The following is a 50,013-nucleotide window of genomic DNA, read 5'->3' on the forward strand; positions in this document are numbered from 1 at the left end:
CACCGCGCACATAACCGTCCGCCCGGTCCGAGAACGTCTTGCAGCGCCCGTCCACCGCGAGCATCCCCGCCATGGAGAAACTGATGTGCCCGTCGACGCCGACCATCGTCTGGACGCCGCCCGCGACGGCGAGCCCGGACTGTCCCTCGCGCAGGGCCTGGACGGCGCGGTGGATGGCGACCAGGGAGCTGGAGCAGGCCGTCTCGACCGGCTCGCTCGGCCCGTGCACGTCGAGGAAGTTGCTCATCCGGTTGGGGCCCATGGAGGACACGGAGCCGGTGGCGGAGTAGCCCTCGATCACCGGCACGTGGCGGGCGACCAGGTTGCCGTAGCCGGTGTTGGTGGTGCCGACGAAGATGGCCATGTCGCTGCCGGCGACCGCGCTCGCGGCGTAGCCGGCGTCTTCCAGGGCCTTCCACACGTACAGCATCAGCAGCCGCTGCTGGGGGTCCATCAGCTCGGCCTCCCTCGGCGAGATGCCGAAGAACGCCGGGTCGAAGTCGGCGACGCCGTCCATGAAGCCGCCCCACTTGACGTTCGTGGTGTTGGGCTCCTTGACGGGATCGCCGTAGTGGGCACGCCAGTCCCAGCGGTCCGCGGGGACCTCGCCGATGCAGTCGCGGCCCTCGCTCAGGTTCTCCCAGAAGGCGTGCAGGTCCTCGGCCTGCGGGAAGCGGCAGCTGACGCCCACCACGGCGATGGGCTCGCCGGTCCGCTCCCCCGCGACCGGCGGGGCGGCCCGCTCGACGACGGAGGGCCCGTCCGGCGCGATCGTGGCGGCCGGCGGCTCGGCGTCCCGTGGGTCGGGCGTCCGAGCGTCGCCGGCTTCCGCGTCGCCGGTTTCCGCCGCGGTCCCGGGGGCCACGCGGTCGCCGTACTCGTCGAGGAGGTGGTCGGCCACCTCGCCCAGCGTCGGGTACTCGAAGAACAGCGTCGGCGCCAGCGACAGGCCGTAGCGCTCGTTGAGCCTGGTGGCGAACTCGGTGAGCGAGATGGAGTCGAATCCGTACTCGCTCATCTCCACCGCGCCGTCGATGTCGTCCTCGGGGACCTGCAGCAGCGTCGACACCTCGGTGATCAGCGAGCGCAGCAGTGCCGGGCGCCGTGCGGCGCGGTCCCGGGCGGGCGCCTCGGTCCGGTCGGCGGCCCGCCCGGCCGCGGCGGCGGGCCTCGGCGCGGCCAGCAGGGTCGCCTCGACGCGGGCGCGGTCGCCGTAGACCGCCATCACGTGGGGCAGCCCGGTGCCGTAGGCGTGGTACAGGGCGGCGATGCCCTGCCGGGCGGGCATCGGCAGCATGCCGGCCCGTTCGCGCAGTCCGCGCGCGGTGGCCTCGTCGATGCCCATGCCGCCGTCGGCCCACAGCGGCCAGCCGACCACGAGCGTCCGGCCGTGGCGTGCGCCGCGCGCCGCCTCTTCGGCGCGGCGGGCGGCGTAGGCGTCCATGAAGGCGTTGGCGGCGGCGTAGTCGGCCTGGCCCGGGTTGCCGAACGCGGACAGCGAGGAGAACCCGATGAACCAGTCCAGCGGCAGGTCGGCGCTGGCCTCGTCGAGGTGGACGAGGCCGGCCACCTTGGCGCTGAACACCTCGCGCAGGTCCTCGGCGCTCTTCTGGGCGAGGTAGCCGTCGCGCAGCACGCCCGCGGTGTGCAGGATGCCGTCGAGGCGGCCGTGGGCGGCGACCGTCTCGCGGACGCAGGCGACGACGTCGTCGCGCCGGCCCACGTCCAGCGACCGGTAGTGCGCGTCCGCGCCCGAGGCCCGCAGCTCGCGCAGCAGTCCGGCCTGGCGCGGGCCCTCGGGCGAGCGGCCACAGAGCACCAGGACGGCGCCGGGGGCCCGGCGGGCGATCTCCCGAGCGAACAGGGCGCCGAGGCCGCCGGCCCCGCCGGTCACGAGGTAGACGCCGCCGGCCTTCCAGGGCTGTTCGGGGACGGTGTCCTCGATCGCCTCCCAGCGGGGCACCAGGCGACGGCCCCCGGCGCGGCGCACGGTGCCGTCGGCGGCGCCGGCGGCTTCCTGCCGCAGCGCGGCGGCCAGCTCCTCGGCGCCGGCCGCGGGGTCCACCTCGATCAGCTGCGTGACCAGGCGGGGGTGTTCCTGCCGGGCGGAGCGCAGCATGCCGTCGAGGCCGGCGGTGAGCCGGTCGTCGCCGTGCGCGGGAACGGCGAGCTGCACCAGGACGTCGCCGTCGCGGGTGGCGGGGACCGTCTGCCGCAGGCGGGCCAGCAGTGCCGCGGCGCGGGCGGTGTAGCGCCCGGCCGGGTCGCCGGGCGCGGCGGGCAGGCCGGCGCAGGGGCGGCCGAGTGCGGCCGCGACGGCCGCCGGGTCGACCCGGTCGAGGCCGGCCAGCAGCACGTCGTGCCGGACGAACAGCCGCTCGGCGGGCTCCGGTTCGGCCTGCCGCCAGTCGACGCGCATCAGGACCAGGGCGGCGTCGTCGCCGGCGGACCGCTCCTGCTCCCGCTGCCGGGCGTCGGGCGCGGGCAGGGTGCGGGCCTGGAAGCCGAGGAGGCGTACGCACACCCGGCCGGTGTCGTCGCACAGGTCGATGTCGACCCGGTGGACGGGGCCGCCGCGGTCGCCGGCCGCGGAGCGGGCCACCGCCCAGCCGGCCGCGGGCGTCGGCGCGAGGACGTGGACCTCGTCGACCGCGAACGGCAGCGCGGCCGGCACGTCGTCGCCGTCGCCGGTCAGGGCCAGGCCCACGGTCGCCTGCACCGCGGCGTCCAGGACGGAGGGGTGCAGGGTCCAGCCGGCCGTCTCCCCCGCCGCCCGCGGCACGCGCACGCGGGCCACGGCCAGACCGGGGCCGGTGTCGAGGCGTTCCAGGCCGCGCAGGGCGGGGCCGTAGCCCATGCCCATGCGGTCGAACAGGCGGTAGCAGGCCTCGTGGTCCAGGCCGCGCGTGGCGCAGCGGGCGCGCAGGGCGTCGATGTCCAGGCGCTCGGCGGCGGGCGCGGGGCCGCGCTCGATCCGGCCCTGGCCGTGCGTCAGGCGTCCGTCGTCCCGGCGGGAGGCGACCTCGTAGGCGTAGCCGCCTTCCGCACGGCGGCGCAGGACGGTCTCCACGGTGGTGGGCCGCTCGATCCGGGCGGGCCGCGACCAGACGACGCCGCGCAGCACCAGGCCGGTGGCCGGCAGGCCCTCGGCCCGGGCGGCGGCGCACGCCAGTTCCAGGTAGGCCACGCCCGGCAGCACCGGCACGCCCCGCACGCGGTGGTCGGCGAGGAAGAACTCGGCGCCGGTCAGCTCGGTGCGGCGGACGGGGTCCGGGCCGTCCCCCGGGGCGGCGTGCCCGGCGAGCGGCGACGGCGGCGCCTCGGCGGCCGGGGCCGGGGGGCGTCCGGTGCTCGTGGGGGCCACCCAGTGGCGCTCGCCGCCGAAGGCGTAGCCCGGCAGCGGCACGATACGGAAGCCGCCGCCGGAGAACAGGTCCGCGAAGCGCGGCGCGGCGCCCCGGACGTAGGCCGCGGCCAGCTCGGCCAGCGCCTCGGGCCCGGCGTCGCCGCGCGCGGACGCGGCGGCGCGGTCGCCGCGGCCGCGCCGGTCGGTGCTCTCCCCGGTGACCACGCCCTCGGCGTGGCCGTCGCGCAGCCAGGCGCGCAGCGCCGCGGTCAGCTGGGCGCGGCCGGTGGCGACGAGGGCGAGCCGGTGGGTGCAGTGGCGGCGGCCGGTGGCCAGGGTGTAGGCCACGTCGCCGAGGTCCAGGTCGTCGTGCGCCTCGACGTGCGCCAGGAGCCGTTCGGCCTGGGCGCGGCGCGCGGCCTCGCCCTGTCCGGACAGCACCAGCAGCCAGTGCGACCGCTCGGGGTGGCGCGGGCCGCCCGGCGCGGGGGCCTCCTCGATCAGCACGTGGGCGTTGGTGCCGCTGGCGCCGAAGGAGCTGACGCCCGCGAGGCGCGGACCGGCGGCCGGCGCCGGCCAGGTCTCCAGCCCGGTGGGGACGCGGAAGGGGCTGCCCTCCAGCGTGATCGCCGGGTTGGCCTCGGCGAAGTGCAGGGACGGCGGAAGCTGACGGTGCTTCAGCGCGAGGAGCACCTTGACGACGCCGGCGACGCCGGCGGCGAACTGGGTGTGGCCCAGGTTGGTCTTGATCGCGCCGAGCGCGCAGCCGCCCTCGGGGGCGTCGCCGAACGCCTGGCACAGCGCCTCGAACTCGATCGGGTCGCCCAGCGGGGTGCCGGTGCCGTGCGCCTCGATGAACTGGATGCGCGCCGGGTCCACGCCCGCCCGCTCGTACACGCCGCGCAGCAGCCGCTCCTGCGAGGTGGCGCTGGGCGCGGTGATGCCGTTGGTGGTGCCGTCCTGGTTGACGCCGGAGCCGCGGATGACGCCGTACACGTGGTCGCCGTCGCGCAGGGCGTCGGCGAGCCGCTTGAGGACGACGACGCCGGCGCCCTCACCGGGCACGAAGCCGTCGGCGCGGGAGTCGAAGGTGTGGCAGCGGCCGCTCGGCGAGAGCATGCCCGCGCGCGTGCCGTACTGGTACAGGCGGGGCGTGGACTGGACGAACACGCCGCCGGCCAGCGCCATCGAGGTGACGCCTAGGCGCAGGTCCTGGCAGGCGTGGTGGATGGCGACCAGGGAGCTGGAGCAGGCGGTGTCGATCGACTCGGCGGGTCCCTGGAGGTCCAGGAAGTAGGAGATGCGGGAGGCGATGACCGAGGCCATGTTGCCCCACATGGTCTGCGCGGGCGCGTCCTGGCCGATCAGTTCGTGGTAGTCGCCGGGGAAGGCGCCGACGTAGACGCCGCAGTCCCGGCCGTCGAGCCGCTCACCGGCGTAGCCGGCGTCCTCCAGGGCGTGCCAGCACTCCTCCAGGAAGATCCGCTGCTGCGGGTCGGTGTAGGCGGCCTCCTTGCCGGAGATCCGGAAGAACCCGGCGTCGAAGCGGGCGATGTCGTCCAGGAAGCTGCCGTACTGCTGTCCGGCGTCCTCGCCCAGCGCCCGCGCCAGGTCCCACCGGTCGGCCTCGGTGACCAGGTCGTCCCCGGCGGCCAGGTGCGCCCACAGGGTCTCGGCGTCGGGCGACTGGGCGTAGCGGGCGGCGATGCCGATGACGGCCACGGCGTCGTCGGCCGCGGGCACGGGGGAAGAGGCCGCCCGGGCGGGGGCCGGGGAGGACGCCTCCGGGGCGGGGGCCGGGGAGGACGGGACGGCCGGCGCCGGCGCGTCGGAGGGTGCCGTCCGTGCGGATACGGCCGCGCGGACGTCGGCCCGGTGCCGGGTGACGAGCAGGTCGGTCAGCCGGTCGAGGGTGCTGTGCTCGAAGAGGGCGGTCGTCGCCAGGTCGAGGCCGAAGGCGCGGTTGATCTCGCCGACGAGCTTGACGCCGAGGAGGGAGTCCACACCGAAGTCGCTGAAGGACGCCTGCGGGTCGATCTCCCCGGGCTCCATCATCAGCGCGCGGGAGACCTCGGCGAGCAGCCGGTCCGCGACGGCGTCCCGCAGTTCGTCCCCGTCCGGGGCCGCGCCGGCGGGCGCCGGGGCGGCGGACGGCGCGGACGGTGCGGCCGGGGCGGACGGCGCGACCGGGTCGGCCGTGCCGGAGCGCGGTGCCGAGGGCGTCCGGCCGCCCGTGGCGGAGTGCGCCGGGTCGGCCTCGGCGACCAGCACCTGCTGACCGAGGTCGTCGGCGTCCGCGGCGGGCTGGGTCACCGCGCCGAAGCCCTCCTCGCGCAGCACCCGGCGCCAGGTGTGCGGATGCAGCGCCGGGCTGCCCGGCATGCGCAGTTCGTCGTCGCGGTAGAGCCACCAGCCCTCCAGCAGGCCGAAGGTGAGGTGGGCGAAGACGTGGTCGCCGCTGATCTCGTTGAGCAGCAGCATCCCGTCGTCGGCCAGCAGGGCCCGCACGTGCCGCACCGTGGTGCGGATGTCGGCGGTGGCGTGCAGCACGTTGGTGGCCACGGCGACGTCGTAGGAGCCGGGCGTCAGGCCCTGCTCCTCGGGCGGCCGGCCGACGTCGAAGGTCTGGTAGCGCAGGTAGGGGTTGTCCGGGCCGTAGTTCTCGCGGGCGTGCAGCAGGAACGCCTTGGACAGGTCGGTGTAGCGGTACTCCTCGACGTGCTCGGCGTAGGGCCGCAGCCGGGGGAAGAGCAGGGCGCTGGTGCCGCCGGTGCCGGCGCCGATCTCGATGATGCGCAGCCGGGCGCCGGGGTCGGCGGCGAGGCGCTCCTCGATCCGGGCCACCAGGGCGTCGCCGACGACGTGGTTGAAGTAGTCGGCGACCGCGTTGTTCCGGTACAGGTTCTCGACCTGGCCGAGCGAGCCGTCGGGGAACATCACGTCGGTGGCGGCGACCCGTCCGGAGAGGATGGCGGGCAGGGCCCGCAGCATGGCCGTGGCGAGGTCGGCCTGGGCGCCGAGGCCCTCGTCGTCCCGCCAGCCGGGCACGGCCCGCTCCCAGGCCCGCCAGGTGGCGGCGGGGTCCGGCACGCGGTCGGCGCGCAGCCGCCCGCCCTCCCGGCGCAGGCGCCCCTCGCGCTCCAGCCGGTCCGTGCTCGCCGTCAGCCAGCGCGCGAGCACGCCCTGCGCGCCGGTGCGGGCGACCGCCTCGTCCGGGGTGAACGGGACGCGCAGGTCGAGGCCCGAGGCGTCGAGCTGCACCTGGAGCAGGTCCAGGAGGAGGTCGTCCATCGCGGTCTGCCGCGGGTCGCGCTCCGGCCTGCGCCGCGCGGCGGGCGCGGGGCGCCGCGCGGGCCGGCGCGTCCCGCGTCCGGCGTCGAGGTCCGGGCGGCGGGCGCCCTCCACCCAGTACCGCTTGCGCTGGAACGGGTAGGTCGGCAGCGGTGTGCGGCGCACGTCGCGTCCGGCGAACAGGGGCGCGAAGTCGACGGTGGCGCCGTCGAGGTAGCGGCTGCGGGCGTCTTCCAGGGCCGGGTCGCCGTACCCGGTGGGCGGCGTGCCGCCGTCGCCCTCCAGCAGCCGGGCGAGCTCCTGGCAGTCGGAGGCGATGTAGGCCGCGCGGTGCGCGAAGTGCCGCCGGCCGAGCGCCAGGGTGTGGCTGACGTCGCCGGGCAGGAGGCCGGGAGTGCGGCGCAGGTGGGCCGCCAGGTCGGCGGTCAGCTCGCGCAGCGCCTCGGGCTGGGGCGCGGACAGCACGAACAGGTACGGCCGCCCGTCGGCCCGCCGCGCGGGCCGGGCGGGCGCGCTCTCGACGACCAGGTGGGCGTTGGTGCCGCTGAAGCCGAAGGAGCTGACCGCCGCCATGCGCCGGCCGCGGGCGTTGGGCTCCCAGCGGCGCAGTTCGGTGTTGACGTGGAAGGGGCTGTCGTTGAGCCGGATGGCGGGGTTGGGCTCCTGGTGGTGCAGAGTCGGCGGGATCTGCTCGTGGCGCAGGGCCAGGACGACCTTCAGCAGGCCGGCCACGCCCGCCGCCGAGGTGGTGTGCCCGAGGTTGGTCTTGACCGAGCCGAGCGCGCAGGAGCGGGGGCCGCCGGCCGGGCCGAACGCCTTGCGCAGCGCGTCGAACTCGATCGGGTCGCCGAGCTGGGTGCCGGTGCCGTGCGCCTCGACGAGGCCGATGTCGGCGGGGTCGATGCCGAAGTCGCCGTACACCTGGCGGATCAGCCGCTCCTGGGAGAGCGCGCTGGGGGCGGTGATGCCGTTGGTGGCGCCGTCCTGGTTGAGGCCGGAGCCGCGGATGACGGCGTGCACGTGGTCGCCGTCGGCCAGCGCGTCGGACAGCCGCCGCAGCACCACCACGCCCACGCCCTCGCCGGGCACGAAGCCGTCGGCGCGGGCGTCGAAGGTGTGGCAGCGGCCCGTCGGGGAGAGCATGCCGGCGCGGCCGGCGGCCAGGTGGGTCAGCGGCGTGGTCTGCACGCTGACGCCGCCGGCCACGGCGATGTCGGTCTCGCCGGTCCACAGGCCCTGGCAGGCCAGGTGGACGGCGACCAGCGAGCTGGAGCAGGCCGTGTCGACCGCGATCGCCGGGCCGTGCAGGTCCAGGTGGTAGGCGATGCGGGCGGGCACGATGGACGGCGCGTTGCCCCACACCGCCTGGGCGGGCGGCGCGTCGTCGAACCACTCGGTGTAGTCGCCGCCGGTGCAGCCGACGTAGACGCCGCCGCGCAGCGCGGCGAGGGAGGCGCCGACGTGGCCGGCGTTCTCCAGCGCGGTCCAGGCCTGCTCCAGGAAGAGGCGCTGCTGCGGGTCGGTGTAGGTGGCCTCCAGGCCGGTCATGTGGAAGAACCGGGCGTCGAAGCGGTCGATGCCGTCGAGGAAGCTGCCCGCCCGGCAGCTCAGTTCGTCCTCGCCGACGCCGGAGAGGTCCCAGCGCTCGATGGGGCCGACCAGGTCGTGGCCGGCGGCCAGGTGCTCCCACAGGGCGTCGAGGTCGGCGGAGCCCGCGAAGCGTCCGCTGACGCCGACGATGGCGATGGGCTCGCGGGTCAGGGGCCGGGCGGGACCGGCGAAGGCGGCCGGGACGGGGGCGGGGGGCGCGGGGGCCTGCGCGGGTGCCGGGGCCTGCGCGGGCGCGGCGGGTGCCGCGGCCGTCACCGGTGCCTCGGCCGATGACGGTGCCGGTGCCGGCAGGACCGGGTCGTGGCTCTGCTCGATGTGCGCGGCCAGCTGCCGCACGCTGCGGTGGTCGAAGATGACCGTGGTCATCAGGTCCAGGCCGAGCCGGTCGTTGACGCGCTGGATGAACTTCGCGCCGACGATGGAGTCCAGTCCGTAGTCGGCGAACGCCCGGTCGGCGTCGATCCGTTCGGCCGGCATGCGCAGGGCGTCGGCGAGTTCGCCGAGGACGACGTCCGCCACCCGGGCCGCGGAGGCCGCCGCCGTCCCGGCCGGAGGCGGCGCGGGGGCCGCGGACGGGGACGGGGCCGGGGACGGGACGGCGGGGACCTCGACGGGGTCCGCCGCCGAGGCGTCGGGGACCTCGACGGGTTCCGCCGCCGAGGCGTCGGGGACCTCGACGGGTTCCGCCGCCGAGGCGGCCGCCCGCGCGCTGCCCCGCCCGGACGTGCCGTCCGTCGCGCGCGGCAGGCGGACGACGCCGTCGCTGACCGCGACCACGATCTGCTGGCCGAGGACCAGGCCCGGGGCGGCCGGGTGCCGGATCCCGGTGAAGCCCTCCTGCGCGAGCACCGACCGCCAGCTCTCCGGGGACAGCGCCGGGCTGCCCGCGACGCGCAGTTCGGTGTCCTCGTGCCGCCACCAGCCGTCGAGCAGCCCGAAGGTGAGGTGGTTGACGAGGTAGAAGCCGCTGATCTCGTTGAGCGCCAGCAGTCCGCCGCCGCGCAGCAGCGACTTGGCGTGCCGCAGGGTCGGCCGGACGTCGCTGGTCGCGTGGAGCACGTTGGCGGCGATCACGACGTCGTACTCGCCCGCGCCGAAGCCCTGTTCCTGGGGTGCCCGGCCGATGTCGAGGACGCGGTAGTCCAGTGCGGCGTACCGGCTGCCGAAGGTGTCCTGCGCGTTCTGCAGGAACGCCTGCGAGACGTCGGTGAAGCAGTACGTGTCCGGGCGCAGGCCCTCTCGTTCCAGGCGGTCCAGGACCGGCACGGTGGTGCCGCCGGTGCCGGCGCCGATCTCCAGGACGCGCAGCGGGGCCCGCGGGTCCAGGCGCCGGCGGGCCCCGAGGTGGGCGGCGACCTGGTCGGCGAGGACGGCGTTGAAGTACCCGGCGACCCGGTTGTCCCGGTAGACGCCTTCGACCAGGGCGAAGCTGCCGCCGGGGAAGAGCACGTCGGTGGCGGCGCGGCGGCCGAGCAGGATGTCGCCGAGCGCCGGGAGGGTCGTGCCGAGCAGGGCCAGCGGGGCGCGCAGGTCGGGGTTGGCCTCGGCCCAGCCGGTGGCGGCGCGGGCGAGGCCGGCGCGGAGGGCGTCGGCGTCGGCGGCGCCGGGTGCGCCGGGCGCCCAGCGGCCCCCGGCGTCGATCAGTCCGTGCTCGGTCAGGGCGCGCAGGGTGGCGGTGAGCCAGGCGCCGAAGCGGGCGTCGACGCCGGTGCGCCGCGCCCAGCGGGCGGCGTCGCGCGGTTCGTCCAGGCCGATGCGGCGCAGTTCGGCGGCGAGGCAGCGGCACAGGTGGTCGTCGACGGCGCCGGGCACGGGTCCGGTGCCGTACGCGGCGAGCGCGGGCGGCAGCGGCAGGTCCGGGAGGTCCGGGAGGTCGTGGTGCGGGACCGGCCCGGCGGGCAGCGGGGTCAGCACCTCGTCCGCGAGGGCGCCCTCGACGGGCAGCGGGCGGCTGGTCCGCATGAAGCCGATCTGGTCCAGGGGGCCGGCCAGCAGCCATTCCAGGGCGGCCATGGCGGCCCGCGGGTCGATCGCCGCCACGCCCAGCGAGGCCAGCTCCCGCAGGTACTCAACGGGCGTGTTGCCCCAGTAGCCCCAGTTGACGACCTTCACCGGGCAGCCGAGCGCCCGCCGCAGCGCGGACGCGCTCGCGTCCTCGATGGCGCAGGCCGCCGCGTAGTGCGCCTGGTGCGGGTTGCGGATCTGGCTGACCAGGGAGGACACCAGGAGGACGAAGTCCGGGCGGTGGCCGGCGAACACCTCGGCGAAGTGCCCGCACGGTGCGGCCTTGGCCGCGCGTACGGCGTCCAGTTCGGCTTCGTCCATCGCGGTCAGCGGGGTGTGCGTGAACACCATCGCCAGGTGCACGAGTCCGTCGACGCGGCCGTGGCGGCGCAGCACCTCGTCGCGCACGCGGGCCAGCGCGTCGCGGTCGGTGGCGTCGGCGGACAGGTACAGCGGGGTGCGGCCGTGCGCGCCGACGCGGGCGGCGGCCTCGCGGATCGCGGCGTCCTCGGTGCGGCGGCCGACCCACACCACGTGCGCGTCGTAACGCCGGAGAAGGTGTTCGCTCAGCCGGACACCGAGCTCGCCGGCTCCGCCGATCAGGATGTACACGCCGTCGCGGCGGAATCCGGGGGCGTCCGGCGCGGCCGTCGCCGCGGTGGTGTCGACGGCGATGAGGCGCCGCTGGAGCCACTGGCCGCCGCTGCGGGCGCAGGGGTGCGCGCGGTGGTCGGCCGGGAGGGCGAACAGCTCGCGCGGGTCGAGGGGACGGCCGTCGGCGAGGTCGGCGGCGCGGACCCGCCACTGCGGGCACTCCTTGGCCAGCCCGCCGAACAGGCCGTGCAGCCCGGCCTGTTCGGGGTCGACGTCCGCGGTGCCGGCGGGATCGAAGGCGTGCCGGGTCACCAGGGTGAGTTCCAGCGGGCGGTCGGCGGCACCGGTCGCGAGCAGCGCCTTGACGAAGCGGAAGGCGTGGCGCAGCGCGTCGCCGTGCGCGCCGGCGCCGGGGCGGGCGCCGGAGGCGGCCGGGGTCGTCGGGAAGGCGGCCACCACGCGGTCGACGGGGCCGTAGGAGGCCAGTTCGCGGCTCAGGTCGTCGATCGCGCGGTCGGCGGTGTGGAGGGTGAGCAGGCCCGGGTGCAGGCGGTGCAGGGCGTCGGCGTCCCGCGGGGACGGGTTCACCGCGAGGACGCGCTCCGCCGTGCCGGGCCCGCCCGCGGCCCGGTCGGGGCGGACCGGCTCCCAGACGGGGGCGAGGGTGAGGTGACCGGCGGGGAGGGCGGCGGGGGCGCCGGCCGCCGGGGCGGGGGGCGCCGGGGTCGCCCGGGGTGCCGGTTCGGGGGCGGGCGCGGGCGGCGGGGCGGACGCGGGTGCCGTCCGCGGCAGCGCGTCGGTGAACCAGTACCTCTCGCGGGCGAACGGGTAGGTCGGCAGGCCCACCCGGCGCGGGGCCGGCCCGTCGCCGTACAGGCGGGCCCAGTCCACCGTGAGGCCGTGCGTCCACGCCTCGGCGAGGGGCGCGAGCTTGCCGCGGGCGGCCCAGCGGGCGACGGTGTCCTGGAAGTCGTCGTCGGCGGTGAACGCGGCGGCGGGTTCGCTGCGTCCGCCGCCGTCGCGCAGGTACGCCCCGGCGGGCAGTGCGGTGCCGTCGGCGCACGCGTCGAGCGCGTCCAGCAGGCCCGGCAGGGTGTCCGTCACCACGGCGAAGCGGGCGTCCATCGCCTCCCGGCCGACCTGGAGGGTGTAGGCGATGTCGGCGAGGTCGCCGTCGCTCCAGGCGCCGGAGCGCAGCGCGTCGGACAGCCGCCGCGCCGAGTCGCGCAGCCGGTCGGCGTCCTGGGCGGACAGCACCGCGACGACGGAACCGGTGCGCCGGGGGCCCGGGTCGGACATGACGTACTCCTCCACGACGAGGTGGGCGTTGGATCCGCCGGCGCCGAAGGCGGAGAGGGCGGCGAGCCGGGGCCGTCCCTCGGGGCGCGGCCACGGAGCGGCCTCGCGCTGCAGGACGAAGGGGGTGTCGGCGAAGTCGATGTGCGGGTTGGTGCGTTCGGCGTGCAGCGACGGCACGAGGCGGCCGTGCCGCATCTGGAGCAGGATCTTGGCCAGGCCCGCGATCCCCGCCGCGCTCTCCAGGTGGCCGATGTTCGACTTGGCGGAGCCGATGGCGCAGAAGGCCCGGTCGTCGGTGAACTCGGCGAAGGCGGACTTCAGGCCGGCGATCTCGATGGGGTCGCCCAGCGCGGTGCCGGTGCCGTGGGCCTCGACGTACTGGATGTCCCGCGGGTCGATGCCGGCCTGCCGCCAGGCACTGCGGATCACCGCGGCCTGCGCGTGCGGGTTGGGCACGGTGAAGCCGTGGGTGCGGCCGCCGTGGTTGACGGCGGTGCCGCGGATCACGCCGAGGATGCGGTCGCCGTCGGCGACGGCGTCGGCGAGCGGGCGCAGCAGGACGGCGCCGACGCCCTCGCCGGGCACGTAGCCGTCGCCGCCCTCGCCGAAGCTGCGGCAGCGGCCGTCGCTGGAGGCGAACTGGCCCTGGCCGATCATCAGGTACTTGCTCGGGTGCACCGACACGTTGACGCCGCCGGCCAGCGCGACCGCGCACTCGCCGCTGCGGATCGCGGCGCACGCCAGGTGGACGGCGGTCAGCGCGGAGGCGCACATGGTGTCGACGGCGACGCTGGGACCGCTCGCGTCGAGGAAGTACGACACCTGGTTGGCGATGGACGCCAGGCTGCCGGGGACGACGACGTGCTCGCCGCGCGCGATGGCCTCCGCGCCGTGGAGCTGGTACTCGGTGTACATCGCGCCGACGAAGACGCCGATGTCCCCGGCGTCGCGGTGGACGCGGCGCCGTGCGGCCGAGCGCAGCGCGTCGCGCGTGTAGCCGGCGTCCTGCAGCGTCTCGTAGGCGCACTGCAGGAACAGCCGCTCCTGCGGGTCCATGGTGGACGCGACGCTGGGCGCGATCCCGAAGAAGAGCGGGTCGAACTCGTCGACGCCGTCGATGAAGCCGCCCCACTTGCTGTAGGTCCGGCCGGGCACGCCGCGGCGCGGGTCGTAGAACCGGTCGTGGTCCCAGCGGTCGGCGGGGATCTCGGTGACGCTGTCCCGGCCGGCGAGCAGGTTCTCCCAGAAGGCGTCCAGGTCCCGGGCGCCGGGGTAGCGGCCGGCCATGCCGACGACGGCGATGGCCGTGCCTCGGTCGCCGTCGGCGGCGTCGGCGGCGTCGGCGGCGGCCGGTCGCCGGTCGGGGCCGGGGGCGGGGGCGGGGGGCCGCTCCTCGACGGCGGCGGCCCGTCCGGCTTCCGGCGCCGGCTGTGCCGCCGCCGGGGCGGCGGGTGCCGTGGGGTCGACGCCGACGAGTGCGGCGAGTTCGTCCGGCTGGGTGCGCACGAAGTGGTCCACCAGGCCGTCGATGGTGCGCACCTCGAAGAACAGGGTGCTTCCGACATCGCGCAGGTGCGCGCGGACCGCTTCGGTGAGCTGCACGACGAGGATGGAGTCGATGCCGTAGCGCTCCAGGGGCACGTCCGCCTTGATGTCCGGCAGCGGCAGGCGCAGCGTGTCGGCGACGAGCCCGCGGAAGAAGGCGCGGGCCGGTTCGCGCAGTCGCGTCGCCGGGTCCTCAGCCGGTGCGGGCACGGCCGCGGTCCCCCCGGGCGCGGCGGGCGCGGCGGGAGCCGCCCCGGACGCGGGCGCGTCGGCGGGCCCGGGCCGGGCCGCCGGGGCGGTCGGCGCGTCCGCCGGGGCGGTCGGCGCGTCCGCCGGGGGCGTGCCGCCCCGGAACGCGCAGACCCCGTCGGGGCGCGGCTGGCGGATCGCGCCGTCGCTCTCGGCGACGATCACCTGCTGGCCCAGGTCGTCGGCGCCCTCGGCGGCGACGAAGGCGCCCCGGAAGCCGAGTTCGCCGAGGAGGCGCCGCCAGGCGGCGGGGGTGAGGCCGGGCGAGCCGGCGATGCGCGGCGCCGGGTCGTCGTAGCGCCACCAGCCCTCCAGCAGCCCGAACGTCAGGTGGCTGAAGAAGACGTTGTCGCTCAGCTCGTTGAGGAGCAGCACGCCGTGCGGGCGCAGCGCGGCCTTGACGTTGCGCAGGGTGGTGCGGATGTTGCGGGTGGCGTGCAGCACGTTGGTGGCGACGACCACGTCGAAGTCGCCGGGCCGTACGGACTGGCCGGCGAGCGGCTGCTCGATGTTCAGCAGCCGCTCGTCGAGGTAGGGGGCGATGTCGCCGTACTCCCGGCGGGCGTGCAGCAGGAACGCCTTGGACAGGTCGGTGTAGCAGTACGTCTCGACGTGCTCGCTCCACTGCCGCAGCCGCCGGAAGACGACGGCGCTGGTGCCGCCGGTGCCGGCGCCGACCTCCAGGATCCGGATGCGCGCGGCCGGGTCGTCGGCGAGCCGGCGGCGCAGGTAGTCCACCAGGGTGTCGGCGAGGACCGCGTTGAAGTAGTCGGCGACCGGGTTGTTCTTGTAGACGGACTCGACCAGGCGCAGCGAGGAGCCGGGGAACATCACGTCGGTCGCCGGGCGGCGGCCGGTGAGGACGTCGGTCAGGGCGCGCAGCGTGGTGTCGACCAGGACGGCCTGGGCGCGCTTGGCGTCCTGGGTCTCCCAGACCGCGCGGGCGGCGTCCCAGTCCCGCCAGGCGGCGTCGAGGTCCACGGGGCCGGGGGCGGCCGCCGCGTAGCGGCCGTCGGCGTCGCGCCGCAGGTAGCCGGCCTCGGTCAGCACGTGCAGGGTGTGCGCCGTCCACCGGGCGTAGCCGGCGGTGATGCCGCCCGTCGCGCGCCACTCGTCGGCGGTGGCGGCGCGTGTGCCGTCGAACAGGCCGAGGGAGCGCAGCAGCGCCCAGGTGATGCGCAGCAGCGCGTCGTGCATGGAGCCGGCGTGCCCGTCGGCCTCGGCGCGCAGCCGCCCGATCTCCTCGCGCCGGTCGGGGCGGCCGTCGCGCAGGGCGGTGATCAGGGACGGGGTGCGCACCGGGTGGTGTTCGACGGCGTCCTCGCCGTACAGGCCGTCGATGCTGCCCGGGTGCGTGGCCTTCAGCAGGGCGAGCTGCGGGTACGGCGAGGCGAGCAGGGTGTCGTAGGCGGCCATGCCCTCGTCGGGTTCGATCGAGGCGAGCCCGGCCTGCGCCATGCGGCGGCGGTAGTCGTCGCCGGTGACGATGCCGACGCCGGCCCAGTAGCCCCAGTTCATCACCTTGACCGGGCAGGGCAGGCGGTCGCGCAGGTACTCCGCCCAGGCGTCGGAGAAGGTGCAGCCGGCGGCGTAGTTGGCCTGCCCGGGCGCCTTGAAGAACGCCTGCATGGAGGAGAAGAACGCCACGAACCGCAGCGGCTGGTCGCCGAAGGCGTCGGCGAGGTTGACCGACACGTCGGCCTTGGCGGCGTACGTGGCGCGGAACCGGTCCTCGTCCATGCGGGCCAGGCTCTGGTCGCCGAGGACGATGGCGGTGTGCAGGACGGCGCGCACGGGGCCGTGCCGGCGGACGATCTCCTCGCAGGCGGCGCGCAGCGCGGCCGGGTCGGTGGCGTCCGCCTGCACGTAGTCGGGGCGCGGCCCGTGCCCGGCGAGCGCGGTGCGGCGGGCCTCGACGGTCTCGTCCAGGGGGCGGCGGCCGATCCAGACGACCCGGGCGCCGTGGCGGCGCATCACGTGCTCGGTCCACACCGTGCCGATGCCTCCGGCGCCGCCGATGGCCACGACCACGTCGCCGGGCCGCAGCCGCTCCTCGCCGGGCGAGGGCGCGGGCGCGGTGAGTTCGAGCAGGCGCTGGCGGTACCACTCGCCGTCCCGGTGGGCGAGGGTCTCGCCGCGCGGATCGGCGGGCAGGGCCAGCACCTCGTCCCAGGGGACGCCGGCGCCGGCGCCGATGTCGGCCACCCGGACCCGCCAGTGCGGGTACTCCTTGGCGACGGTGCCGAACAGGCCGTGCACGCCGGCGTGCGCCGGGTCGACGGCACGGTCGCCGGCCAGCCGGCGTGCCTGCCGGGTGATCACGGTCAGGCCGAGTTCGCGGGCGTCGGCTCCGTCCGCGAGGAGCGCCTTGACGAGGCGGAACGCGGTCAGGACGGCGTCGGTGCCGCTGCCGGGCCGGGCGGCGCGCTCCGGGGCCAGCCACACGGCGTGTTCGACGCCGGGCGGCAGCAGCGCGGCGAGCCGCTGCGGCGAGTCGGCGTCGCGCGGGTCCAGGACGGTGGCGTCCGGGTAGCGGCGGCGCAGCTCGGCCCGCTCCTCGGCGGTGCCGCCGAGGACGGCCAGGCGCGTCGCGGGCGCGGGCCAGCGGGGCGCGTCGCCGGCCGGCAGGGCGTCCCAGACGGGGACGAGCAGGCGGGCCTCGGGCGTCCCGGGCGCGGGGTGCGGCTGCCCGGGCGCGGGGTGCGGGACTCCGGGCGCGGTCCGCGCGGGCTCGGACTCCGGTGCGGTGCCGGGGGCGGCGTCCGGTGCGGTGCGGTGGCGGGAGGAGTAGCCGCGCAGGCTGACGCGGAGGCGTCCTTCGTCGTCGTACACGTCGATGTCCGCTTTCTGCACGCCGCGCCGCGCGGACGGGGCGTAGCCGTCGCTGTGCCGCAGGTGGGCCCACATGCGGCCGGTGGTCGGGCCGAGGATGTCGAGGGAGTCGAGCGCGAACGGCAGGGCGGGGGCGCCGGCGTGGTCGGCCAGGGCGCCGGTGCGGTCGCCGTACAGGCCGACGACCGCCTGGATCGCGGCGTCGAGCATCGCCGGGTGCAGCGCGTACGACGTGTCGCGGGCGGCTTCGGGCAGCACCAGCCGGGCCAGCACCTCGCCGTCGCCGACGGCGAGGGAGTCCAGGGCGCGCAGGCGCTCCCCGTGCCGGATGCCGACGGCGCCGAGGGCGGCGTAGCACTGCTCGCGGGTCAGGGTGTGCCGGTCGCAGCGGGCCCGGAGTTCCTCGGGCCGGATCCGGCCGGCCGGCGGTGCGGCGGGGGTGGCGATCCGGCCCTGGGCGTGCACCTCGCGCGGCGCGGCGCCGGCCCGCCGGACGCGGAAGCCGGTGCGGTCGGCGTCGAGTTCGACGCGCAGTTCGGCCGGCCGGGCGCCCGGGCCGTCGGCGTCCGGTGCGAAGGGGGCCGGCCAGACCACGTCGCGCAGGCCGAGCGGCGCGAAGGTCTCCCCCGACACCGCGCGGCGCACGGCCTCCAGGGAGACCACGGCGGGCAGGACCGGGCGACCGCCGACGTGGTGGTCGGCCAGGAAGAACTCGGTGCCGGCGAGCGGCCACCGGTACGCGTCGGGCGCGGTGGCCCGCTCGCCGCCGGGCCGGGCCTCGTCGGCCCAGTAGCGGTCGCGTTCGAACGGGTACGTCGGCAGCGGCACCACCCGGCGGGCACCGGCCGGGAAGTGGTCGGCGAACCGGTCGACGCGGCCCTCGACGTAGGCGCGGGCCAGCTCCCGCGGGGCCGGCCGCGTCGTGGGGGCGGCGGCCGGGGCGGCCTGCGCGGAGACCTCGCCCCGGTGGACGGCCGGGCCGCCGGTGCCGGCGAGCCAGGACCGGAGGTGCGCGGCGAGGGTCGGCAGGTCGGCGGCGAGGACGGCCAGCCGGTGGTCGAAGTGCCGCCGGCCGGCGGCGAGGGTGTGGGCGACCGCGCCGGCCGGCGGGGCGGGCGCGGCGCCGAGGTGGTCGGCCAGGCGCCGCGCCGCCTGGCGCAGGGCCTCGGGGGTGCGGGCGGACAGCAGGAAGGCGTGCTCGGTGCCGTCCTCGTCGGTGTGCGCGGGCTGTGCGTACTCCTCCAGGACGACGTGCGCGTTGGTGCCGCTGGCGCCGAACGAGCTGACGGCGGCGCGGCGCGGCCCGTGGTCCGGCCGCGGCCACGGGCGCAGCCGGGTGTCGACGCGGAACGGGCTGCCCTGCAGGGCGATCGCCGGGTTGCCGCGGGTGAAGTGCAGGGTGGGCGGCAGCTGCCGGTGGTGCAGCGCGAGCAGCGCCTTGATGACGCCGGCGACGCCCGCGGCGAACTGGGTGTGGCCGAGGTTGGTCTTGATCGAGCCGAGCGAGCAGCTTCCCTCGGGGGCGCCTTCGAACGCCCGGCGCAGGGCGCGGAACTCGATGGGGTCGCCGAGCGGGGTGCCGGTGCCGTGGGCCTCGACGAGCTGGATGCCGCCGGGGGTAATGCCGCACTCCTCGTGCACGGTGCGCAGCAGCCGCTCCTGCGAGACGGCGCTGGGCGCGGTGATGCCGTTGGTGGTGCCGTCCTGGTTGACGCCGGAGCCGCGGATCAGGCCGTAGACGTGGTCGCCGTCGCGTTCGGCGTCGGAGAGCCGTTTGAGGACGACGACGCCGGCGCCCTCGCCGGGCACGAAGCCGTCGGCGTCGGCGTCGAAGCTGCGGCAGCGTCCGCTCGGGGAGAGCATGCCGGCGCGGTCGGCGGAGACGTACAGGCGGGGGGTGGTCTGGATGAACACGCCGCCGGCCAGGGCCATGTCGGCGGCGCCCGCCCTGAGGTCGCGGCAGGCCAGGTGGAGGGCGACCAGGGAGCTGGAGCAGGAGGTGTCGACGCTGAGGGCGGGCCCGGTCAGATCGAGGTGGTAGGCGATGCGGGAGGCCACCACCGAGCCCATGGTGCCCCACAGGGCCTGGGCGGGGGCCCGCTCGCCCAGGTGCTCGTGGTAGTCGCCGGCGTAGCAGCCGACGTAGACGCCGCAGGTGCGGGAGGTGAGGCGTTCACCGGTGTAGCCCGCGTCCTCCAGGGCGTTCCAGCACTCCTCCAGGAAGATCCGCTGCTGCGGGTCCATGGCGGCGGCCTCGACGCCGGAGATCCCGAAGAACACCGGGTCGAACCGGTCGATGCCGTCGACGAAGCTGCCGGCGCGGCAGGACACGCCGGGTGCCTCGCGGTCGAGGTCCCAGCGGGTGACCGGGCCGACCAGGTCGTCCCCGGCGGCGATGTGGCGCCACAGGGCCCGCGGGTCGGGCGCGTCGGCGAAGCGGGCGGCCAGGCCGACGACGGCGATGGGTTCGTCGGCGGGCAGGGGCTGCGGGCGGGGCGTCCCGGCGGCCGGCGACGCGGCGGCGGCCTCCGACGCCGCGGGGGCGGCGGGGGCGGCCGGGGCGCGCAGGGTGTCGCCGTACGTCCGCACGATGAACGTGTGCAGTCGCTCCACCGAGCCGTGGTCGAAGAGGTCGGTGGTCTCCAGGCCGGTGCCCAGCGTCTCGTTGAGCGTCTGCACCACGTTGACGCCGAGGATGGAGTCGAGCCCGAGGTCGGCGAAGGGCCGGCGCCGGTCGATCTCGTCGGCCGGCATCTGGAGGGCGTCGCCGACCGTGGCCAGGACGATGCGTTCGACCTCGCGGGCGTCGGCACCGGGGGCGGGGGCGGGCTCGGCGGCCTGGCGGGCCGCCTCGGGGGCGGGGGCGGGCGCCGGCGCGGGGCCGGCGAGGGAGGCGGCCGTGTCGAACCAGTAGCGGGGCCCGGCGAACGGGTACGTCGGCAGGTGCAGGCGCGCCGGGGCGCGGTCGCCGTCGTGCAGCCGGGTCCAGTCGAGCGGCATGCCCTTGGCCCAGAAGGCGGCCAGCCGCAGCCACTCGCCGCGGGCGGCCCACTGGTCGGCGAGCCCGCGGACCTCGGGTCTGTCCGCCAGCGCCGCCCGGGTCTCCCGGGTGGTGCGCACGCGGTCGCGGCCCCAGGGGCCGTCGGCGTCCGGGTCGGCGAGGTAGGCGGCCAGCTGCGCGCGCCACTCCTCGGCGCGCGCCGCGACGAAGCACAGCCGCTCGTCCATCTCCTCGCGGCCGGTCTGCAGCGTGAAGGCGACGGCGCCGAGGTCGACGGGCGCACCGGCGCCGTCCAGCCACGCCGCCATCTGCTCGACGCGGGCGCGCAGCGCCTGCGGGGTGCGTGCGGACAGCGGCAGCAGGAAGGGGCCGGACGAGGGGGGCGGGGCGGGGCGGTCGGCGGGGGCCCGGTACTCGGCGAGGACGACGTGCGCGTTGGCCCCGCCCGCGCCGAAGGAGGACACGCCCGCCACGCGGGGCCGGCCGTCGGCGGGGGCCGGCCAGGGTGCCCGCCGGGTCTGCACCGTGAACGGGGTCGCGGCGAAGTCGATCTCCGGGTTGGGCGGTTCGGCGTGCAGGCTCGGCACCAGCTCGCCGTGTTCGAGCTGGAGGACCGCCTTGGTGAGACCGGCGATGCCGGCGGCGGCCTCCAGGTGGCCGATGTTCGACTTCACCGTGCCCAGGGCGCACGACGGGCGGTCCGCGCTGTCCGGCAGGCCCTCGGTGAACGCCTGCGTGAGGCCGTCGATCTCCACCGGGTCGCCGAGCCGGGTGCCGGTGCCGTGCGCCTCGACGTACCCGACCTGGTCGGGGGTCACGCCCGCGCGTTCCAGCGCCTCGCGCACCAGGGCGGCCTGGGCGCGCGGGTTGGGCACGGTGTAGCCGTTGCTGCGGCCGCCGTGGTTGACGCTGGAGCCGAGGATGACCGCGCGCACCGGGTCGCCGTCGGCCTCCGCCCGGGACAGCGGCTTGAGCAGGACGGCGCCGACTCCCTCGCCGGGCACGAAGCCGTCGCCGCCCGCGCCGAAGCTGCGGCAGCGGTCGCCGGAGGCGAGCATCCGCGAGCGGCACAGGTCGACGTAGGTCGAGGGGTGCAGGTACAGGTTGACGCCGCCCGCGATGGCCAGTTCGCAGGCGCCGCGCCGCAGTTGCTCGCACGCCTCGTGGACGGCGGTCAGGGACGCCGAGCACATCGTGTCGACCGGCATGCTCGGGCCGCGCAGGTCCAGGAGGTAGGACACGCGGTTGGCGAGGGAGGCGAAGGAGGTCCGGGGGGCCGGCGGCACGTCGCCGTCCGGCGCGGCGGGGCGGTGCCGGTCGAAGCCGGTCTTGGTGACGCCCGCGAACACGCCCACCCGGGAACCGTGCTGCTCGGCGAGGCGCCGGGGCGTGTACCCGGCGTCCTCCAGCACGGCCCAGGCGCACTCGATGAACAGCCGCTCCTGCGGGTCCATGTCGGCGGCGGTGCGCGGCGCGATGCCGAAGAACGCGGCGTCGAACCGGGCGAAGTCGTCCAGGAACGCGCCCCACTTGCTGTAGCTGGCGCCCTGCCGTACGGCGCGCCGGGCGTCCGGCTCGAAGAAGCCGTCCAGCGGCCAGCGCTCGGCGGGGATCTCGCGCACGCTGTCGCGTCCGGCCCGCAGGTTGCGCCAGAACGCGGCGAGGTCGGGGGCGTCGGGGTAGCGGCCGCTCAGTCCGATGACGGCGATCGGCTCGTCGGCCGGCCGGGGGCGGGCGGTCACGGCGGCCCGCGAAGCGGCCCCGGGGGCGGGGGGCGCGGCGGGCGCGGCCGGGGCGGGGGGCCGTACGGCCGTGTCCGCGGCCCGGTCCGTGGACGCGGGCGCGTCCGGGGCGGCCGGAGCCGGTGCGGTGGCGGTCGCGGCCGGTGCGCCGTCGAGCCAGCGCCGGCTGCCCTCCGGGTGGTGGTCGGCCAGGTGGTGGGCGAGTTCCCGCAGGGTGGGGTGCTGGTACAGCAGCGACTTGGGCAGGGCGCCGAACCACTGCTCCAGGTGCCGGTTGAGCCGGGTGACGGCGAGCGAGTCGATGCCGTAGCCGTCCAGCGGCGCGTCGGCGTCGAGGCGGGCGGCGTCCAGGCGCAGCGTGGTGGCGAGGAGTTCCTTGACCTTGGACAGCACGCCGGCGCGCAGCGCGGTGGCGGGCGGCGCGGTGACGGGCGCCGCCGGCGGCGCGGGCGTGCCGGGCTGCGAAGCCCCTGCTCCTGGGGGCTGCTCCGCACGGGTCCGCGGCCCGGTCCCCCGCCGGTCGGCGACCAGCACGTACGGCGCGTCCAGCCGCACCGCCTCGTGCAGGGCGCCCAGCGCGGTGGCCGTGTCGAGGGGGTGGCCGAAGCGTTCGGCGAGTGCGGGCAGGTCGTCGGCGGGGACGCTCATGCCGCCCTCGCGCCACAGCGGCCAGGCGAGGGACAGGCTCCGGCCGTGCCGCAGCCCGGACGCGACGAGGTGGCTGCGGTGGGACAGGTAGGCGTCCAGGAAGCCGTTGGCGGCGGCGTAGTCGGCCTGCCCGGCGTTGCCGAGGCTGCCGCAGCCGGAGGAGAAGGCGATGAGGAAGTCGAGCGGGAGATGGCTGCTGGCCTCGTCGAGGTGGACCAGGCCGGCCACCTTGGGCGCCAGCACCTCGTGCAGTTCCTGGTGGCTCTTGCGCAGGACGTAGCCGTCGCGCAGCAGCCCGGCCGCGTGGACGATGCCGTCGAGGCGCCCGTGCCGCCGTACGACGCCGTCGACCGTCTCGGCGACCGCGGCGGCGTCGGTGACGTCGGCCCGGACGTACTCGGCGGCGGCGAGTCCGCGCCGGTCCACGCCGTCGGACGCGCGGCGCCCGCACACCACGAGGCGGGCCGCGGGGGCGTGCCGGGCGAGGTCGGCGGCGAGCAGCCGGCCGATGCCGCCCGCGCCGCCGGTGACCAGGTACACGCCGTCGGGGCGCCAGAGCCGCGTCTCGGCCGCCGGGAGCTCCGCGGCGGGCCGCCACCGCGGCAGCTGCCGGTGCCCGTCGTGGTAGCGCACGTGCGCGTCCCCGGCGTCCTGCTCGGCCCGGAGGATCCCGGCCAGGTCCTCGGCGGCGGGCCACGGGGCGAACTCGACGAGCTGCACGGCCAGCGCCGGCTCCTCCAGGGCGGCGCTGCGCAGCATGCCGAGCAGGCCGGCGTAACCGTGGGGGCCGCGCTCGGGGCAGGCCACCTGGACGACGCGCCGTTCCCGGTGCGGCTGCCCGAGCAGGCGCTGCAGTTCGCCGAGGAGCCGGGTGGCGGCCCGTCGGTAGGTCGCGGCCGGTCCGTCACCGGCGCTGTCCACGCGGGCGAGGGACACTCCGGGCAGGCGGCGGCGGACGGCGGCCTCGTGGGCGTCGTCGGCGTCGCACAGCACGATCAGGCGCCGGGCGGGCGCGGCGGCCGGGGTCCGGTCGCCGAGGGGCCGGTCGTGCCAGTGCGGCGTCAGCAGGAGGTCCCGGGGCGCGGGACGCTGCGGTGCGGAGGGTGTGGTGTCCATGGGGGGCTTTCGTGCGAGAGGGGGAAGGCTCGGCTCCGGGAGGGGGCGTTCGACGGTCATGGCGGGCTCCGTCAGAACCTGCTCAGGGCGTCCGGTCCGGCGCGGTCGTCGAGCACCGCGTCGAGTGCCGCCGCGTAGGCGTCGGCGTCGAACGGGAGCGGGGCGTCCGGGGCGGGCGTCCGGGGCCGGCCGGCGTCCGGGGCGGGGTGCGGCGGGGCGGCGTCCGGGGCGGGCACCCAGTACCGCTCCCGCGCGAAGGGGTGACCGGGCAGGCGCAGGGTGCGTCGCCGTCCGGCGGGGTGCAGGGGCCGCCAGTCGACGGTCTCGCCCCGGCACCAGGCGGCCGTGACGGCGTCCAGGCGGCGTTCGCGCAGCGCCTGCGCGATCTCGGGCGCGGGCACCGGGTCGCGCTGCACGCCGGTCCCGCGGGAGCGGCGCAGGCTGCCGGTGCTGACGTGGGCGGGCGGGGCGCCGTCGGCGAACCGGTGCAGCACGGCGCTCACCTCGTCGATCCCGCGGGCGACGAAGGCGAGCCGCTCCTCCAGGGCGGCACGGCCGAGTTGCAGGGTGAACGCCAGGTCGGCCGGGTCCGGTGCGCGGCCCTCGCGGCGGGCCCGGTCGAGGTGGTCGGCGAGCTGCCGGGCCGAGGTGCGCAGCCGCTCCGGGTCGCGGGCGGACAGGACGAACGCCTGCGGCTCGGGCGGCGCGGGCGGAAGGGCCGGCGGGACGGGCGGCTCCTCCAGGACGACGTGGGCGTTGGCGCCGCCGAATCCGAAGCTGCTGACCGCGGCGCGCAGCGGCCAGGGCCGGCCCTCGGCGTCCACGCGCCGCCGCCAGGGCCGCAGTTCGCGCACGACCTCGAAGTCGCCGTCGTCCAGCGGGAGCAGCGGGTTGAGGTCGGCGCAGTGCAGGGTGGGCGGCAGTTCGCCGTGCCGCATGGCGAGCAGCACCTTCAGCACGCCGGCGAGGCCGGCCGCGGCCTCCAGGTGGCCGATGTTGGTCTTCACCGAGCCGAGCGCGCACGCCGGGTTGCGCGGGCCGTCCGCGCGCCGCGCGCCGCGGGCTTCGCGCAGGGCGCGGTGGGCCCGGTGGAGCGCGTCGATCTCCACCGGGTCGCCGAGCCGGGTGCCGGTGCCGTGGGTCTCGACGTAGCCGATGCTGTCGGGGTCGATGCCGCGCATGGCGTCCTGGATGAGGGCGGTCTGCGCCGCCCCGTTGGGCGCGGTGAGCGACTGGGCGCGCCCGCCGTGGTTCTCGGCGCTGCCGATGACGACGCCCCAGATGGCGTCGCCGTCGCGGCGTGCCTGCTCCAGCGGCTTGAGCAGCACCGCGGCGACGCCCTCGCCGCGCACGTAGCCGTCGGCCCGGTCGGAGAAGGTCTTGCAGCGGCCGTCGGGGCTGAGCATGCCGGACATCTGCGTGGACACGAACGTGTCGACGCTGAGCAGCAGGTTGACCCCGCCGGCGATGGCCATCTCGCAGCGTCCGCTGCGGATGCTCTCCACGGCGCGGTGCAGGGCGACCAGCGAGCTGGAGCAGGCGGTGTCGACCGGCTCGCTGGGGCCGTGCACGTCGAGCAGGAACGAGATCCGGTTGGCCAGCACCGAGTGGGCGTTGCCGGTGGCGGTGTAGCCGTCGGGGGCCACCCGGGAGGCGTTGAGCAGCTGGTGGTAGTCGTAGCCGGACACGCCGAAGAACACGCCGGTGTTCCCGGGCAGCCGGGCGGGCGCGTAGCCGCCGTTCTCCAGCGCGGCCCACACGGTCTCCAGGGCGAGGCGCTGCTGGGGGTCCATCAGCTCGGCCTCCAGCCGGGACAGGTGGAAGAAGTCCGCGTCGAACCGGTCGACCCCGTCCAGCTGTCCCGCCCACTTCGGGAAGTCCGACCGCCGGACGACATCGGCGTAGGGCCCGTCGAAGCGGTCCCCGGGATAGGGGCGGACCAGGTCGGCGCCCTCGCGCAGCTTCGCCCAGAACGTGTCCAGGTCGTCCGCGCCGGGGAAGCGCCCCGCCGCTCCGACGACGGCGACCGCGCCGGCTTGGGCCGCCGCGCTGCCGGCGGGCGCCTCGGACGCCGCGGGGGCCGGGCGGACGGCGGCGCGGTGGCCCCGTGGCCCGGACGCGACGGACGCCGCCGCCGGAGCCGGGGCCGGAGCCGCGGCCTCCGGAGCGGAGGCGGGTGCGGGCCGCGGCCGGCCGCCGGGCTCCGGTCGTACGGATTCCGGCGCCGCGCTCCCGGCGCCGGGGCCGGTGCCCGCGGGCCGCAGAGCGTCGCCGTACCGTTCGATCAGGTGCCGGCTCAGGCTGCGGATGTCCGGGCACTCGAAGAACAGCGTGGGCGTGACCTCGACGTCGAGCGTGGCGCCGACCTCGGTGGCGAGGTGGGCCAGTGAGATCGACTCGAAGCCGTACGCGGAGAACTGCGTGTCGGCGTCGATGTCCGCGACCTCGAACTTCAGCAGGTCGGCGACGATGTGCCGCAGCGTCTCCACCAGCGTGTCGCTCCGGTCGCCGGCGACCGGCTGCGCGGCGGCGGTGCTCCCGGTCACCGGTGCCGCCGGCGGCGTGCCGTGGGCGGCGGCGGATTCCCCGCCCGGGGAATCGGCTTCCCCGTCCAGGGACTCGGGCAGCGGTCCGCTGCCGAACACGGCGTCGTCCAGGCGGCCCAGCACCTCGCCGTGCTCGTCGAGGAACACCGCCCCGACGTGCCACGTCTCCCCGCGCTCCGCGGTCAGCACCACGGTGCGGGTCCGGTCGAAGCCGTCGCCGTGCAGGGCGCCGAGCGCCACCGGGCAGAGGGCGCCGGCCTCCTTCCGGCCGGCCGGGTCGGCGGTCGCGTGGAGGTACATCACGCCCTGCGTGACGCCCGCCAGCACCCACGCCGGCACGCGCACGCGCTGCTTGTGCGGGTCCTGGCACCGGTCGGGCTCGGCGATCCGCAGCAGCAGGCGCCCGTCGTCCAGCGTGGTCGCGCCGGTCACGCAGCGGCCGTACGGCCGGGCGTCCACGCCCGCCTCGCCGAGCCGTTCGTAGAACGCCTCGCCGTCCGACGCCGCGGCCCGGCCGGCCGGGTCGGGGGCCGTCGCGGCGGCGGTGGGCGGTGCGGGCACCACGTCGGCGTGGAAGCGGAGCGTGGGCCGGGCGCCGCCGAGGTGCCACAGCTCCGCGCGGTGCCGGCCCTCCCCCGCCGCGCCGAGCCGCCACTCCAGCTCCGCCGGGGCGTCGGCGGGCAGCGGCAGCGCGCCCCAACGGGCGTGCTCCACGCGCAACGGTCCGGTCAGTCCGGCGAGTTCCGCGAAGGCGGACGCCGCGTCGGCCAGCGCCAGCGTGACGTAGCGGCGGGTGCGGCCCGAGGTGTGGACGTAGTCGAGCAGCTCGTCGCCGCGCAGGGTCAGGCCGTGGCGCACGCCGCGCAGGTCGGACCGGTTGACGCCGATCCAGGGGTGGGCGCGCCGGGCGAAGGCCAGCGGGCGCAGCACGCTCGGCGCGTCCTCGTGCTCGGGGTACCAGCAGCGCACCTTCTCGAACGGGTAGGCCGGCAGGGACAGTTTGGCGGGGCGGCTGCCCCGGGGCCACAGCCGGTCCCAGTCCAGGGCGGCGCCCTGCGTCCAGTACCGGCCGAGGTCGTCCAGGGCCCGCTCGTCGAAGGCCCGCTCGACGGCGGCGGTGTCGGTGGCGCGCCGCTGCCGCAGGATGCTGGCGGTGTAGTGCACGCCGCCGGGCGGCGCGGGCGCGTCGGCCGTCCAGTCGACGGCGCTCAGCCGTTCCAGCTGCCGTACGGCGTCGGCGCGGTCGGCGGCCACGAAGGCGAGCCGGCAGGGCAGTTCGTTCTTGCCGGTCTGCAGGGCGTGTGCCAGGGCGTCCAGGGAGGGTCCCGTGTCGCGCGCGTACGTGTACAGGTCGCGCAGCACGCGGCCGAGGGCCCGGGGGGTCGTCGCGGAGCAGACCAGCAGCTGGGGCCGTCCGCTGTCCGGCGCGCAGGCCACCGGCCCGGCGTGCTCCTCGACGACGATGTGCACGTTGGCGCCGCCCGCGCCGATGGAGGTGACACCGGCGCGCAGCGGCGCCTCGACGGTGCCGTCGCCCGCCGGGACGCGCGGGCGCCGCCACTCCTCCAGGCGGCGCTGCACCACGAACGGGGTGGTGGCGAAGTCGACGGACGGGTTGGGCGTCTCGGAGTGCAGCGACGGCACCAGCGTGCGGTGCCGCAGCTGCAGCAGCACCTTGGTCAGTCCGACCAGGCCGGAGGCGGACAGCAGGTGGGCCACGTTCGACTTGACCGAGCCGAGGGCGCAGAACTGCCGGTCCCGGGTGTGCCGGGCGAAGGCGAGACTGGCGCCCTTGATCTCGATGGGGTCGCCGAGCGCGGTGGCCGAGCCGTGGCCCTCCAGGTAGCTGATGGTGCGCGCGTCGACCCCGGCGTCGTCCAGGGCCTTCTCGATCGCGCGGGCCTGCAGGTGCGGGCTCGGCACGGTGAAGCCGTTGCGCACCCCGGCGTTGGTCATGCCGGTGCCCTTGATCACGCCGTAGACGTGGTCGCCGTCGGCGACGGCCTCGGCGAGCGGTTTGAGGACGACCGCGCCCACGCCCTCGCCGAGGATGGTGCCGTCGGCGCCGACGCCGTAGCTGCGCACCACCTCGGCGGTCCGGGTGGTGAAGTGCGCCTGCGAGGTGGCGATCAGGTCGTACGGGTGCAGCATCAGGTTGACGCCGCCCACGACGGCCATCCGGCACTCCCCCGCGCGCAGCATCCGCACCGCCTGGTGCACGCAGGCCGAGGAGGACGCGCACATGGCGTCCAGGAACATCGACGGGCCGGTGAACCCGTAGTAGTACGACAGCATGTTGGCGATCACGCCGATCTCGCTGCCGCTGGTCACCGAGCCGCGGGTGAGCATGTTCTGGAAGCCGTACAGGTGGTAGCTGTTGTTCATCGATCCGACGAGGACGCCGACGTCGCCGTCGTAGCGGCGGCGCAGCGTCTCGCGCGAGTAGCCGGCGTCCTCCAGGGCCGTGACGCCCGCCTGCAGGAACAGGCGGACCTCCGGGGAGAGGATCTCGGCGTCCCGCTGGGAGATGGAGAAGTAGCGGGGGTCGAAGGCGTCGATGTCGCGCAGGAAGGTGCCGGTGCGCACCACCGTCTTGCCCAGGACGTCGCGTTCGTCGTGGTAGAGGTCACGGTGGTGCCAGCGCGACTCGGGCACCGGTTCGAAGCTGTGCCGCCCGTCGCTGAGCAGCCGCCAGAACTCCTCCAGCGTGTCGGCGCCCGGGTAGCGGCCGGCCATGCCGACGACGGCGATGTCGTGCCAGCCGGGGTCGGTGCCCGGTGCGGGGGCGGGAGCGGTCACCGCGGCGGGGGCCAGGGCGGCGGGAGCCGCGGGGGCGGCGGGGGCTGCGGGGGTGTCCGCCGCCGGGCGGGCTCCGGGCCGGTGCTCCGGCCGCGCCCGCGGTTCCGGCTCCGGCTCCGGTTCCGGTCCGGCCGGCGCCAGCAGTTCCAGCAGCCGTTCCCGGTGCTCGGTGACGAAGTAGTCCGCGACGCCCGCGAGGTCGACGTACTCGAAGAAGAGCGTCTTGGGCAGCGAGCCGAAGTCGTCCTCCAGCCGGCTGGTGAGGTCGACGATGGCGATGGAGTCGATGCCGTAGTGCTCCAGCTTCTCCTCCACCTGGACGGTGTCGGGGTCCTGCCGCGTGACCTCGCCGAAGACGCGCCGCAGGTAGTCGTGCGTGAGGGCGCGCAGCTCCCGCTCGCCGGTCTCGCGCCGGCCGCCGGAGCGCGGCGCGGCCCGCTCCTCGTGCGCGCCGGGGACGCCCGCGTAGCGGCGCAGCTTCTCCGGTTCCCCGAAGAGCACCGCGCGCCGTACGGGCCCGTCGGTGCGCAGGGCGCGCTCCAGCGCGTCGAGGCCGGCCTCGGTGGGGAGCGGGACGACGCCGTTGCGCTTGCGCAGGTAGGCGAGGCTGGCGGTGTCGACCCGCATGCCGCCCTCGGCCCACAGCGGCCACTCCACGACGCGCAGGGTCCGCTCCGGGCCGGTCCGGGTGACGGCGTAGGAGGCGAGGTAGGCGTTGGCGGCGGCGTAGTCGGCCTGCGCGGCGTTGCCGAACGCGCCGGCCACGGAGCCGAACAGCATCAGGAAGTCCGGCCGGGCGTCGCGGGTCGCGGCGTCGATGTGGGCGGTGCCGTCGAGCTTGGGCGCGAGGACGGCCGCGGTGCGCGCCGGCGGCTTGGCCACGAGGTAGCCGTCGTCGAGGACGCCCGCCGCGTGGAAGACGCCGTCGAGGCGTCCGAACCGGTCGCGGATCGCGGCGACCGCCTCGCGCACGCCGTCGGCGTCGGTGACGTCCGCCGGGCGGTAGAGGGCCTCGCCGGGCAGGCCGGCGAGCCGGTCGCGCAGCCGGTCGACGGCTTCGCTGCGCTCCCTGCGGCCGCTGAGCACGACGGTCGCGCCGTACCGGCGGACCAGGCGTTCGGCGAGCAGGGTGCCCAGGCCGCCGGCGCCGCCGGTGATCCAGTACACGCCGCCCGCGCGCAGCAGGCTGTCACCGTCGGCGGCCGGGGCGGGCAGTTCCACGGTCACGCAGCGGGTACGGCGGTCCTGCCGGTCCCAGGCGGTCTCCTCGCCGTCGTCGGCGGCGGCCTCGGCGCGGACGACGCGCTCGAACCGGTCGCTGTCGTGCGGGTCGAGGCCGTCGACGAGGACGAGCCTGCCGCGCAGCGACGGGTCCTCCTGGCGGGCGGTCTTCAGCACGGCGGCCAGCGGGGCGTGGACCGGGGAGTCCGGGGCGCCGGGTGCGACGACGAGGACCCGCCGGGTGGAGTCGCGGTCGCCGAGCAGCCGGCGCAGGTGCGCGCAGCAGGCGTCGAACGCGGCCTTGGCGGCGGCGGCCTCGGCGTGCGGCCCGCCCTCTCCGGCCGGCCGGGCGGCCGGGAGGGGCAGGATGTCCGCGCCCAGGCGGGCGGCGGCGGCCGGGACGTGCGCCTCGTCTAGGGCGGCGTTGAGGACGACGACCGCGGCGGGCCGCCCGGACGCCCCGGCGGGGGCCGGGGCGTCCCGCCAGGCGCGGGTGACCTCGATGAGCCGGCCCTCGGGGGCGGGCTGCGGGGGCACGGTGTCCCCCCGGCCGGGGACGGTCGCGGCGGGCGCGGACGCCTCCTGCGGGGCGGGCTCGGCGGCGGGCGCCTCCTGCGGGGCCGGCGCCTCGGGTGCGGCGGCGGTCAGCGGACGGGCCGCGTAGCCGCGCATCCGCACGCACAGCCGGCCGTTGTCGTCGTAGAGGTCCACGTCGAGCTTGGGCACCTCCGTGCGGCGTTCCCCGCCGGGCCGCAGCAGGGCCCACATCACGGACGTGGTGGGCGCGTGGGCCTCCAGGGCGTCCAGGGCGAACGGCACCTGCGGGGCGTCCGGCCGCCGCCAGCCGGCGCCGTCGGCGTCCGCGCCCACGGCGAGGGCGGCCTGCAGCGCGGAGTCGAGGATCGCCGGCTGCAGCGCCGGACCGCCGGCCGCGCCGGCCGGCAGGACCAGCCGGGCCAGGACGCCGTCCGGGCCGCCGTACACGGCGTCCAGGCCCCGCAGCGCGGTGCCGTGCGCGATGCCGGCGGCCCGCAGGGCGGCGTAGCCCGCGGCGACGTCGACGGGACGGGTGTGCCGGCCGCGCAGCGCCGTGAGGTCGGTCGTCTCCTCGGTGAGCGGGCGCCATTCGACGCGGCCCCGCGCGCAGGGCGAACCCGAGGCGTCGAGGACCGTGTAGTCGTGGCCGTCGCCGCGCGGCACCAGGCGCAGTTCGGCGGCCAGCCGGGGGGCGTCGACGCGCAGCGGGCGGATCCACACGGCGTTGCGCACGCAGGGGCGGGCGCCGGCCGGGTGGTCGCCGGGCGCGGCGGTGTGCCGGGCGGCGGCGGTGACGAGTTCCAGGACCATGACGCCCGGCACGATGCGGGCCCCGCCCACGAGGTGGTCGCGGACGAAGTCGTGCTCGGCGTCGAACAGCAGCGGGAAGCGCCACTGGCCGTCCTCCCGGCGGCCCTCGCCGAGCGGCGGGGCCGGCCGCGCGGCCGGGGCGGCGGTGCGCTCCGGCGCGGTGGTGGGCCGGAACCAGTGCGGCGTGCGGGCGAAGGCGTAGCCCGGCAGGTGGATGCGCCGGCCGCCGCCGGGCCACTGGGACCAGTCGACGGGCAGTCCGTCGGCCCACGCCGCCGCGAACTTCGCCAGGCGGCCCTCCTCGATCCAGCGCGCGCCGAGCGCCGCCAGGTCCTCGGTGTCCAACGCGCCCAGCTGCGGGTTCCCGCCGGCCCGGCCGCGCAGGCAGTCGTCGGGCAGGTCCTCGCCGGCGGCGAAGCGCTCCAGCTGCCCGGCCCAGGCGGTGATGTCGGCGGCCCGGAAGACGACGCGTTCCCGCATGGGCACCCGGCCTTCGCGCAGGGTGTGCGCGATGTCCGCGAGGTCCGGCACGGCGTCCTCGGCGAGCCGGGCGCGCGCCCAGCGGGCGAGCCCGGCGCAGGTCTCCCGCAGGCGCTCCTCGTCGCGTGCGGACACCGGCAGCCACTGCTCGCGCGGGCCCGCCTCGCCGTCCCGGTCCGCGGGTTCCGCGTCCCGGCCGGCCTCGTCGTCCCCGGGTCCGGGGGACTCCAGGAGCACGTGGGCGTTGGTGCCGCCGAAGCCGAACGAGCTGACGCCCGCGCGCAGCGGGGCGGCGGGGTCGCCGGTGTCCCAGTCGGTGAGGCGGTCCACGACGTAGAAGGGGGTGCCGTCGAGTTTGATCAGCGGGTTGAGCCGGTGGAAGCCGACGGTCCCGGGCAGCTTGCGGTGGCGCATGGCGGCGATCACCTTGAGGATGCCGGCGACTCCGGCGGCGCCCTCCAGGTGGCCGATGTTGGACTTCACGGAGCCGATGCCGCAGCGGTGCCCGGCCTCGGGCGGGGTGCCGGAGCCGGTCGCCTTCTCACCGTCGCCGCGCAGCTCGGCGAAGGCCTGCTTCAGGCCGCGCACCTCGATCGGGTCGCCGATCCGGGTGCCCGGGCCGTGCGCCTCGATGTAGGTCACCGTCTCCGGCGCCACCCCGGCGCGCCGGTAGACGCCGGCGATCAGCTCGGCCTGCGCGGCCGGGTTGGTCACCGTCAGCGAGCTGGTGCGGCCGCCGTGGTTGCTGCCGACGCCCTTGATGAGCGCGTGCACCGGGTCGCCGTCGCGTGCGGCGTCCCCGGCGCGCCGCAGCAGCAGCACGCCGCCGCCCTCGCCGCGGACGTAGCCGCCGGCGTCGGCGTCGAAGGCGCGGCAGCGGCCGTCGCGGGAGAGCATGCCGGCCTTGCTGAAGGCGATGAAGTGGCGCGGCGACCAGCACAGGTTGACGCCGCCGGCGAGGGCGTAGTCGCAGTCCCCGGCGCGCAGCGCCTGCACGGCCTGCTGCACGGCGACCAGGGAGCTGGCGCAGGCGGTGTCGTTGACGACGCTCGGGCCGCGGAAGTCGAAGTGGTGGGAGACCCGGTTGGCGATGATCGCGTAGGCGACGCCCGTGGGGTAGTAGGCGTCGATCTCCGCGACTTCCTGCTCGATCAGCTCGGCGTAGTCCCAGTGGCAGACGCCCATGAACACGCCGGTGCGCGAGCCGGCGAGCCGGTCGGCGCGGTAGCCGGCGTCCTCCAGGGCGTGCCAGCTCAGTTCCAGGGCCATGCGCTGCTGCGGGTCCATGGACTGCACTTCGCGCGGCGACAGGTGGAAGAACTCGGCGTCGAAGCAGTCGATGTCGTCGACGAAGCCGCCCCAGACGCTGTTGGTCTTGTTGAACTCGCGGCGCGGGTCGCCCGCGTGGTCCTCCTTCCGCCACCGTCTGGCCGGTACCTCGCTGATCAGCGAGCGGCCCTCGGCGAGGTGGGTCCAGAACTCGTCCATGGTGCGCGACTGCGGCAGCCGCAGGGCGGCGCCGACGACGGCGACGTCCCGGTCGCCGCCGGCGGCGGGGGCCGTGTGTGCCTGGGGCATGGGGGCGTTCTCCGTATCAGACCGACACGGCGCTGCTGCTGCGCCGGTCCACGACGTGCAGGGCCAGGTCCTTGGGCGCGCGTTCGGCTCCGGCGCGCCGGACGAACCAGTGGTGCAGCCAGACCAGGGAGGACAGCAGGACGAACGCCTGGTTCTCCTTGGTGCCGACGCGCTCGGGCGGGGTGTCGAACACGCGGTTGACGAAGGCGGTGACGAAGCGGGGTTCGAGCACGCCGATGTCGTCGAGGGTGTCGGCGTCGAGGAGCAGGTCCCGGTAGTCCGGCCGGGAGCGCACGAACGCGGCGCTGTCCGGAGCGCGGTAGGGGAACTTGCCCTTCTGCAGGACGCGGCGCGGAAGGACGTCCTCGTAGGCGCGTTTGAGCAGGTATTTCTCGTCGTAGCCGTCGTCGAAGCGCAGGTTGACCGAGACGGCCAGGCGGACCACGGCGGGGTCGAGGAACGGGCAGCGGTTCTCCACGCCGTGCGCGAGCGTCATGCGTTCGCCCTGCGTGGAGAGCAGGTAGCCCGCGAGCAGGGTGCGGAACTCCAGCCACTGGGCCTTCTGGACGGGGGTCAGCCGGTCGTAGCCGGGTTCCTCGGCGACCAGGCGCCGGGCGGCGGCGAAGGGGTCGCCGGGGTTCTTCAGCAGGCGCGTGGCGAAACGGCCGTTCTGGAACCGCATCTGGTGGGAGAACAGGCCGGGCAGGCGTTCCTCGGTGAACTGCCGGTAGAGGCCCAGCATGCGGCGGTGGCCGTCCTCGCCGTTGAAGTGCCGCAGGTAGGGGTGGAGGCGGGCCATGCGGCGCAGCCGCGTCTCGTCGTCGAGTTCGTGCCAGGCGGCCAGGAGCCGGGTGTCCTTGAAGATGCCGTAGCCGAGGAACGCCTCGTCGGCGCCCTCGCCGCTCAGCACGACCTTGATGCCCTGCCGGCGGACCTCCTCGGCCAGCAGGTACATCGGGACGAACGCGGTGCGGAAGGCGGGGACCTCGGCGTGCCGTACGGCTTCGGGGAACGCCTCGACGACGTCGGCGTCGGACACCTGCACGGCGGTGTGCCGGGTGCCGAGGTGGGCGGCGAGTTCGTCCTGTTCGGCGGACTCGTCGAACTCGGGGTCGTCGAAGCGGACGGAGAACGTGCGCAGCGGTCGGCCGGTGCGCCGGGCGGCGAGGTGGGCGACGATCGAGGAGTCGAGGCCGCCGGAGGCGTAGACGCCGACCTCGACGTCGCTGCGCAGCCGTACGTCGACGGCGCGTGCCAGCTCCTCGCGGATGCGTTCCAGGGCCTCCTCCTCGGTGGCGGGGCCCGGTCCCGCGGTGAGGTCGAGGTCGGTCCAGCGGCCGCGCTCGGCGCGGTGGCCGTCGAGGCGGAGGTAGGAGCCCATCGGGATCTGCTCGATGCCCCGGTAGCCGCTCTGGTCGGGCAGCGGCGTCCAGGTCGCGAAGATCGACGCGAGCTGCTCGGGGTCGAAGGCGAACGTGAAGCCGGGGTAGGCGAGGAACGCCTTCATCTCGGAGGCGAACAGCCAGGCCCCCTGGTGGCGGGCCACGTACAGCGGGCGCTTGCCGAACCGGTCGCGCACCAGGTGCAGTTCGCCGGTGACGGCGTCGTGCAGGGCGAAGGCGAACGCGCCGTTGAAGCGGCGCAGGCAGTCCCTGCCCCAGGCGATCCAGGCGTTGAGGACGACCTCGGTGTCCGACTCGGTGCGGAACGCGAAGCCGAGCGCGGTCAGTTCCTCGCGCAGTTCGACGTAGTTGTACAGCTCGCCGTTGTAGCAGAGCCAGTGACGGCCGTCCGCGCTGCCGACGGGCTGGGACCCGCTGGCGAGGTCGATGATGCCGAGCCGGACCGTGCCCATGGCCAGGTGGTCGCCGAGGAAGCAGCCGGCCTCGTCGGGACCGCGGTGCTCGATCTGGGCGAGCATGCCGCGCATCACGTCGTGGTAGGACGGGGCCGGCAGTCGGCTGCCGTAGAACCCTGCGATCCCGCACATGAGGCCGTCACCTGCTCCCGGTGCTCTGCCGCGGCGCGGAGCCGACGAAGTCGCGGATGCCGGAGAAGGAGACCACGACGCCGTTCAGCAGGTCCTCCTCGCCGAACTTCACCCCGTAGGTCTCCTCGATGTGCGCCATCAGCTCGATGTAGCCGAAGGAGTCGAGGATCCCGGCCTTGAACAGGTCGGTGTCCTCGGTGATGTCCTCGTCGAAGGTGAAGAGGAAGCGCTCCTCCATGTACCGCTTCAGCTCGTCCATGATCGGCCTCTCTCGCTCCCTGAGGATGAAGGTGTACATATGGGTGGTTTCCAGGCATGCCTCGGCATGCCTCGCCCTGGCGCGGCTCCGCGGGGGCGGCGTGCCGGACGGTGTGCGGCGGGTCAGACGGCGGACGGCAGCGGGTCCGCCGCGCCGTCGGCGCGCAGCGCGCCGACGGCGATCCGCGCGATCTCGGCCCAGTGGTCCCGGATGAAGAAGTGGTCGCCCGGGAGGCGGTGCGCGGTCAGGGGGCGGGTGGTCTCCTGCTGCCACGCGCCGATGTCCTGCTCGGTGAACCACTCGTCGTGCCCGGTCAGCACGGTGACCGGGACGTCGAGCGGCGGCTCGGTGCGGTGCGTGTACGAACCCAGCGCCTCGAAGTCGGCGCGCAGGATCCGCTCGTAGAACGCCATGAGGTCCTGGTGGTCGAACAGTTCCGCGGGAAGGCCGCCCAGCTGCTTCAGGTGGTCCCAGAAGGCGTCGGTGGGCAGTCGCCAGGTGTCCCGCTCGCGGCTCGGCAGCGCCGGCCCGCACTCGCCGGAGACGATCAGGTGACGCGGCGCGGGCAGCCGCTCGGCGCGCAGTCTGCGGCACAGCAGGAACGCCAGGCGGGCGCCCAGGCTGTGCCCGTAGAGCGCGTACGGCGCGTCGAGACGGTCGCGCAGCTGGCGGAGGAGGTCGTCGACGATGCCGTCGGTGTCGCGCAGCAGCGGCTCGGACATGCGCCGGCCGCGTCCGGGGCGTTCGAGGGTGACGACCTCGACGTCCGGGCACTGCTCGGCGAGTCCGGCGTAGGCGCGCTCGTCGCCGCCCGCGTAGGCGACGCAGAACAGGCGCGGCCGGGTCACCGGGACGCCCGCGGCCGGCGGCCGGTGCGCTGCGGGGGCCTCGGCGGTCCCGGGCGCCACCGGGCGGGCGGCCGCTCCGCCGGTTCCCGCCGGGGGCGGGGCGATCTGCCCCAGCATGCGGGTGAGCACACCGCTGCCGCCGGCCTCGCGGCAGGATGCGGGGGAGGTGTGCCGCAGCAGGAGGCGGACGCTGTCCACCCACCGCACGGGGCCCGAGATCTGGTCGCTCAGCAGCCGGGCGATCCCGCCGTCGGTGTACGGCCGGGCCGTGACGTTGGCGATCACGGTGGCACGCAGCGGCGCGAACCTGAAGCCCTGGAGGAACGCCCGGAACTCGGCTCGGGCCGGCTCCATGTACCGGGAGTGGAAGGCGGCCGACACGCGCAGGCGGGAGGTGCGCACCCGGCGGTCCTCCAGCAGGCCCTCGGCGCGGGCGATGTCCTCGACCGGGCCCGACAGCACGGTCTGGGCCGGGGTGTTGAGGTTGGCGATGTCGAGTCCCCGCAGTCCCTCGTCGGCGAGGAAGCGCGCGAGGTCGGACTCCGGCATGCCGACGACGGCCAGCATGCCGCCGTGTCCGGCCCCGGCCATCAGCTCGCCCCGCTTGATGACGAGTTTGAGACCGGTCTCGAAGTCGTAGGCGCCCGCCGCGAGCAGCGCGTTGTACTCCCCGAGGCTGTGTCCCAGGAGGTAGGCGCCCTCCGGTTCGCCGTCCTCCAGCGAGGCCAGGTAGGAGAGCGCGTTGACGACGTAGAGCGCGGGCTGGGTGTAGCGCGTGTCGTCGAGCCTGCCGTCGGGGTCCTCCAGGCACAGCCGTGGCAGGTCGTAGCCGAGGACGTCCGTGGCGAGCGACGTCAGTGCGGGGAAGCGGTCGAACAGTCCGGCGCCCATGCCCCGGCGCTGTGACCCCTGTCCGGGGAACAGCACCGCGGGGGCGGGCCCTCCAGTGGCGCGGGTCCGGCTCACGTCGGCTTCACCGGCCGCTGCGGAGCCGCGGATCCAGCCGATGAGGACGAGGATCTGCCAGGAGCCGGGGCACCGGCTCTCCGTGCGTGTCCGTCGTTCCCGAAGCAGCAGAATTCGCAACTCGGCGCGGCCGTCACTTCCGTCAGCCTTTCACGTGGGGGGAGGGGGATCAGCAGCGTTTCCACGACGCTAATGAGTGACCGGCTAAGGAATCCCCTAGGACTTGTCCGGGCGATCGGGTTCGCAGCCAGATGACAAGGGCTGCTGCTGTGGCGGTGCCGAGGAAGACGTAGCCGCGCTTGTCGTAGCGGGTGGCGACTGCCCGGGACCGCTTCAGGCGGTTGATCGCCCGCTCGACGGTGTTGCGCTTCCTGTAGCGGTCTTCGTCGAAGCCGGGCGGTCGTCCGCCGCGTGAGCCCTTGCGCGGGCGGGCGGCCCGGCTGTCGGTCTTCTCCGGGATCGTGTGCCGAATGCCCCGTCGCCGCAGGTACTCGCGGCAGGGCCCGTTGCTGTAGGCCTTGTCCGCCGCCAGGCTGTCGGGCTTCTTGCGCGGCCTGCCCGCACCGCTCCTGGAGACGCGAATCCTCTCCAGGACCGGCTCGAACCGGGTGCAGTCCGCGCTCAGGTGGAGCTTGCTGGTGGACCCGCCCCGCGAGCGGCCCAGGCCCTCACCTCCCGCACCACCTCCACCAGGCGGGCGACCAGGCTCTGCCACGGCGTCTCGCCCTGGTGTTCCACCTCTTCGGCCCCCTTTGACGCGGGTACCGGCGCAGGTTCGGCCCGAGCGCCGGCAGCGTGCTGATGAGCGCGCACGATGGTGGAGTCGACCGCGATGTCCCAGTCGGTCCCACCTGCCGCGTCGGCCCCGGCCTGGACCTGCTGGAGCAGGCGTTCCCAGGTTCCGTCCGCCGACCACAGACGGCGGCGTTCACAAACCGTTCTCCACGGACCGAACCGTTCGGGCAGGTCACGCCACTGCACGCCGGTCCGCACCCGGTGCGGAATCCCGTCGATCACCTGCCGGTGATCCCGCCACCTGCCGCAACGCCTGTTGCCGACCGGCAGGAACGGCCGAAGCCGTTCCCACTCGGCATCCGTCGGATCACCCCGCCCCATGCCCACACCAACAACACGGACGCGAAATAGTCACATGATCGGCCGGACACGTCCTAATCCGGCGCTGACGGGGGCGGGGAAACAGGCCTGGAGTTCCTGAACAGCCTGCGCCCGGTCGCCGCCTACTACTACTGACTTCGGCTCGTCAGGGTGAATCTTGATGAAGTCCCTGATGGGGCTGGAGCGGTGGCTGTATCCCGTGGTGTGTGAGGTATGCGGATGGGGGCGGGCTGACCGCGGCGGGGCGTCGGCGTCGGGAATCGGTGCGAATGCAAGCGGCCGAGCTGTTCGAGCAGAAGGTCAGGCCGCCGGAGGTGGCACGGCGTTTACGAGTGAGTCTGAAATCGGCCTACCAGTGGCATCAGCTGTGGCGGGACGGCGGTCGTGAGGCTTTGGCCTCCCGCGGTCCGAGCGGGTCGCGGTGCCGTCTGTCGCCGCGCTGCCTGGAAAAGCTTGCCGGGTATCTGGAGCAGGGTCCGGCCGCGCACGGCTGGGTGGAGAACCAGGTGTGGACTGCCGCTCGGGTGGCCACGCTGACCGGCCGGAAGTTCCACGTCTCCCACAGCGTCTCGGGCGCCACGAGGCTGATGCACCGGCTCGGCTTCAGCCCGCCGGTTCCCACACGGCGGGTCGCCGGACGCGACGAGCAGGCCGTCACCGTCTGGAAGGAGGCGACCTGGGCGGAGGTAAAAGAGCCCGGGCTGCCTGCGGGGCTACATCTGCTTCGAGGATGAAGCCGGGTTCACCCGCCGGCCGCCCCGGGGACGCACCTGGGGCCGGCGCGGCCACACCCCGGTCGTGACGGTGAGCGGGCGACGCTCGGGACGCCTGTCGGTGGCCGGAGTGATCGCGGTAAGGCTCGGCTCCCGCACCCGGCTGTGCCACCGCCCGCGCACCCACCGACCAGGCAAAGACAAGCGCCGCAGCATGGCAGAGCGGGACTTCATCGCGCTGGTCGACGGCGTCCACCAACTTCTCAAGGCGCCGATCGTGCTGGTCCGGGACCGGCTGAACACCCATGTCTCCCACGCCATGCGTGAGCTGATTGCCGAGCGCGAGTGGCTGACGGTGTTCCTGCTACCCGCGTATTCGCCCGACCTCAACCCGGTCGAGTGGGTGTGGGCGCACGTCAAGCGCAGCCTGGCCAACCTCGCCGTCGTCGCCCTGGACCGGCTCGAAGCACTCGTACGCAACCGCCTCAAGCGCCTTCGGTATCGGCCTGCAACCCTCGACGGCTTCATAGCCGGCACCGGCCTGACCCTCGACGGCCCAGCCTCACCCTGACGAGCCGAAGTCAGTACTGCTTGTCGATGCTTAGTTCAAAACGCTGGATGCGGCCTTCTCGCCCAGTTCGCCCGCGCCGTATCCGACGCCGAAGCAGGTGGCGCCAACAGCCAACCCGCCTACGCCTGCGGTCGGTGCGCTGACGGCGACGGCGACCGCGCCACATGCGGACTCGGCGGCGGCACCCGCCGCCAGGCCGACGCCGGTGGCCAAGGCGTCTTTGTAATTGCCCTCGTACACGTCCTTGGCCATGCTGCCGATGCCTTCGCTACCGCCACGGTCGGCAGCACCACCGCGACCGGCTTCCCACCCCGCCGCAGAACGTGCCGGGAGTGGCCATTCGGCCGCCGCTGACCATGCGCAGCTGCGAGTCGTCGGAGAGTCGACGCTGGAAATCACGCCCCCTCGGGGCTATGGAGGGCGGGTACAAGGGTCTGGGGCTGGGGTTGCTACCTGCCCTGTTGTGACCGACTGAAAATCAGGTAGAGCAAAGGCGCAGCGATGACGGCGAAGGAAATGAGCGCTGTTGTTCGTGAGGAACCCATCAGTCCGATGGCCAGTCCTGCTACCCCAAAGGCGATGATTACTGCCAGCAACAAGATCAGTTGGCGCTTATCCAATTCCTTCTCCTTGCGAAGTGACTGAAGCTCCGGGACGGCGCTGTCGCCGCCCCGGAGCTTCAGTCAGGTGAGCTGGGATCGTTTCGGGGTGCGACTAGCTTCCCAGAGCTTCACCGACGAGGAATAGGTGTGCGTGCGCTTGCCGGTGTCGTCGGCGAGGCCGAGGACGTTGCCGGTGGCGCCGGTGAGGTAGTAGTAGGACTTCCCCCCAGTCGTCATGGAGTTCAAGGTGCCCGCCGGTTCGCGGATGAATCCGATGTCGACGCCGTTGGTGGTCGTGGAGGCCAGGCCGAGTGCGGTGTGGTGGAACCAGGTTGAGCCGAGCTTGGTGCGTTCGGCGTCGTCCCTGCTGGAGCGGCCCGCTGCCGCAGCAGCTCAGGCATTTACCGTGACAGCTTCCCAGGCCGCTGATCAGGGCAGACGGCTACAACCGCCACTTGGCCGCAGCTATACGAGAACAGGACCGACACCGTTGTCGGTGCCGGATGACACCATGCGGCCATGAGCAACGAGACCTTCAACTGGCACGAGTTTCTGGGGCGTTGGCAAAAGGAGTGGGTTCCGCGCGCGGACGAGGACGACGACGGCGGGCAGACCGTCGTCCCTCTGGGCAGACCCGGGGCGGACGAGGCGGCGATCGCCGCGGCCGAGGAGCGGCTGGGGCGGCGGCTGCCTCCCTCGTACCGGGAGTTCCTGGCCGCGAGCGACGGGTGGCACGTGGACCAGGCGGCCGGGGTCTATCAGCTCGGCGGCGCTGCGGACATCGACTGGTTCCGGGATCCGTACGGCATGACCCCGCTGTACGAGCAGAACCTGGGCGACGATCCGCGCCAGGAGCACGTCCTGCTGGCCGGGATGTGGCAACGGGCGCTGCGGCTGGAGACGGACTCCGACATGTCGTACGCCCTGCTCGACCCGGGCGACAGCGACCAGGACGGTGAGTGGGCGCTCTACGTCTACAAGGGCTGGAGCGGTGAATTTCCGGACCGTTACCCGTCGTTCCGCGCCTACATGGAGGCCATGTACCGCGGCTTCCACGCGGACCGGGCGGAGCGGCCCGACTTCGTGAACGCGACCACGCGTCTCCAGGACGCCCATGTGGAGGAGGCCCGCCTGCTGGCCCTGCGCGGACGGTACGAGGAGGCCCTGCCCCTGCTCGAGGAGGCGCGGTCCTTCGGACGGCCGCGGAGCGCCGTCCTGCTGAACCAGCTCCGGCATCTGCTGGCCTCGGGCGGCTCCTGGGACTACGGCAACCTGGTGGCCGACCCGCGCTACCTGCCGGAGATCCTGCCCGTGGAGGCCATGAGGCCGGCGAGCGGGAAATGGCGGCTGGGCGGGGACGACCACTGGCTGGGGATGATGGCCGCCCGCGGGGCGGCCCGCGAGGCCGCCGAGGCCGTACTGAGAACGATGCGGGACGGCACCCACCGCTACGCGCCTCCCGGTCCATGGGGCCGGGCCGTCGCCGAGGCCCGGGAGTCGGCCCGCTGGGGGGCGACCGATGCCGCGTGGCGGGTGCTGCGGGACGCGCTCCCGTTGTGGGAGGCGCCCGGGCCCTCGTTGATCGCCCCGATCGGCCTGCTCGCCGATCCGGTCCTGGGCCCGCTGGTCACCCCGGAGCGTGGGCGGGAGATCCTGGCGACACCGCGGTCCGGTCAGACGGGCCCCGCTCCCGAGCCGGTGCCCGATCTCGACCCGCCGGGCCTCGCCTGGCTGACGGAGCCTGCGGCGAACTGGCGGCCGCTCGACGGATACCGCTGTGTCTGGGCCGAGGGCATCGGCCCCGCCCGCCTGCCCGCGCTGATCGGTGAGGAAGGCGCCGAACTGAGTGCGCCCACGGATCCGCGCAAGGCGTCCCGGCGGGCGCCCAAGCCCCATGAGCGGGAGGGCGTGGAACTCTGGGAGGACCGGGCCGTGGTCGCCGTCGGCCGCACTGCGGAAGGGTGGGCGTTCGCCTTTGACGGCCCCTCCCACCGCCACCTGAGCAAGCTGTTCCTGTCTCCCGCTCCGGCCGCCTCCTTGTCCGGCCGCGCGGTGGTGGTGTGGCGCGAGCCGGGGCGCTCGTCCCCGGATGAGCACCCGGCCGCGTTCCATCTGTCGGTGGCCGAACGGGGCAAGGAGCTGTACGCGTTCACCGTGCGGGGCACGGAGATCGAGCGCTCCGGCCGGATACCCGAGGCGCTGGACCCCGCACGGCTGTTCCGTCCGGAGGACTCCGAAACCGACTGCGAACTGCGTGTACTGGAGGCCCTGCACACCGAACTCGGGCTCTCGCTCCCCCGCTTCGCGCTGACCCGGGGCAGGCTCCCCACCTTCACCACCCGGTCCTGGACCCGGGCGCCACGCGCGGGCGAGGGGTTCGCCTACGCCTACCTCGTGCGGCATCGGCCCTGAACTCGGGCAGGCCCCGCACCGTCCGAGGAAGGCGGGCCCCGCCGGCGGCGCCCCCTGCCTCGCGGCGCCCGTCCGCAGGCCGGGTGCCGTACGAGTGGGGAGATCCACCGAGCAGGTATGAGATCACCCCGAGCACGGGGCGGCCGCTTTCAAAGAGCGCCATCAGGGTCACGCCCCGCTGGGGACAACGGGTGCTCAGGCCAGGACGGCGGGGACGGCGTCCTCGGTGGTCCAGTCGCCGTCGAAGAGCGTGGCGACCAGGCGGGCATGGGTCTCGGGGAGCTGGCCGGTGCGGTGCTTGGTGCGGGCTTTGGCGAGCCAGGCGCCGATCTTGATGGTTTCGCCATCGACGCGGATGATCTCGCGGGCGGTGGGGGCGCGGCCTTCGCGGTGGAGGAAGAGTTCCAGGAGCTGGACGGTCTGTTCGAAGGTGCGGCGGGCGGGGGCGAGGGGGGTTGGTGCCGGGGGCGGCGAGGTGGCCGTGGGTGCGCAGGTAGCCGGCGGCCGCGGCGAGGCGGGAGCGCCAGGCGGCGGTCGGCGCAGGTGCGCTTCGCGTCATTGACGATCGCCCACTTCTTGTCGGCGCGGCCGGCGGTCCGGTGGGCCTCGTCCATGATCGCCACAGGTCGAACGGCGGGACCGCATAGCCCGTGCGCTGGGTCTGCTCGATCTTGTCCAGGGAGTCGTAGGTGCAGATCACCGTCAACGCCCGGAGCTGGTCGGGTCCCTCCCCCACGACCGATATCGCGGCTGCCAGCGCGAGCGGGTCGCTGGTCGAGCCGACGCGCGCGGCGTCCAGGGAGGAGACGATCACCATGTGTTCGTCGTGGCCGTCGCGGCGCCAGGCCAGTGCCGTCTGCGCGGCCAGGTCCAGGGTGGGGACCACGAACAGCACCAGCCGCGCGCCGAGTCGGTCCGCCACCCGGATCGACACCAGTGTCTTGCCGGTGCCCGTCGCCGATACGAACAGTCCCCGCGTCCCTGGGCGGTGAAGGTGCCGCACGAGCTGCTCGACGGCTTCGGCCTGGTCGGGAAAGAGGACCGCCCTGGGGCGGCCGGGTCTGGGCGGTTCAAGCACAGTCATACGGCTCTTCCTTGCTGTGAAGCAGGCGGCATCCGGGCAGCGGGCGGGGGCGGTGGGGCAGCGCGGGCCACCGCCGAAGCGCCCCCGTTACCTTCTTCATGGCCTCGCAAGGAGGCTCCCGGCCTTCGGCCCGGTATGACTTGAGCCCCCAGTCGAGATGATCGAAAAGGTGGTGTCGCCGGTGCCGGAGGCATTGGCAGACCGCTGATGAGAGGCACGAGCGCCAAACCCTCAACCGGGTACGGCAGTCTCTTCGTGACGTGGATGCCGACACGCTGCTGCCGCAGGTGAGGCCGGGGAACAGACCAGGGCGGAAGCGACGGTCGTGACGGACGAAACCGACATCAGCGTCTATCTGGGGCTGGATGTCGGCAAGGGCGAACATCACGCCACCGCCGTCAATCGCGCTGGGAAGAAGGTGTTCGACAAGCCGCTGCCTAACAGCGAACCGAAGCTGCGGGAGCTGTTCGACAAGCTCCGGGCCAAGCATGGAACCGTGCTGATGGTCGTCGACCAGCCGGCTTCCATCGAAGCTCTGCCCCTGGCGGTCGCCCGCGATGCAGGCTGCCAAATCGCCTACCTGCCCGGGCTGACCATGCGGCGGATTGCCGATCTCTACCCTGGTGAGGCCAGGACCGACGCCCGTGACGCGTTCGTCATCGCGGACGCTGCCAGAGCGATGCCCCATACCCTGCGGGCGGTCGATCCCGCCGATGAGACGGTTGCCGAGCTCGCGATGATCGCGGGCTTCGACGACGACCTGGCGGGCGAGTCCACCCGCATCGCCAACCGGCTCCGCGGCCTGCTCACCCAGATCCACCCGTCGCTGGAACGGGTCCTGGGCCCACGGATCCAGCACCCGGCCGTGCTCAGGCTGCTGGAGCAGTTCGGCTCACCCGCCCAGATCCGCAAAGCCGGAAGGCGACGACTGGTCACCCTGATACGGCCGAAGGCACCGCGGATGGCCGAGCGGCTGGTGGAGGATATCTTCACCGCACTCGACGAACAGACCGTCGTCGTCCCGGGCACCGACGCGGCCGCACTGATCGTCCCCAGCCTCGCCAGTTCCCTCACGTCCGTCCTTGACCAGCGCAGACTCCTCGCCACAAAGATCGAAGAGCTTCTGGAGGCGCACCCTTTTTCCCCGGTCCTGATCTCGATGCCCGGCATCGGGGTCAGGACCGCCGCCCGCATCCTCATCGACGTCGGTGACGGCAGCGGCTTCGCCACCGCCAGCCACCTCGCCGCCTACGCCGGCCCGGCACCCGTGACAATGAGCACATAGCGGACCGCAAGCAGGCTGTGGTCAGCGCGGAGCGCCACCAAACCCGATCTCGTTCCCGTCGGGATCGCGGTACGTGGCCTTGCGCACGCCGTTCTCGTAGGTCTCCCGCTTCGCGGGCTCAAGTCCCCGACCGGAGATCTGGCTGATGAGGGTGTCGAAGTCGTCTACGAAGATGGTGTGCATCGCATGACCCGCGTGCTCGGGTAGGTGCTCGATCGCCACCGACCGGTGCTCTGCCAGTTCCCATACGGCCTCGGTGTCGCTCGCGACGAACGTAGGTGGACAGCCGAAGAGTCGTTCGTACCAGTCCAGCGCCAATGCGTAGTCGTTGACCGGGATGCCTGCGAATAGGTCGATGGACATGCCGCCATGGTAGGTCCGCTGACTCCAGCAAGTCTCGACGCCGATCACACCCACGTACGGCGAGCCACAAGATCGTGTTACGAGTTGTTAGTTGTATGAGGCCAGGAACGTTGTTGACGCGTGATGGTGTCGCGAATGCGAGCGGCGTGCCGTCGTGCGCTCCATACGGCCGGTGGTAGTTGTAGTGCAGGTTCCAAGTCTCCAGCGCTTTCTCGCGCTGGAGCATCGCGGAATGCAGGTATGCGTACCCGGCTCGCGCCCCGCAGGTCTTCACGCGGGCAGCCGCCCTGGCTTCGGGACTGTTCTTCCCGTGCACCCGCCAGCCGCCGCCGTCGGGGATGTGTCCGACCTTCTTCACCTCCAAATGGACCATGTGCCCGGGATGCTTCGCGGTGATCGTCTTGACCTCCCGGTTCGTCTCGCCGTCCGGGTCGATGAACCGCCGGCGGTTCAGCCCGAGTTGAGCAAGGTGCCGGGTGATCGTGCGCCGACTGACCGGGACTCCGTCCGCACCGAACTCGAAGGCGATGCGGGATGCCGACCACTTCTTCTCCCGACGCAGCTGCTCGATCCGCGCCACCGTCTCGCCGGCCGTCGCCGTCGGCTGCCGAACCGGGGCAGACGAGCGATCAAGCAGCCCGGGCTCGCCGAACTTGCGGTACCGGTTCACCTACTTCGACGCGGCCGCCCGCGAGATACCCATCTCTGCAGCCACATGCGCGATCGGGCGAGTGCGACAGCGTTCGATGAGCCGCTTGCGGCCTTCGGGAGTGAGAGGGGCGTTCCGGTGGGTTGTCGTAGCCGAGAGCAATCCGTCTCCTCTCTCGGACGTGGAGGGTCGGTCACGAAACGTTGATGAGGCGTCGAACCGCGTCGTACGCCGGCTTGGGTGTGTAGTCGTCGCGGAGGAGCCCGAATCCGTTCTGCCAGTTACCGTCGCTGATCCCGTCGCGGAGCGAGAACAGCTCGTACACGCTCACCTCACCCGTCGCGGCCACAGCCTCTGCGACGGCCTGCAGGATGCGCGCCTGCTTTGTCTCGTCGCGGGTGAGGCCGGTGGGCCAGCCGGTCTCGGTCACATGGATCGGCGTTTCCTCGGAAATTCCGGCGTCTCGAGCGACCTCGCGCAGCGTGTGGACGAGGAACTGTGCTCCTGCGCCCACTTTGTCCTCCGGGAGGGGGCGGAAGACGTCGGGGAACATGTCGAGGCCGATGAAGTCGAGCCGTGCGGTTGAGTCCGCGCCCAGAGCGTCGACCATCTTGGTCCAGAACGCCGGGTCGGCGACCCCGGCCCCGTTCACGCCGATTCCGACGTTCGCGCCCAACTGATCGCGTTCCTCGAGCCCGGCTGCGACTCCCGCGGAGACTGCCTCGAAGCAGCCCGGGAAGCCGCCGTCCTGTGGGTACGGCACGTTGAGTTCTTCGCCGACCTGGACTTTCCCACCGCCCCATGCGGCAACGTCTCGAACTGCCTGGCGCACGAACTCTGCGTATCCGGCAGGGTCAGGGTCGGTAGCGCGATAGCACGCCGTGAGATCGATCAGCCGGCCCAGCCCGGTGTAGTTCCCGGGATCAGCCGGCGCAGCAGCGACGCCGGGTTCTGGCGCTCCCGAGCCGCGGTAGTGCCGGTAGCAGCGGATGTAGAACTGCGCCGCATTACCCTGCAGTCGGTCCAGTGCGGCGCGCGTACGTTCGACGTCTTCTGGTGGCGTCGCTAGCGGAGTCAGGTCCACCAGATCCGCCGCGGCCACACCGGGCCAGATCCCAAACAGCATAACGAACTCCTCACTAGCCGTATACGGTTAATGGCCACTGTAGCCGTATACGGCTATGCGCGCTAGTGTGGAGCGATGCCAACGAACGCGCTCGCCAACCCGCTCGTGCTGCCGATTCTTGGGCTGGCGGCCGAGCAACCTCGGCACGCCTACGCCCTGTTCAGTGAACTGCGCTCGCGCTACGCCTACATCGGCGTGCGCAACTCGACCGTCTACACACTGCTCAACACACTCGTAGAGGCCGGCTGGCTGCGCTCGGAGCCGACAGACACAGATCGACGGACGTTCCAGCTGACCGCCACAGGCCGGCACGCTCTGGCCGAGCGAGTCGAGCACGAGCTCCGGGACGGCGCCCTCGGCGACCGCACTGCATTCATGACGGCGCTGGCCTATCTCGGAATCCTCGCCCCGAACGACGCGGCCGCCGCACTGCAAAGTCGCGTCGACCGCATCCGTCAGGAGGAAGAACGCGTTGAAGCTGCGCTCGACGAGGCTGGAAGCGTCCCTGAGCTACACATGATCGAGACCCATTACTACCGCGACCAGCTCGGTCACGAACGCTCATGGCTGGACGCGACCGTCCGCCGGATCCGCTCCAATACCCTCGCCTGGCCGAGCCGATAGTTCGCTTGACGCCAGCCTCGCGTCATGGCGAGGCCCATTCACCCACCGGCACCCGTGCACGAAGTTCCCGTCAACAACCTCATGGCCAACAACACACACCACCTCCACCAGGCGGGCGACCAGGCTCTGCCACGGCGTCTCGCCCTGGTGTTCCACCTCTTCGGCCCCCTCTGACGCGGGTACCGGCGCAGGTTCGGCCCGAGCGCCGGCAGCGTGCTGACGAGCGCGCACGATGATGGAGTCGACCGCGATGCCCCAGTCGGTCCCACCTGCCGCGTCGGCCCCGGCCTGGACCTGCTGGAGCAGGCGTTCCCAGGTTCCGTCCGCCGACCACAGACGGCGGCGTTCACAAACCGTCCTCCACGGACCGAACCGTTCGGGCAGGTCACGCCACTGCACGCCGGTCCGCACCCGGCGCGGAATCCCGTCGATCACCTGCCGGTGATCCCGCCACCTGCCGCAACGCCTGTTGCCGACCGGCAGGAACGGCCGAAGCCGTTCCCACTCGGCATCCGTCGGATCACCCCGCCCCATGCCCACACCAACAACACGGATGCGAAATAGTCACATGATCGGCCGGACACGTCCTAATCCGGCGTTCCCGGGCTTGCCGCGGGCCGTTCGTCGGCCGAGCGGCGACCGGCGGTACGAGCTGCTCCCGGGGGTCCCGGGGCGCGGCTCGACGCGCGCAGGGCGCGCGGGCCTCGCGGTCGCGCGGTCGCGCGGTCGCGCGGGTCCCGCCGGGGGCGCGGGTCGGCCGGGCGGCGGCCCGCGGGCGGAGCGTGCCGGCCACGGCGTGCCCCGGACCCGGACCGCGTCCGCGTGTGGCGCGGAACACTGCGGCTTTCCTTGAAAGAGGCCGTGGGACCCGGCCCGGCGTTGTGCCGACGGGCCGGACGGTGTCATAAAACTGATCACCGGACACCTGACGTGCTGCGCCGCCTCGGTGATCGAGGGTGCCGCACCGCGACCGAGGAGTGTTCCCCATGTCCCTGACCAGTGCACGATCGTCCGCCGGTGCGCGGTCCGCGTCCCGCGAGGCCCCCCGGTGGTGAGCCCCGCCCCGGGCCTCGCCCGCCAAGAGCGTCACCGTCCCCCGCGCCGGCCCCGCCGGTCCCCCTCGTCGTCGGGTGCGCCGTGCGCCCGCTGATGCGCCGGCTGCTGCCGGAGACGGTGGCGGTCGGCGAGGTACGCGGCGATCTGACGGAACCCCCGCTGTTTCCCGAGGAGGAGGCGGTGGTGGAGAAGGCGGTGGACAAGCGCCGCCGGGAGTTCGCGACCGGACGGCGGTGCGCGCGGCGTGCGCTGGCCGAACTCGGTCATCCCCCCGTGCCGTTGCTGCCGGCCGACCGCGGCGCGCCCGGTTGGCCCGCCGGGGTCGTCGGCGCGATCTCGCACTGTCCCGGCTACCGGGTGGCGGCCGTCGCACGCGCCACCGACCTGGCGGCGCTGGGCATCGACGCCGAACCGGCCGAACCGCCCCCGGACGGCGTCCTGGAGGCCGTGTCGCTGCCGGCGGAGCGCGCGGACCTCGCGCGGCTCGCCCGCGAGCACCCCGCCGTCCCGTGGGGCCGGCTGTTGTTCAGCGCCAAGGAGTCGGTCTACAAGGCCTGGTCGCCGCACGCCGGCCGGATGCTGGGGTTCGAGGAGGCACGGCTGCGGCTGGCAGTGGAGCCGGACGCGGCCGGGCCGGGGATCCGCGGCACGTTCACGGCGCGGCTGCTGGTGCCGCTGCCGCCCGCGGTCGCGGCGGTGACCGGTCCGGCCGGCGAGTTCGCGGGCCGCTGGCTGGTGGACGACGGCCTGGTGCTGACCGCCGTCCTGGCCCCCGCGCGCAGCGCGGGCACCGCCCCCGCGTCCTCCACGGCCTTCGGCCGTGCCCGGCGATAGCGATCCGGCGACCCGCAGCCTCCGCCGCCCCGCCCCTCCGGAGCGCCGCGTGCGGACGTCACCCGGCGACGGCCCCTGCCCGGCACCCCGTCGCACGCTCCCCCACGACCACTCCCAGCTCAGGAGGTCATCATGACGACACGCCTGTTCACCTCGGAGTCCGTGACCGAGGGTCACCCCGACAAGATCGCTGACCAGATCAGCGACACCATCCTCGACGCGCTGCTCAAGGAGGACCCGGCCTCCCGGGTCGCCGTCGAGACCCT

17 protein-coding genes and 5 pseudogenes are annotated in these 50,013 nt (G+C 74.7%); 8 read left to right on the forward strand and 14 right to left on the reverse strand.

The features are described 5' to 3' along the window. From ACIBAI_RS27745 to ACIBAI_RS27770, 6 genes and pseudogenes are all read right to left on the reverse strand, one after another. On the reverse strand, window positions 1-23,278 hold a 23,278-nt coding region (locus ACIBAI_RS27745), incomplete at its 3' end, for an SDR family NAD(P)-dependent oxidoreductase (RefSeq protein WP_399038430.1). A gap of 71 nt (window positions 23,279-23,349) precedes the next feature. Further along, the gene (locus tag ACIBAI_RS27750) at window positions 23,350-33,249 is read right to left on the reverse strand and encodes an SDR family NAD(P)-dependent oxidoreductase (RefSeq protein WP_399038431.1); all 9,900 of its coding nucleotides are present in this window, start codon (window positions 33,247-33,249) and stop codon (window positions 23,350-23,352) included. A gap of 16 nt (window positions 33,250-33,265) precedes the next feature. Continuing rightward, entirely contained in the window at window positions 33,266-35,239 is a 1,974-nt protein-coding gene (gene asnB / locus ACIBAI_RS27755) for an asparagine synthase (glutamine-hydrolyzing) (protein ID WP_399038433.1), read from the reverse strand. Between the two features lie 7 nt (window positions 35,240-35,246). Then, on the reverse strand, window positions 35,247-35,537 hold the full coding sequence (locus tag ACIBAI_RS27760) for an acyl carrier protein (RefSeq protein WP_399038435.1): 291 nt from the start codon (window positions 35,535-35,537) through the stop codon (window positions 35,247-35,249). An 83-nt stretch (window positions 35,538-35,620) separates the two neighbouring features. After that, complete coding sequence (locus tag ACIBAI_RS27765) at window positions 35,621-37,312, reverse strand: thioesterase domain-containing protein (RefSeq protein WP_399038437.1); 1,692 nt, start codon at window positions 37,310-37,312, stop codon at window positions 35,621-35,623. 169 nt (window positions 37,313-37,481) lie between these two features. Then, window positions 37,482-38,428: pseudogene (locus ACIBAI_RS27770) on the reverse strand (IS5 family transposase). Between the two features lie 269 nt (window positions 38,429-38,697). Here ACIBAI_RS27770 and ACIBAI_RS27775 point away from each other — a divergent pair. Further along, window positions 38,698-39,162 (forward strand): transposase, encoded by a 465-nt coding sequence (locus ACIBAI_RS27775; protein WP_399038439.1) that lies wholly within the window; start codon window positions 38,698-38,700, stop codon window positions 39,160-39,162. Further along, window positions 39,146-39,712 (forward strand): transposase, encoded by a 567-nt coding sequence (locus ACIBAI_RS27780; protein WP_399038454.1) that lies wholly within the window; start codon window positions 39,146-39,148, stop codon window positions 39,710-39,712. Before ACIBAI_RS27775 ends, ACIBAI_RS27780 begins: the two co-directional genes overlap by 17 nt. Window positions 39,713-39,742: 30 nt before the next feature. Here ACIBAI_RS27780 and ACIBAI_RS27785 read toward each other — a convergent pair whose 3' ends face one another. The 3 genes and pseudogenes from ACIBAI_RS27785 to ACIBAI_RS27795 form a co-directional block, all read right to left on the reverse strand. Next, window positions 39,743-39,964, reverse strand: coding sequence for a hypothetical protein (locus ACIBAI_RS27785; protein ID WP_399038441.1), 222 nt, complete (start codon window positions 39,962-39,964; stop codon window positions 39,743-39,745). A gap of 197 nt (window positions 39,965-40,161) precedes the next feature. Further along, window positions 40,162-40,332 (reverse strand): hypothetical protein, encoded by a 171-nt coding sequence (locus ACIBAI_RS27790; protein ID WP_399038442.1) that lies wholly within the window; start codon window positions 40,330-40,332, stop codon window positions 40,162-40,164. 120 nt (window positions 40,333-40,452) lie between these two features. Continuing rightward, window positions 40,453-40,677 (reverse strand): annotated as a pseudogene (locus tag ACIBAI_RS27795) (RHS repeat-associated core domain-containing protein); the annotation flags it as partial. Between the two features lie 156 nt (window positions 40,678-40,833). On the opposite strand from ACIBAI_RS27795, the gene ACIBAI_RS27800 reads away from it, so the two are divergent. Then, the gene (locus tag ACIBAI_RS27800) at window positions 40,834-42,726 is read left to right on the forward strand and encodes an SMI1/KNR4 family protein (RefSeq protein WP_399038444.1); all 1,893 of its coding nucleotides are present in this window, start codon (window positions 40,834-40,836) and stop codon (window positions 42,724-42,726) included. Here ACIBAI_RS27800 and ACIBAI_RS27805 read toward each other — a convergent pair. Beyond that, window positions 42,647-43,810 (reverse strand): DEAD/DEAH box helicase family protein, encoded by a 1,164-nt coding sequence (locus ACIBAI_RS27805; protein ID WP_399038445.1) that lies wholly within the window; start codon window positions 43,808-43,810, stop codon window positions 42,647-42,649. The genes ACIBAI_RS27800 and ACIBAI_RS27805 overlap by 80 nt on opposite strands. Window positions 43,811-44,135: 325 nt before the next feature. On the opposite strand from ACIBAI_RS27805, the pseudogene ACIBAI_RS27810 reads away from it, so the two are divergent. Then, window positions 44,136-45,083, forward strand: a pseudogene (locus ACIBAI_RS27810) (IS110 family transposase); the annotation flags it as partial. 33 nt (window positions 45,084-45,116) lie between these two features. Here ACIBAI_RS27810 and ACIBAI_RS27815 read toward each other — a convergent pair. The 3 genes and pseudogenes from ACIBAI_RS27815 to ACIBAI_RS27825 all read right to left on the reverse strand — a co-directional run bounded on the left by ACIBAI_RS27815 (window position 45,117) and on the right by ACIBAI_RS27825 (window position 47,233). After that, window positions 45,117-45,458: a VOC family protein gene (locus tag ACIBAI_RS27815; RefSeq protein ID WP_399038447.1), complete on the reverse strand. Its 342-nt coding sequence runs from the start codon at window positions 45,456-45,458 to the stop codon at window positions 45,117-45,119. Window positions 45,459-45,681: 223 nt separating this feature from the next. Beyond that, window positions 45,682-46,269, reverse strand: a pseudogene (locus ACIBAI_RS27820) (helix-turn-helix domain-containing protein); the annotation flags it as partial. 31 nt (window positions 46,270-46,300) lie between these two features. Then, the gene (locus ACIBAI_RS27825) at window positions 46,301-47,233 is read right to left on the reverse strand and encodes a hypothetical protein (RefSeq protein ID WP_399038449.1); all 933 of its coding nucleotides are present in this window, start codon (window positions 47,231-47,233) and stop codon (window positions 46,301-46,303) included. Window positions 47,234-47,308: 75 nt separating this feature from the next. Here ACIBAI_RS27825 and ACIBAI_RS27830 point away from each other — a divergent pair, with 75 nt between their 5' ends. Further along, on the forward strand, window positions 47,309-47,857 hold the full coding sequence (locus tag ACIBAI_RS27830) for a PadR family transcriptional regulator (protein WP_399038450.1): 549 nt from the start codon (window positions 47,309-47,311) through the stop codon (window positions 47,855-47,857). A gap of 24 nt (window positions 47,858-47,881) precedes the next feature. Further along, window positions 47,882-48,031 (forward strand): hypothetical protein, encoded by a 150-nt coding sequence (locus tag ACIBAI_RS27835; RefSeq protein WP_399038458.1) that lies wholly within the window; start codon window positions 47,882-47,884, stop codon window positions 48,029-48,031. Window positions 48,032-48,034: 3 nt separating this feature from the next. Here ACIBAI_RS27835 and ACIBAI_RS27840 read toward each other — a convergent pair. Further along, window positions 48,035-48,391, reverse strand: a pseudogene (locus ACIBAI_RS27840) (IS5 family transposase); the annotation flags it as partial. Window positions 48,392-48,994: 603 nt separating this feature from the next. Between ACIBAI_RS27840 and ACIBAI_RS27845 the strand changes: the two are divergent. Both ACIBAI_RS27845 and ACIBAI_RS27850 read left to right on the forward strand, forming a co-directional pair. Next, window positions 48,995-49,747 (forward strand): 4'-phosphopantetheinyl transferase, encoded by a 753-nt coding sequence (locus ACIBAI_RS27845; protein WP_399038452.1) that lies wholly within the window; start codon window positions 48,995-48,997, stop codon window positions 49,745-49,747. A gap of 132 nt (window positions 49,748-49,879) precedes the next feature. Beyond that, window positions 49,880-50,013: S-adenosylmethionine synthetase N-terminal domain-containing protein (locus ACIBAI_RS27850; RefSeq protein ID WP_399038456.1), on the forward strand; the 134-nt coding region annotated here is incomplete at its 3' end.

This window comes from Streptomyces sp. NPDC051041, assembly GCF_044456065.1.
Lineage (GTDB): Bacteria > Actinomycetota > Actinomycetes > Streptomycetales > Streptomycetaceae > Streptomyces > Streptomyces glaucus.

Excerpts from the sequence above, each read along its gene's own strand:
- ACIBAI_RS27750 (WP_399038431.1), bottom strand. The coding sequence starts at position 33,249 with ATGCCCCAGGCACACACGGCCCCCGCCGCCGGCGGCGACCGGGACGTC.
- asnB (WP_399038433.1), bottom strand. The coding sequence starts at position 35,239 with ATGTGCGGGATCGCAGGGTTCTACGGCAGCCGACTGCCGGCCCCGTCC.
- ACIBAI_RS27760 (WP_399038435.1), bottom strand. The coding sequence starts at position 35,537 with ATGTACACCTTCATCCTCAGGGAGCGAGAGAGGCCGATCATGGACGAG.
- ACIBAI_RS27775 (WP_399038439.1), top strand. The coding sequence starts at position 38,698 with ATGCAAGCGGCCGAGCTGTTCGAGCAGAAGGTCAGGCCGCCGGAGGTG.
- ACIBAI_RS27785 (WP_399038441.1), bottom strand. The coding sequence starts at position 39,964 with ATGGCCAAGGACGTGTACGAGGGCAATTACAAAGACGCCTTGGCCACC.
- ACIBAI_RS27800 (WP_399038444.1), top strand. The coding sequence starts at position 40,834 with ATGAGCAACGAGACCTTCAACTGGCACGAGTTTCTGGGGCGTTGGCAA.
- ACIBAI_RS27805 (WP_399038445.1), bottom strand. The coding sequence starts at position 43,810 with ATGACTGTGCTTGAACCGCCCAGACCCGGCCGCCCCAGGGCGGTCCTC.
- ACIBAI_RS27815 (WP_399038447.1), bottom strand. The coding sequence starts at position 45,458 with ATGTCCATCGACCTATTCGCAGGCATCCCGGTCAACGACTACGCATTG.
- ACIBAI_RS27825 (WP_399038449.1), bottom strand. The coding sequence starts at position 47,233 with ATGCTGTTTGGGATCTGGCCCGGTGTGGCCGCGGCGGATCTGGTGGAC.
- ACIBAI_RS27830 (WP_399038450.1), top strand. The coding sequence starts at position 47,309 with ATGCCAACGAACGCGCTCGCCAACCCGCTCGTGCTGCCGATTCTTGGG.
- ACIBAI_RS27835 (WP_399038458.1), top strand. The coding sequence starts at position 47,882 with ATGGCGAGGCCCATTCACCCACCGGCACCCGTGCACGAAGTTCCCGTC.